Annotated in this window: 46 protein-coding genes and 1 pseudogene (1 of these 47 cut by a window edge); 20 read left to right on the forward strand and 27 right to left on the reverse strand. The window is 75.0% G+C overall.

Annotated features, from left to right (window positions below; genetic code table 11):
• Window positions 1-613 precede the first annotated feature (613 nt).
• From D7231_RS13230 to D7231_RS13245, 4 genes are all read left to right on the forward strand, one after another.
• Complete coding sequence (locus D7231_RS13230; protein ID WP_120755620.1) at window positions 614-2,599, forward strand: AMP-dependent synthetase/ligase; 1,986 nt, start codon at window positions 614-616, stop codon at window positions 2,597-2,599.
• Between the two features lie 132 nt (window positions 2,600-2,731).
• The gene (locus tag D7231_RS13235) at window positions 2,732-3,532 is read left to right on the forward strand and encodes an aldo/keto reductase (protein WP_120756007.1); all 801 of its coding nucleotides are present in this window, start codon (window positions 2,732-2,734) and stop codon (window positions 3,530-3,532) included.
• A gap of 68 nt (window positions 3,533-3,600) precedes the next feature.
• The gene (locus D7231_RS13240; protein ID WP_120755621.1) at window positions 3,601-4,851 is read left to right on the forward strand and encodes a DUF1266 domain-containing protein; all 1,251 of its coding nucleotides are present in this window, start codon (window positions 3,601-3,603) and stop codon (window positions 4,849-4,851) included.
• Between the two features lie 49 nt (window positions 4,852-4,900).
• A complete protein-coding gene (locus tag D7231_RS13245) occupies window positions 4,901-6,304 on the forward strand; it encodes a cryptochrome/photolyase family protein (protein WP_120755622.1) in 1,404 nt (467 codons plus the stop codon).
• A gap of 7 nt (window positions 6,305-6,311) precedes the next feature.
• On the opposite strand, the gene D7231_RS13250 is transcribed toward D7231_RS13245, so the two are convergent.
• Window positions 6,312-6,617, reverse strand: a complete 306-nt coding sequence (locus D7231_RS13250; protein WP_120755623.1) for a 4a-hydroxytetrahydrobiopterin dehydratase — start codon at window positions 6,615-6,617, stop codon at window positions 6,312-6,314.
• A 231-nt stretch (window positions 6,618-6,848) separates the two neighbouring features.
• On the opposite strand from D7231_RS13250, the gene D7231_RS13255 reads away from it, so the two are divergent.
• Together D7231_RS13255 and D7231_RS13260 are read left to right on the forward strand one after the other, a co-directional pair.
• A complete protein-coding gene (locus D7231_RS13255) occupies window positions 6,849-8,663 on the forward strand; it encodes a hydroxysqualene dehydroxylase (protein WP_120755624.1) in 1,815 nt (604 codons plus the stop codon).
• Between the two features lie 36 nt (window positions 8,664-8,699).
• The gene (locus D7231_RS13260) at window positions 8,700-9,512 is read left to right on the forward strand and encodes a helix-turn-helix domain-containing protein (RefSeq protein ID WP_120755625.1); all 813 of its coding nucleotides are present in this window, start codon (window positions 8,700-8,702) and stop codon (window positions 9,510-9,512) included.
• On the opposite strand, the gene D7231_RS13265 is transcribed toward D7231_RS13260, so the two are convergent.
• From D7231_RS13265 to D7231_RS13280, 4 genes are all read right to left on the reverse strand, one after another.
• Complete coding sequence (locus D7231_RS13265; RefSeq protein ID WP_241999696.1) at window positions 9,502-9,882, reverse strand: nuclear transport factor 2 family protein; 381 nt, start codon at window positions 9,880-9,882, stop codon at window positions 9,502-9,504. The genes D7231_RS13260 and D7231_RS13265 overlap by 11 nt on opposite strands.
• A gap of 145 nt (window positions 9,883-10,027) precedes the next feature.
• Window positions 10,028-10,378: a VOC family protein gene (locus tag D7231_RS13270; protein WP_120755626.1), complete on the reverse strand. Its 351-nt coding sequence runs from the start codon at window positions 10,376-10,378 to the stop codon at window positions 10,028-10,030.
• Between the two features lie 42 nt (window positions 10,379-10,420).
• The gene (locus tag D7231_RS13275) at window positions 10,421-11,233 is read right to left on the reverse strand and encodes a class I SAM-dependent methyltransferase (RefSeq protein WP_120755627.1); all 813 of its coding nucleotides are present in this window, start codon (window positions 11,231-11,233) and stop codon (window positions 10,421-10,423) included.
• A 75-nt stretch (window positions 11,234-11,308) separates the two neighbouring features.
• The gene (locus D7231_RS13280) at window positions 11,309-12,802 is read right to left on the reverse strand and encodes a bifunctional phosphatase PAP2/diacylglycerol kinase family protein (RefSeq protein ID WP_120755628.1); all 1,494 of its coding nucleotides are present in this window, start codon (window positions 12,800-12,802) and stop codon (window positions 11,309-11,311) included.
• Window positions 12,803-12,931: 129 nt separating this feature from the next.
• Here D7231_RS13280 and D7231_RS13285 point away from each other — a divergent pair, with 129 nt between their 5' ends.
• Both D7231_RS13285 and D7231_RS13290 read left to right on the forward strand, forming a co-directional pair.
• On the forward strand, window positions 12,932-13,504 hold the full coding sequence (locus D7231_RS13285; protein ID WP_120755629.1) for a TIGR03086 family metal-binding protein: 573 nt from the start codon (window positions 12,932-12,934) through the stop codon (window positions 13,502-13,504).
• A 100-nt stretch (window positions 13,505-13,604) separates the two neighbouring features.
• The gene (locus D7231_RS13290) at window positions 13,605-14,138 is read left to right on the forward strand and encodes a GNAT family N-acetyltransferase (RefSeq protein ID WP_120755630.1); all 534 of its coding nucleotides are present in this window, start codon (window positions 13,605-13,607) and stop codon (window positions 14,136-14,138) included.
• Between the two features lie 33 nt (window positions 14,139-14,171).
• Here D7231_RS13290 and D7231_RS13295 read toward each other — a convergent pair whose 3' ends face one another.
• Together D7231_RS13295 and D7231_RS13300 are read right to left on the reverse strand one after the other, a co-directional pair.
• Window positions 14,172-15,191 (reverse strand): MBL fold metallo-hydrolase, encoded by a 1,020-nt coding sequence (locus tag D7231_RS13295; protein ID WP_120755631.1) that lies wholly within the window; start codon window positions 15,189-15,191, stop codon window positions 14,172-14,174.
• A gap of 291 nt (window positions 15,192-15,482) precedes the next feature.
• Window positions 15,483-16,691: an aminotransferase class I/II-fold pyridoxal phosphate-dependent enzyme gene (locus D7231_RS13300; protein WP_120755632.1), complete on the reverse strand. Its 1,209-nt coding sequence runs from the start codon at window positions 16,689-16,691 to the stop codon at window positions 15,483-15,485.
• Between the two features lie 341 nt (window positions 16,692-17,032).
• Here D7231_RS13300 and D7231_RS13305 point away from each other — a divergent pair, with 341 nt between their 5' ends.
• Window positions 17,033-18,433 (forward strand): amino acid permease, encoded by a 1,401-nt coding sequence (locus tag D7231_RS13305; protein WP_199739354.1) that lies wholly within the window; start codon window positions 17,033-17,035, stop codon window positions 18,431-18,433.
• On the opposite strand, the gene D7231_RS13310 is transcribed toward D7231_RS13305, so the two are convergent.
• From D7231_RS13310 to D7231_RS13395, 17 genes and pseudogenes are all read right to left on the reverse strand, one after another.
• Entirely contained in the window at window positions 18,423-19,184 is a 762-nt protein-coding gene (locus D7231_RS13310; RefSeq protein ID WP_120755634.1) for an SDR family NAD(P)-dependent oxidoreductase, read from the reverse strand. The two genes, D7231_RS13305 and D7231_RS13310, sit on opposite strands and share 11 nt — an antisense overlap.
• A 112-nt stretch (window positions 19,185-19,296) precedes the next feature.
• A complete protein-coding gene (locus D7231_RS13315; protein ID WP_120755635.1) occupies window positions 19,297-19,884 on the reverse strand; it encodes a TetR/AcrR family transcriptional regulator in 588 nt (195 codons plus the stop codon).
• A gap of 92 nt (window positions 19,885-19,976) precedes the next feature.
• Window positions 19,977-21,992, reverse strand: a complete 2,016-nt coding sequence (locus D7231_RS13320; protein ID WP_120755636.1) for a DUF5107 domain-containing protein — start codon at window positions 21,990-21,992, stop codon at window positions 19,977-19,979.
• A gap of 106 nt (window positions 21,993-22,098) precedes the next feature.
• Window positions 22,099-22,647 (reverse strand): GNAT family N-acetyltransferase, encoded by a 549-nt coding sequence (locus tag D7231_RS13325; protein ID WP_120755637.1) that lies wholly within the window; start codon window positions 22,645-22,647, stop codon window positions 22,099-22,101.
• 41 nt (window positions 22,648-22,688) lie between these two features.
• Window positions 22,689-23,048 (reverse strand): annotated as a pseudogene (locus D7231_RS13330) (CoA transferase); the annotation flags it as partial.
• Window positions 23,049-23,225: 177 nt separating this feature from the next.
• Window positions 23,226-25,316 (reverse strand): CHAT domain-containing WD40 repeat protein, encoded by a 2,091-nt coding sequence (locus D7231_RS13335; protein ID WP_120755639.1) that lies wholly within the window; start codon window positions 25,314-25,316, stop codon window positions 23,226-23,228.
• Between the two features lie 52 nt (window positions 25,317-25,368).
• On the reverse strand, window positions 25,369-26,160 hold the full coding sequence (locus tag D7231_RS36475) for a hypothetical protein (protein ID WP_158673743.1): 792 nt from the start codon (window positions 26,158-26,160) through the stop codon (window positions 25,369-25,371).
• A gap of 133 nt (window positions 26,161-26,293) precedes the next feature.
• A complete protein-coding gene (locus D7231_RS38325) occupies window positions 26,294-27,226 on the reverse strand; it encodes a 4'-phosphopantetheinyl transferase family protein (RefSeq protein WP_120755642.1) in 933 nt (310 codons plus the stop codon).
• A 4-nt stretch (window positions 27,227-27,230) separates the two neighbouring features.
• Window positions 27,231-31,307, reverse strand: a complete 4,077-nt coding sequence (locus D7231_RS13355) for an amino acid adenylation domain-containing protein (RefSeq protein WP_422396705.1) — start codon at window positions 31,305-31,307, stop codon at window positions 27,231-27,233.
• The gene (locus D7231_RS13360; protein ID WP_120755643.1) at window positions 31,304-31,534 is read right to left on the reverse strand and encodes a phosphopantetheine-binding protein; all 231 of its coding nucleotides are present in this window, start codon (window positions 31,532-31,534) and stop codon (window positions 31,304-31,306) included. Before D7231_RS13360 ends, D7231_RS13355 begins: the two co-directional genes overlap by 4 nt.
• A 5-nt stretch (window positions 31,535-31,539) precedes the next feature.
• Window positions 31,540-32,172, reverse strand: a complete 633-nt coding sequence (locus D7231_RS13365) for an isochorismatase family protein (RefSeq protein WP_120755644.1) — start codon at window positions 32,170-32,172, stop codon at window positions 31,540-31,542.
• A gap of 35 nt (window positions 32,173-32,207) precedes the next feature.
• Window positions 32,208-33,854, reverse strand: a complete 1,647-nt coding sequence (locus D7231_RS13370; RefSeq protein ID WP_120755645.1) for a (2,3-dihydroxybenzoyl)adenylate synthase — start codon at window positions 33,852-33,854, stop codon at window positions 32,208-32,210.
• Window positions 33,851-35,071 (reverse strand): isochorismate synthase DhbC, encoded by a 1,221-nt coding sequence (gene dhbC, locus D7231_RS13375; RefSeq protein WP_120755646.1) that lies wholly within the window; start codon window positions 35,069-35,071, stop codon window positions 33,851-33,853. Before dhbC ends, D7231_RS13370 begins: the two co-directional genes overlap by 4 nt.
• Window positions 35,072-35,253: 182 nt before the next feature.
• The gene (locus tag D7231_RS13380; RefSeq protein WP_120755647.1) at window positions 35,254-36,033 is read right to left on the reverse strand and encodes a 2,3-dihydro-2,3-dihydroxybenzoate dehydrogenase; all 780 of its coding nucleotides are present in this window, start codon (window positions 36,031-36,033) and stop codon (window positions 35,254-35,256) included.
• Window positions 36,034-36,297: 264 nt separating this feature from the next.
• Window positions 36,298-38,301, reverse strand: a complete 2,004-nt coding sequence (locus tag D7231_RS13385) for a prolyl oligopeptidase family serine peptidase (RefSeq protein ID WP_120756010.1) — start codon at window positions 38,299-38,301, stop codon at window positions 36,298-36,300.
• A gap of 104 nt (window positions 38,302-38,405) precedes the next feature.
• Window positions 38,406-39,758 carry a M20/M25/M40 family metallo-hydrolase gene (locus tag D7231_RS13390; protein WP_120755648.1) on the reverse strand — a complete coding sequence of 451 codons (1,353 nt, stop codon included), beginning with the start codon at window positions 39,756-39,758 and terminating at the stop codon, window positions 38,406-38,408.
• Window positions 39,751-40,587, reverse strand: coding sequence for a M55 family metallopeptidase (locus D7231_RS13395; protein ID WP_120756011.1), 837 nt, complete (start codon window positions 40,585-40,587; stop codon window positions 39,751-39,753). Before D7231_RS13395 ends, D7231_RS13390 begins: the two co-directional genes overlap by 8 nt.
• 415 nt (window positions 40,588-41,002) lie before the next feature.
• Here D7231_RS13395 and D7231_RS13400 point away from each other — a divergent pair, with 415 nt between their 5' ends.
• From D7231_RS13400 to D7231_RS13430, 7 genes are all read left to right on the forward strand, one after another.
• Window positions 41,003-41,830 (forward strand): alpha/beta fold hydrolase, encoded by an 828-nt coding sequence (locus tag D7231_RS13400; RefSeq protein ID WP_120755649.1) that lies wholly within the window; start codon window positions 41,003-41,005, stop codon window positions 41,828-41,830.
• Window positions 41,827-43,371 (forward strand): AMP-binding protein, encoded by a 1,545-nt coding sequence (locus tag D7231_RS13405; protein ID WP_120755650.1) that lies wholly within the window; start codon window positions 41,827-41,829, stop codon window positions 43,369-43,371. The genes D7231_RS13400 and D7231_RS13405 overlap by 4 nt, the downstream gene beginning before the upstream one ends.
• 62 nt (window positions 43,372-43,433) lie before the next feature.
• Window positions 43,434-43,697, forward strand: coding sequence for an acyl carrier protein (locus D7231_RS13410; protein WP_158673744.1), 264 nt, complete (start codon window positions 43,434-43,436; stop codon window positions 43,695-43,697).
• Window positions 43,698-43,711: 14 nt separating this feature from the next.
• On the forward strand, window positions 43,712-44,884 hold the full coding sequence (locus tag D7231_RS13415) for an acyl-CoA dehydrogenase family protein (protein ID WP_120755651.1): 1,173 nt from the start codon (window positions 43,712-43,714) through the stop codon (window positions 44,882-44,884).
• Window positions 44,885-44,941: 57 nt separating this feature from the next.
• Window positions 44,942-46,147 (forward strand): acyl-CoA dehydrogenase family protein, encoded by a 1,206-nt coding sequence (locus D7231_RS13420; RefSeq protein WP_120755652.1) that lies wholly within the window; start codon window positions 44,942-44,944, stop codon window positions 46,145-46,147.
• Complete coding sequence (locus tag D7231_RS13425; RefSeq protein WP_147449715.1) at window positions 46,144-47,370, forward strand: MFS transporter; 1,227 nt, start codon at window positions 46,144-46,146, stop codon at window positions 47,368-47,370. Before D7231_RS13420 ends, D7231_RS13425 begins: the two co-directional genes overlap by 4 nt.
• 10 nt (window positions 47,371-47,380) lie before the next feature.
• The gene (locus tag D7231_RS13430; RefSeq protein WP_120755654.1) at window positions 47,381-47,890 is read left to right on the forward strand and encodes a flavin reductase family protein; all 510 of its coding nucleotides are present in this window, start codon (window positions 47,381-47,383) and stop codon (window positions 47,888-47,890) included.
• A gap of 382 nt (window positions 47,891-48,272) precedes the next feature.
• Here the strand turns inward: D7231_RS13430 and D7231_RS13435 are convergent, their stop codons facing one another.
• Together D7231_RS13435 and D7231_RS13440 are read right to left on the reverse strand one after the other, a co-directional pair.
• On the reverse strand, window positions 48,273-50,636 hold the full coding sequence (locus D7231_RS13435; RefSeq protein ID WP_120755655.1) for an MFS transporter: 2,364 nt from the start codon (window positions 50,634-50,636) through the stop codon (window positions 48,273-48,275).
• Between the two features lie 233 nt (window positions 50,637-50,869).
• Window positions 50,870-51,313 carry an SRPBCC family protein gene (locus D7231_RS13440; protein WP_120755656.1) on the reverse strand — a complete coding sequence of 148 codons (444 nt, stop codon included), beginning with the start codon at window positions 51,311-51,313 and terminating at the stop codon, window positions 50,870-50,872.
• Between the two features lie 204 nt (window positions 51,314-51,517).
• On the opposite strand from D7231_RS13440, the gene D7231_RS13445 reads away from it, so the two are divergent.
• The gene (locus D7231_RS13445) at window positions 51,518-52,546 is read left to right on the forward strand and encodes an Rv2578c family radical SAM protein (protein WP_120755657.1); all 1,029 of its coding nucleotides are present in this window, start codon (window positions 51,518-51,520) and stop codon (window positions 52,544-52,546) included.
• A 19-nt stretch (window positions 52,547-52,565) separates the two neighbouring features.
• Here D7231_RS13445 and D7231_RS13450 read toward each other — a convergent pair whose 3' ends face one another.
• Window positions 52,566-53,195 carry a HEAT repeat domain-containing protein gene (locus D7231_RS13450; protein WP_241999697.1) on the reverse strand — a complete coding sequence of 210 codons (630 nt, stop codon included), beginning with the start codon at window positions 53,193-53,195 and terminating at the stop codon, window positions 52,566-52,568.
• Window positions 53,196-53,514: 319 nt separating this feature from the next.
• On the opposite strand from D7231_RS13450, the gene D7231_RS13455 reads away from it, so the two are divergent.
• The 3 genes from D7231_RS13455 to ccrA form a co-directional block, all read left to right on the forward strand.
• On the forward strand, window positions 53,515-55,341 hold the full coding sequence (locus D7231_RS13455) for a 3-hydroxyacyl-CoA dehydrogenase family protein (protein ID WP_120755658.1): 1,827 nt from the start codon (window positions 53,515-53,517) through the stop codon (window positions 55,339-55,341).
• A 100-nt stretch (window positions 55,342-55,441) separates the two neighbouring features.
• Window positions 55,442-56,281, forward strand: a complete 840-nt coding sequence (locus D7231_RS13460; protein WP_120755659.1) for a TetR family transcriptional regulator — start codon at window positions 55,442-55,444, stop codon at window positions 56,279-56,281.
• Window positions 56,282-56,675: 394 nt separating this feature from the next.
• Window positions 56,676-57,394, forward strand: the 5' portion of a protein-coding gene (gene ccrA, locus D7231_RS13465) for a crotonyl-CoA carboxylase/reductase (protein WP_120755660.1). The gene runs 619 nt beyond the window's last position; only the first 719 of its 1,338 coding nucleotides appear in the window; its start codon is at window positions 56,676-56,678; its stop codon lies beyond the right edge, outside the window.

Below are 57,394 nucleotides of genomic sequence, written 5' to 3' on the forward strand. Positions count from 1 at the left end.
CGCGGGGGATGCCGGCCCGGCGGCCGCCCGGCAACGCCGCGTGGGCTTGCGCGGAGCGCCCGCGGCCGGCTCGGCACCGCCGAATACCTCGCAGGGGGTCACTCGCCGCCGCGGCGGAAGAAACGCGCCTCCCGCGGCGGCAAGAGGCCTACCCCCGTACAAACGTCGGCACGGGCCGGCGCCCGCGGTAGGCGAGGCGGCCGGGCCCGCCACGGGCCGCCTCCGGCGCGGGGGATGCCGGCCCGGCGGCCGCCCGGCAACGCCGCGTGGGCTTGCGCGGAGCGCCCGCGGCCGGCTCGGCACCGCCGAATACCTCGCAGGGGGTCACTCGCCGCCGCGGCGGAAGAAACGCGTCTGCTGCGGCGGCAACAGGGCTGCCCCCACGCGGACGTCGACACGGACCGCGCCCGCGGTGAGCGAAGCGGCCGGGCCCGGCACGGGCCGCCTCCGGCGCAGGGGACGCCGGCCCGGCGGCCGCCCGGCAACGCCGCGCAGCCGCCCCCCTGGGCCCCTGGGGCGCGCGTCCCAACCAGCCACTCCCCCAAGGTGATTGAGGGCCCCGTACGCCGGGTAGGGGCTTCGCGCTGTGGGGGGCATGACAAGGAGCTGGCCGTTGCGCGAGATCACCGTTCCGCCGCTCGTGTCGACGCCGCCCATCGGCGGCCTGGCGGATTCCGTCTTCGACCGCGCCGGCGAGGAGCCCGGGGAGGCGGCGTTCGGCCGCAAGGGGACGGACGGGGCCTGGCAGGACGTGACGGCGGCGGCGTTCCGGGACGAGGTCCTGGCCCTGGCGAAGGGGTTGCTCGCCGAGGGCGTGCGGTTCGGGGACCGGGTCGCGGTCATGTCCCGTACGCGCTACGAGTGGACGCTCTTCGACTTCGCGCTGTGGTCGATCGGCGCGCAGCCCGTGCCGCTGTACCCGACGGCCTCCCCCGACCAGGTCTGCTGGATCCTGCGCGACGCGGGCGTGACGGCCTGCGTCGTCGAGCACGAGGACCACGCCATGACCATCGGCTCGGTCATCGACCGGCTGCCGGAGCTGACGCGGCTGTGGCAGCTGGACGCCGGGGCGGTCGAGGAGCTGGGCGCCGCCGGGGCGCGGGTCGGCGACGACGTGGTGGAGCGGCACCGCATGGCCCTCACCCCCTCCACACCGGCCACCGTCGTCTACACCTCCGGCACGACCGGCCGCCCCAAGGGTTGCGTGCTCACGCACGCCAATTTCATGGCCGAGGCGGACAACGTCGTCAGGCGCTACGAGCACGTCTTCCGCTCCCGCCCGGGCGACGAGGCGGCGACGCTGCTGTTCCTGCCGCTGGCCCATGTGTTCGGGCGGATGGTGCAGGTCGCCGCGGTGCGCGGGCGGGTGAAGCTCGGCCACCAGCCGCAGCTGACGAGCGCCGCGCTGCTGCCGGACCTGCGGGCGTTCCGGCCGACGTTCGTCCTCGCGGTCCCGTACGTCCTGGAGAAGATCTTCGCGCTGGCGCGGCGCGCGGCCGAGGCCGAGGGCCGGGCCGCGCCGTTCGAGCGGGCCGTGGACGTGGCGGTGCGCTACGCGGAGGCCGTGGAGCAGCGGGCGTTCGGCCGGGGCGCGGGGCCGGGGCCCGCGCTGCGGCTCCGGCACCAGGTCTTCGACCGGCTGGTCTACGCCAAGGTGCGGGAGGCGCTGGGCGGCCGGGTGCGGCACGCGATGTCGGGCGGTTCGGCCATGGACCGGCGGCTGGGGCTGTTCTACGCGGGCGCCGGGGTGACCGTCCTGGAAGGCTACGGGCTGACGGAGACCACGGGCGCCGCGACCGCCAACCCGCCGGAGCGGCCCCGCTTCGGCTCGGTCGGGCAGCCCGTCCCGGGCACGACCGTGCGGATCGCCGGCGACGGCGAGGTCTGGCTGCGCGGCGGCCAGGTCTTCGCCGGCTACCTGGGCGACGGGCGGGCGACGGGCGCGGTGCTGCAAGAGGGCTGGTTCGCGACCGGCGACCTGGGGCGGCTGGACGAGGACGGCTACCTGTCCATCACCGGGCGGAAGAAGGAGATCCTGGTGACGTCGGGCGGCAAAAGCCTGTCGCCCGTGCTGCTGGAGGAGCGCGTACGGGCGCACCCGCTCGTCGCCCACTGCGTCGTCGTCGGCAACGACCGCCCGTACGTGGCCGCGCTGGTCACGCTGGACGAGGAGGCGGTCGCGCACTGGCTGCACATGCGCGGCGGACCGGCGCCGGGGACGGTGCCCGGGACCGGCACCGGCACCGCGTACGGCCACGGATCCGCGTACGGCCACGGGCCCGGGCTGCTCCAGGACACCGAGCTCGTGCGCGACAGCGGCCTGGAGGCCGAGATCCGGCGGGCCGTCGTGGCCGCGAACACCCTCGTCTCGCAGGCCGAGTCCATCCGGACCTTCCGGATCCTGAAAGCCCGGTTCACGGAGGAGGACGGGCTGCTGACGCCGTCACTCAAGCTCCGGCGGAAGGCGATCGAAGTGGCGTACGCGCGCGAGGTGGACGCCCTGTACCGCGGACAACCCCGGGGAGGTATCGGGGACACCGGCGCTGCTAGAGACGGAGGAGGTATCGGAGGCAACAGGGGCATTACGGGAATGCAGTGACGGCTGTGATCGTTGACGCTGGACGTACGAATCACGCTGGACGTACGAAATCGCGTCTCCGACCGTAAGGATCGAGCACCCGTGAGCAAGGCTGCCCCCATTCCGTCCATCACGCTCAACAACGGCGTCGAGATGCCGCAGCTCGGCTTCGGCGTCTTCCAGGTCCCCGACGCCGAGGCGACGGCCGCCGTCGAGACGGCTCTGGCCGCCGGGTACCGCAGCATCGACACGGCGGCCGTGTACGAGAACGAGACCGGCACCGGCAAGGCCCTGACGGGCTCGGGCATCGCGCGCGACGAGCTCTTCGTGACCACGAAGCTGTGGAACAGCGCCTCGCGCAGCTGGACGCGCGACGCCGTCCTGCGCGAGCTCGACGCCTCCCTGGAGCGGCTCGGCCTCGACCACGTGGACCTGTACCTCATCCACTGGCCGCGCGCCGTCCGCGACGACTACCTCTCCATCTGGCGCGCGTTCGAGGAGATCGCGGAGAGCGGCCGCGCCCGGGCGATCGGCGTCTCCAACTTCCAGCCCGCCCACCTGGAGCGGCTGCTGGCCGAGACGTCCGTCGTCCCCGCCGTCAACCAGATCGAGCTCCACCCGTTCCTGGCCCAGTCCGAGCTGCGCGCGTTCCACGCGCGCCACGGCATCACCACCGAGGCGTGGGCGCCGCTCGGCCAGGGCAAGGAGCTGCTGAGCACCCCCGTGATCGCGGGGATCGCCGAGAAGCACGGCCGCACCCCCGCGCAGATCGTGCTGCGCTGGCACCTCCAGCTGGGCCACGTGGCCATCCCCAAGTCCGTGACGCCGTCGCGCATCCGCGAGAACTTCGACGTCTTCGGCTTCGGCCTCGACGACGAGGACATGACGGCGATCGCCGCGCTCGACAGCGGCACGCGGCTGGGCCCGGACCCGGACGAGTTCGACGTCAACTGAGCCCGGACCGGCCGTACCGTCCCGGGCCCCGGGGCGGTGCGCCGTGCCGTCTCTATAGAGTCGCGCACATGTTCTTCACGCCCTGGACCCCGCCGACGCCCATCGAACAGCACCTTCAGGCGGCGACGGCGCGCGGGGACTGGGACGGGCAGATCGGCGCCGTCGCCGCGGCCGAGCTGTACGTCGCCGTGGCCAGGGTGCAGGCCGACGGCCTGGTGCCGCCCGTGCCGCTCGCCCCGTACCGCGACCCGGCCTCGGGCAAGCGCTGCCTGCCGGTCCTGACGCGCGGCGCGCTGCCGCCCTGGCAGCCCGACTGGGTCTTCCGGCGCACCACGCTGGACGAGCTGGCCCTGGAGTGGCCGAACGACAAGTGGCACCTCGCGGTCAACCCCGGGCAGCCGGCCGCGTCCGTCATACCGGCCACCCCGCTCGACCGTGCCGCCTGGCTGGAGGTCTACGCCGAGACGCCGCCGCCCGCGCCCGGCCGGCTCCTGTCCCTGTACACGGGCCCCCTGCACGGGCCGCTCGCCCACGGCCTGGCCTGCGGCGCCCCGCTGTCCGTACGCGACTGCGTGCCCTGGAACGAGCTCGGCGCCGTCTACCGGGACTACGGCGCGGACCGTGCCGTCCTGCGCGACACGTGGGGCGTGGCCGACCCCGCCGGCTGGTGGCACCTGACGGAGCGACTGCTCGCCGGAGCCGGGGCGGGGGCTGGGGCTGGGCGCGAGGCGGAGTTCGCGCTGCGGGCCCGCAAGGGGCTCGCCGAACACGCCGGTTCCGCCGACGCACCGCCGACGACCGAGGAGTGGCGTCAGGCCGTCACCCAGGTCCTCGTGCACCGGGCCGCGCCCGAGGCCGAAGTCCGGGCGATGGACGCGACCGTCACCCGTATCGCCGAGGCGGAGGAGCGGCTGCGGGGCGAGGGCGATGCGGTGCTGCGGCCCGGAGAGCGCGTCGCCTCGGCCGCCGCCTACGGCCTCGCGTGCGCCGTGACCGTCGCCCGGCTCGGCCTCGCGGCGCGGCTGTGCGGCCCGGCCGACGCGGAACGGGTCGTCCTGTCCGCCGGGGAGGCCGCCCGCCGGACGTACGGGTCGTGGCCCGCGTTCGCCGCCGGCTTCTTGCTGGGGCGGGAGCTGCGGCCGGGCGGCGCGGGCGATCCGCGCACTGCGGTGCACGGCGCCCCGGGGCAGTCGGGCGGCCCGGACCGCACAGTCCCCGGCCCTGCCGACGCCGGCAGCTCCGGCTACGAAACACTCCTCACCCACCGCGTCCTCACCACCGACCCCGCGAGCCCCTGGCTTAACATCCCCTGGTCGTGACGGCCCTGCCACCCGCGCCCCGCCCGGGCACGGGGCGCACAATCGCGGAATGGGCGTACCTGACGGCGTGTCCGTCGTCCTCTTCACCTCCGACCTGCGGCTGCACGACAACCCGGTGCTCGCCGCGGCCCTGCGGAGCGCGCCGCGCGTCGTACCGCTGTTCGTCGTGGACACCGGAATCGCCGCCGCGGGCTTCGCCGTGCCCAACCGGGCCGCGTTCCTGGCGGACTGCCTCGCCGCGCTCGACGAGGGGCTGCGGGCCCGCGGCGGTGCCCTCGTCGTCCGCCGGGGCGACGTGGTGGCGGAGACCTGCCGGGTGGCCGCCGGGACCGGGGCGGGCGAGGTGCACGTCGCCGCGGGCGTGAGCGGGTACGCGCTGCGCCGCGAGGAGCGGCTGCGGAGCGCGCTGGCGGCGGACGGCCGGCTGCTGCGGGTGCACGACGCGGTCGTCACGGCCGTGCCGCCCGGCACCGTCCTGCCCGCGGGCAAGGACCACTACGCGGTGTTCACCCCGTACTTCCGCCGCTGGTCGGCCGAGCCGCTCCGGGCGGTGCTGCCGCCGCCGCGCGCGGTGCTGCTGCCCGAGGCGCTGCTGTCCGAGGTGCGCACGGAGCCGCTGCCCGCGGCGTCGTCCCTGGCCCGGGGCACGGCCTCGCCCGCGCTGCCGCGGGGCGGCGAGGGCGAGGGCCGCCGCCGGCTCGCGGCCTGGCGGCGCGGCGGGCTCGTACGCTACGCCGAACGCCACGACGACCTGGCGGGGGACGCGACGTCGCGGCTGTCCCCGTACCTGCACTTCGGCTGCCTGTCGCCGGTCGAGCTGGCCGCCGGGGCCCGGGAGCGGGCCGGCGGGGGCTGCGCGGGCGCCGAGGCGTTCGCGCGGCAGCTGGCGTGGCGGGACTTCCACCACCAGATGCTGGCCGCCCGGCCGGACGCGGCCCACCGCGACTACCGCACCCGGCACGACCGGTGGCGCGAGGCGCCCGGCGAGCTCGCCGCGTGGCGGGCGGGCCGTACGGGCTACCCGGTGGTCGACGCGGCGATGCGGCAGCTCGCGCACGAGGGCTGGATGCACAACCGGGCCCGGCTGATCGCCGCGAGCTTCCTGACGAAGACCCTCTACCTCGACTGGCGGGCCGGCGCCCGGCACTTCCTGGACCTGCTCGTGGACGGCGACGTGGCCGACAACCAGCTCAACTGGCAGTGGGTGGCGGGCACCGGCAGCGACACCCGCCCCCACCGCGTGCTCAGCCCGACGGCCCAGGCCGAACGCTTCGACCCGGACGGCGCCTACGTGCGCCGCTGGGTCCCCGAGCTGGCCGGCGTGCCCGGCCGGGCCGTCCACCGGCCGTGGCTGCTGCCGGACGAGGAGCGGGAGCGCCGCGGCTACCCCGCGCCGGTGGTCGGTCTGGAGGAGGCGCTGGAGCGGTTCAAGCGGGCGCGCGGCCGCGCCTGAACGGGCGCTAGCGCGCCCCGTGCCCCGCCGCGGCGGCCTCGATGCGGCGGGCCAGCCCGACGTCCAGGCCGGTGACCTTGCCGCCCACGCTGTGGGTGTTCACGCTGACCGACACGGTGTTGTAGCCCAGCGTCACATCCGAGTGGTGATCCAGCTCCTCCTGGATCTGAGCGATGTGGATCACCATGGCGGCCGCCTGGAAGTGCCCGTCGAAACGGTAGGTGCGGCTGATGCGGACGCCGTCCGTGGTCCAGCCGGGCAGTTCCTGGAGGCGCTGCTCGATGTCCTGCTGGGAGAGCGGTTCGACGGCCATGACTGTCCCCTTCGTGGGTGGGTGCCGTGGTGGGTGCGGTGATGCGGTGGTTGCCCGGGGTAGGTGCCCGCGCCGGGTGCCGGTGACTCAAGCGTCCCACGGTGCAGGGGTGCTTTCGCGCCAATGTGCCGTACGGGGCCCCGCGCGCCGGACAAGTGCTACCGGGTCGTAGGCACCGCTCCTATGCTCCCGCACCGGATGTGTACACGTCACCTACGCCAGGGGGCCGGCATGGACGGTACAGACGGTACGGGCAGCACGCGCAGGGGCTTCATCGGCGGGGCCGCGGCCGTCGCCGCGACGGCCGCGGGCACGGCGGCGCTCGGCGGACGGGCCGCGGCCGCGGCCCCCCGCGCCAGACCCGCCGCGCCGGGCCGCCGCACCGGGTCCGGCGCGCCGAGCGTCGCCGTCCTCGGCGGCGGCGTCGCGGGGCTCACCGCCGCGCACGAACTCGCCGAACGCGGCTTCCGGGTGACGGTCTACGAGAAGAAGGCGCCGGGCGGCAAGGCCCGCAGCATGGACGTGCCCGGCAGCGCGCGGGGCGGCCGGAAGCCGCTGCCGGGCGAGCACGGGTTCCGCTTCATCCCCGGCTTCTACCGCAACCTGCCGGACACGCTGCGCCGCATACCCTTCCCCGGCAACGCGAACGGCTGCCACGGCAACCTCGTGGCGTCCACCGAAGTGATGCTGGCCCGCATCGGCCACGAGGACGTCCGGCTGCCGTTCCGCTCGGTCGGCAAGCCGCCGCCGCTGCTCACCCCGGACGCCCTGAGCCGCGCGCTGACCGGCTTCCTCGACGCGTTCGGCAACATCCCGGTCCACGAGACCGCCTACTTCGTGAGCCGGCTGCTCGTCTGGCTCACCAGCTGCGACGCGCGGCGCACCGGGGCGTGGGAGCGCACGCCCTGGTGGGAGTTCATCGGCTCCGCGCGGATGTCGCCGAACTACCAGCGGCTGCTGGCCATCGGCATCACCCGCAACATCGTGGCCACCAAGGCCGAGGTGGCCAGCACCAAGACGGTGTCGACGTGCATCGAGGCGTTCCTCTTCAACGCCCTGGGGCGGGGCGCGGACGGCGAGCCGGACCGGGTGCTCGACGCGCCGACCAACGAGGCGTGGATCGACCCGTGGGTGGCACACCTGCGCTCCCTGGGGGTCGCCTTCGAGATCGGCTCGGCCGTACGGGACCTGCGGATCGCGGGCGGCCGGATCACCGAGGCCGTGCTGCAAGACCCCTCCGGCGCCAAGCGGTCCGTCACCGCCGACCACTTCGTCTCGGCGATGCCCGTCGAGCACGCCCGTACGACCTGGAACGCGCAAGTGCGGGCCGCCGACCCGCAGCTGGCGCGCTGCGACAAGCTCCGGACGGACTGGATGACGGGCATCCAGTTCTATCTGACGGAGCCGACGCCCATCCTCCACGGGCACGTCAACCACATCGACTCCCCCTGGTCGATCACCTCCGTGGGGCAGGCGCAGTACTGGTCCGGGCGCGACTTCCGGGCCGACTACGGGGACGGCGCGGCCGCGGACTGCCTGTCCGTGGACGTCTCCGAGTGGGACCGGCCCGGCATCCTCTACGGCAAGACCGCCAAGCAGTGCACGCGCGAGGAGGTCGCGCGCGAGGTGTGGGCGCAGATGAAGGCCGGGCTCAACGACACCGGGCGCACGGTGCTGAGCGACGCGAAGATCCATTCGTGGTTCCTGGACCCGGCCGTGGAGATCGGCGGCCCCCGCCCGGTCAACGACGAACAGCTCCTCATCCACCCCACCGGCACCTGGCACAACCGCCCTTCGGCGCGGACGGCGATCCCCAACCTCTTCCTGTGCGGGGACTACGTGGCCACCGACATCGACCTCGCCACGATGGAGGGCGCCAACGCCTCGGCCCGAGCGGCGGTCAACGCCCTGCTGGACGAGTCGGGTTCGCGGGCCGGGCGGTGCGCGATCACGCCGCTGTACCGGGCCCCGGAGCTGGAACTGCCGAAGGCCGACGACGCGATCCGGCACGGGCTGGGCCTGCCCAACGCCTTCGACCTGGGGTGAGCCGCGCGCGCCGGGGCGGCGCGCTACGGTCGGATCATGACGACTGCCGTGGACGCCCCCGGGGTGGGCCCGCTGCTGAGACAGTGGCGGGAGAGGCGCCGGATCAGCCAGCTGGAGCTCTCCCTGCGCGCCGGCTCCTCCGCCCGCCACATCAGCTTCATCGAGACGGGCCGCTCCCGGCCGAGCCAGGAGATGGTCCTGCGCCTCGCGGACCACCTCGACGTGCCCATCCGGGAGCGGAACGCCCTGCTGGTCGCCGCGGGTTACGCCCCCGCGTACCCGGAGCGGCCGCTGGACGACCCGGCGCTGGGCGGGCTGCGCGAGGGCCTGGAGCGGCTGCTGACGTCCTACGAGCCGTTCCCCGCGCTCGTCGTCGACGGCACGTACGAGGTGCTGGCCGCCAACCGGGGCATAGCGATGCTCCTGGAGGGCGTCGCCCCGTCCCTGCTCGTGCCCCCGCTGAACGCCATGCGGCTCACCATGCACCCCTCGGGCCTGGCGCCCCGCATCCGCAACTACCGCGAGTGGCGCGGCCACCTGCTGCACCAGATGGAGCGCCAGCTGGCCCTGATGCGGTCCGCCCCGCTGCGGGCCCTGTACGACGAGGTGAGCGCGTACCCGCTCCCGGAATCCACCGGCGAGGAACGGGCCCGGCGGGAGGACGGTCACGGTGACGTCCCCTTCGCCCTCCCCATGGTCATCGACCACGCGGGTCACACCCTCTCCTTCGTCTCGACCATCGCGACGTTCAACACCCCGATGGACGTCACGGTCTCGGAGCTGGCGGTGGAGACGTTCCTGCCGGCCGATCCGGAGACCGCGCGGCTGCTGGGCGCCCTCATGCCATAGGCATGCGGTCCAGGAATCCCGTCACGGTCCGGATCCGGCCGTCCCCGTCCAGGGTGATCACATCGGAACCGGCCACGGGCGCGGACCCGTCGGCGAGGGACACCAATTCCCACTGGAACCGCGCCACATCATGGTGCCCCTCGACGACCCCGGTCTGCCGGAACTCGAACCCGGGAAACTGCTCCTGCGCCCCGGCGATGACAGCCGCGACGCTCTCGTGCCCACGAACGTCGACCAGCGGATCGGTGTACGACCCGCCCTCGCCCCAGGCAGCGGCAACGGCCTTGGCCAGCTCCTCGGCCCCGGTGGCGTTCCAGGCGGTGAAGTAGCGGGCGACAGCGGTCTCGTACGACGACATAGCGAACGACATGGCGAACTCCCTGAGCAGGCATGACAAGAAGGGTCACGCCCCCGGGCCGGAGTGCGCCGGCCCGGGGTGGCGCTTGCCTTCACAATGCCGGGCACGCCGCGGAAGGGCGATTACCCGCGAGGTAAGGGGGGTGAGGTAGCGCGCCTCAGGCTTGTTTGCGGTCCACGTATTCGAAGACCGAGCCGTCGGGGTGGCGAGCCACTACGTTGCGGCCGATCGGGGTGGGGACCGGGCCCGCGATGATCTGGGCGCCTACCGCCGTCAGGTCGTCGAGCGCCTCGTCGACGTCCGCCACCGCGATCGTGGCGGTGATCTTCCTCAGGATGGACAGCTCCCTCTCCGGGCCGCTCATGAGGAAGAAGCACCCGACCGCGGCCACGGCGACGCCGCCGCGGTGGAAGCGCAGCGCTTCGGCGCCGGTCAGGCGTTCGTAGACGTCGATCGCGTGGTCGAGATCATCGACACACACCCGCAGCGAGGTCCCCAGAATGTTCATGGGGACAAGGCTAGTTGGAGCCGACGGGCGATGCGGGGCGGTTCATGCGCGGCACAAGAGTTCACCGTTGAGGACGGCGAACCACGCGTCCTCGTGCCGCCCCCACGTGCGCCAGGCGCCGGCGATCCGGTCGAGCGCGGCGCGGTCCGCGTGGCCGCCGTCGATCGCCAGCCGGGCGTACGCGGAGGCGACGGTGCGGTCCGCCCACAGGCCGCTCCACCAGGAGCGTTCCTCCTCGCTCGCGTAGCACCAGGCGCTCGCGGTGGCCGTGGTGCGGGTGAAGCCGGCCCGCCGGGCCCAGGACAGGAGCCGGCGGCCCGCGTCGGGCTCGCCCCCGCCCGCGCGGGCGACCCGCTGGTAGAGCTCCTGCCACGCGTCGAGGCCGGGCACGCGCGGGTACCAGGTCATGGCGGCGTAGTCCGCGTCGCGGACGGCGACGATGCCGCCCGGCCGGCAGACCCGGCGCATCTCGCGCAGCGCGCCGACGGGGTCGCCCACGTGCTGGAGCACCTGGTGGGCGTGGACGACGTCGAAGGAGTCGTCGGGGAAGTCCAGGGCGCGCAGGTCACCCACGGTGAAGCCGACGTTGTTCAGCCCCCGTTCGCGGGCGACCGCGCGGGCCGCCGTGAGCACCTCCCCGGCGGCGTCCAGGCCGGTGACCCGGCCCTGCGGGACCAGCGCGGCCAGGTCGGCGGTGATGGTGCCGGGCCCGCAGCCGACGTCGAGGACCTCCATGTGCGGTCGCAGGTGCGGCAGCAGGTACGCGGCGGAGTTGCCGGCCGTGCGCCAGGTGTGCGAACGCAGGACCGATTCGTGGTGGCCGTGGGTGTACACGGTGGTGTCGTCGGAAGCCATGACAGCACCGTAGGCATTCATCTCGGATGACGAGAGTCCCGTCTTACTAATTGGACATCTCGCCGGTTGGGCGTCCTACCCGTCGGACACGTTGCGGTAGACCACCAGTGCCTCGTTCTCCTTCTTCAGCGTCACCACCTCGGGCGCGGGCGCGACTTCCCCGTCGCGGGCCAGGTGTGTGCCCTCGGCGATGCCGCTGATCCGCAGGTTCCGCACGCGGGCCGTGCGCAGCACCGGTGAGTGCTTCAGGTCGCCCGCGAGGGCCGCCGCGAGCAGCCGGGTGCGGGCCAGCGGGCCGCCCGAGACAGTGCGCACGTCGAGGACGCCGTCCGCCAGGTCGTGCCGGCGCACGGGGGCGAGGCCCAGGCCGCGGTACGTGCAGTTGCCGGCGAAGAGCATCCACAGGCGGCGGCGCTTGCCGTCCACCCGCAGGCGGACCGGGCGCGCCGTGCGCAGGACGTGCACGGCCGCCAGCACCCCGGCGGGCCAGGCGCCGGTGCGCGGGGCCCACCGCTCGCGGACGCGGACCAGGTCCGGATAGGCGCCGATGCTGAAGGTGTTGAGGAACGGGCCCAGGTCGGCGCCGTCGCCGTCGCGCACCTGCACCATGTCGACCGCCACCGCCTCGCCGGTCTCCACGGCCCCGCAGGCGTCACCCAGGGTCTCGATGCCCAGGTCGTAGGCGAAGTGGTTGTACGTGCCGCCCGGCAGGACGGCCAGCGGCAGCCCGTGGCGGTGTGCCACGGCGGCCGCGGCGCTGACGGTGCCGTCGCCGCCGGACACGCCCAGGGCGCCGCCCCGTTCGCGTGCCCGTACGGCGGCTGCCTCCAGCGTCTTCCCGAGGTCCGCTTCCTCCTCCGGCCCCTCCTGCCCGTACGGGACGACCTCCGCGCGGGGCAGCGCCGCGCGCACCGCCTGCACCGGGTCGGGGCGGGCGACGGCCCGCTGCCCGGAACCGGTGTTCACGACCACCACCAGGCCCTCGCCGCGCGGCAGCGCCGGGGCGTCGGCCCGCGGCCGGGCCGGGGGCGCGAGCTGGGAGCGGGTGGGGGCGATGCCGCGGACGGCGAAGGCGGCGCCCGCGCCCAGCAAGGCCCCGGCGAGCACGTCACCCGGATAGTGGACGCCGGTGTAGACGCGCGAGAAGCACACCGACACGGCCAGCGGCGCGAGGGCCAGCCCCCACAGGGGGTTCTCCAGGGCGACGCCCGTCACGAAGGCGACCGCCGACGCCGAATGGCCGGACGGGAACGACGTCGTGACGGGCTGCCGGGACAGCCGCCGGACCGCCGGCACGGAGTCCAGGACCGGGCGCACGCGCCGCACCGACCGCTTGCCGGCGGTGTTCACGGCCGCGGAGGCGACCGCCAGGGACGCGGCTCCGCGCAGGGCGGCGCGCCGCGCGGGGCGCCCTCCGGCCAGGGCCGCGCCCGCCGCCAGGCCGAACCACAGCAGCCCGTGGTTCGCGCTGCGCGACAGGCGGGGCAGGACGCGGTCCCCGCCCGGCCAGTGGTGCGCCGCGACGGCGAGGAAGGCCGCCCGGTCCCAGGAGCTCACGATCTTCGGCATGACGCACGTGTACCCCGCGGGCCGCGTCCGACGCCGGGGGCCGGAAGCATCCGGAGCAAGAGGGCGGAGAGTAGCCGGAGCAGGGGGCGGGGAGTAGCCGCCCGGCCGCCGCGCGCCGACAATGGCCGCATGACCGATGCGACGCTGCTCACCCGGCACAAAGAAGCGCTCGGACTCTTCACCGAGCGCGTGCACGCCATCCGCCCCGGCCAGTGGGACGAGCCGACGCCCTGCACCGAGTGGTCCGTACGCGACCTCGTCAACCACCTGACCGTCGAACAGCTGTGGGTGCCGCCGCTGCTGGACGGCTCGTCCATCGACGACGTCGGCGACTCCTTCGACGGCGACCGGCTCGGCGACGACCCGGTGGCCGTGTGGGACGCGGCGGAGGCCGCCGCGCACAAGGCCTTCGAGGCGTCCGGGGCCCTCGACCGGACGGTGGAGCTGTCCTCCGGGCCGTCGTCCGCCCGCGCGTACTGCTCGCAGATGGTGGCGGACGCGGTCGTGCACGCGTGGGACCTGGCCCGCGCGATCGGCGCGGACGAGCGGCTGCCCAAGCCGCTGGTCGAGCTGACCCGGCGCGAAGTGGAGCCCTACATCGACAGCCTCGCGGGCACGGGCCTGTTCGCCGAGCCGGTCGAGCCGCCCGCCGGCGCCGACGCCCAGACCGTGCTGCTCGCCCAGCTGGGCCGGCGCGTCTGACAGCGGCGTCTGACGGCGGGACGACGGCCCTGCGGCGAACCCCACACCAGCAGCACCCACGCGGTCGGGTAATCCGTACGGCCGTGGGCAGGATGCCCCCATGGCCTCCCCACTCACGCTGATGACGCCCCGCCTGACACTGCGCCGCTGGCACGCGGACGACCTCGACCCGATGGCCGCCGTCAACGCCGACCCGGAGGTGATGCGCTGGATCGGGGACGGCTCCGTGCAGGACCGGGAGCGGACCTCGGCGGCGATCGCGTCCTGGGAGCGGGAGTGGGACGAGCGCGGGGTGGGCCTGTTCGCCGTCGAGGTCCGCCAGTCGCGCCGATTGGCCGGCTTCGCGGGCCTGTCCGTGCCCTCCTACCTGCCCGAGATCCTCCCGGCCGTGGAGCTCGGCTGGCGGCTCGGCCGGCCCTTCTGGGGGCGCGGCCTCGCCACCGAGGCCGCCCGCGCCGTCCTGGACTTCGCGTTCCGCGACCGCGGGCTGGCCCGGGTCGTCAGCGTGCACAACGCCGGCAACGACGCCTCGGCGGCGGTCCTGCGCAAGCTGGGGATGCGGCGCGAGCGGGAGACGACCCACCCGGAGTACGGGGTCCCGGTCTGCGTCCACGTCCTCGACGCGCGCCCGTGAGCCTCGACGCGCGCGCGTGAGCCGGTACGGGGCTTACCCGGGCAGCACGCGCGAGCCGCCCACCGGCAGGTCCCACAGGTCCTCGCGCGGCCGGCCCGTCGCCTCCCAGGCCGCGCGGACGCGGTGCAGCGGCTCCAGCGGGGGCTCGGCCGAGAGGATGAAGGTCGACCAGTGCATGGGGGCCATCACCCGGGCGCCCAGGTCCTGGCAGGCGGCGACGGCCTCCTCCGGGTCGGTGTGGACCGTGCCCAGCATCCAGCGCGGGTCGTAGGCGCCGATGGGCAGCAGGGCGAGGTCGATGCCGTCGTAGCGCCGCCCGATGCGCTCGAACCAGTGCCCGTAGCCGGTGTCGCCCGCGAAATAGACGCGCCGACCGCCCGGCGCGGTGAGCACCCAGCCGCCCCACAGCGACCGGCAGGTGTCGGTGAGGGTGCGCTTGCTCCAGTGGTGGGCGGGGACGAAGTCGCAGCGGACGGGGCCGGCCGGGCCGGGCAGCTCCACCGCCTCCCACCAGTCGAGCTCGGTGACGCGCGTGAAACGGCGCCGGCGGGCCCAGCGGGCCAGGCCGGCCGGCAGGAGGAGCGGGGTGTCGCGGGGCAGCCGCTTGAGGGTGGGCGCGTCCAGGTGGTCGTAGTGGTTGTGGCTGATGAGGACCGCGTCGACCGGCGGGAGGTCCTCCCAGCGGACGCCCACCGGGGTGAGCCGGGCCGGTGTGCCGAGGATTCTGCGCGACCAGACGGGGTCGGTGAGGACCGTGAGGCCGCCGATGCGCAGGATCCAGCTGGCGTGCCCGGCCCAGGTGACCGCGGTGGTGCGGGCGTCCACGGCCGGCAGCGGCCCGGGGGCGACCGGCAGGGCGGCGGCGTCTCCCAGCGCCTCGGCCCGCGGGCGCAGCCGGCCTTCGCGGGCCAGCCGGGCGAGGGCGCGGACGCCGGGCAGGGGCGCGGTGAGGCGGTCGGCGAACGACTTGGGCCAGATGCGGTACTCGCCGAGCCGGCGGGGCGCGGCGAGGGGGCGCGGCTCTGCGAGGGGGCGCTCGGTCTGTTCGGTCATCGGGAGGGCTCCAATCGCTGGGGAACCGGGGCGGTGCGGCGCGGCGCCCGGCCGGGGCGCCGGGCCCCGCACGGCCGGCTGCGGCGGACCGGCTGAGCGGCGAAGCGGCGGGGCGGTCCGGTGTGGTGCGTGGCGTGGCGGGGCGGCGGGCGGACGGCGCGTCGGCGGGGCGGAATCGAGCGGTGGCGAGCGGTGTCGAGCAGTGCGGTGTCGTACGGGGCGGAGCGGGGCGGGGCAGGGCGGCGGTACCGGCCGGCGGCGGACGGCGGCGCATGACAGATCGACGGTAGGTCAGCCGCCCGCGAGCCGGGCGAAGGCCGATCCGAAACCGGTCAGTGCGTCGCCGACGCCCGGGGCGGCCAGCGGGTCAGGGGAGTCCAGGGCGCGCTGCCGCTCGTCGTCGGTGGTGCCGAGGAGCGGCGGCGTGGAGATCCGGACCCGCAGGGCGTCGGGAGGGTCGCCGAAGCGGTGGCCGCCCGGCACGGGGCGGCCGAGGGCGGTGCTGAGGTGTGCCTCCAGTTCCACGGAGTCGGTGATGGCGCGGGCGGCGAGCGGGGCGCGGAGCTCGCCGAGGTCGGCGTAGAGGTAGGGGCCGGCCTGCGGGGGCCGGCTCAGCACGCCGGCCGCGGTGAGCCGCTCGTGGGCGGCGCGGGCGAGCGCCCCGTAGAGCCGCGCCGCGGCGGCGGCGCGGGCGCGGACGGGCTCCGGCTCGTCCAGGGCGTACGCGGCGGCCGCGGCGATGGGCGGGGCCAGCTCGGCCCGTACGGCGGCGAGGGCGGTGGTGACGCGGGCGCGCAGGACGGGGCCGCGCCCGCCCGCGGGGAAGCGGGCCACGGCGGCGGGCCAGGCCGTGGGGAACAGGCCGCCGGCCAGGTCGGTGAGGACGACGACGTGGTCGGGCCACATCTCGGCCGGGCCGAGGAAGACCGTGCCGCCGGGGTCGTGGCGCATGTCGCGCCAGGTCTCGTCGCTGACGATCGTCAGCTCCTCGGCCGCGGCCGCCTCGCACACCTCGTGCAGCAGCTCGGGCGGGGTGACCGAGCCCGTGGGGTCGTCGGCGGGCGACAGGACGAGGACGCGCGGCCTGCCGCCCTCGGCGCGGATCCGGCGCACGGTCTCCAGCAGGGCGAAGGGGTCGGGCACGCCGCCGCACTCGGCGGGCACCGGCACGTGGTAGGTGGGGCGCCCGGCGATCCGGGCGAGCGGCGGGTACCAGGCGGCGCAGGGGCGGGTGAGGAGGACGTCGCCGCCGGCGCCCGCGAGGACCGCGAGCAGCAGGGGCTGCGCCCCGGGGGCGGCGAGGACGTGCTCGGGGGTGGTCGGCAGGCCGCGCCGGGCCCAGTAGCCGCAGGCGGCGGCGCGCAGGGCGGGGCCGCCGCCGACCGGTTCGGGCGCGCTGTCCCGGGCGGCCCGCGCGAGGCGCGCGGCGAGCTGCGGCAGGACGGGCAGCCCGCGCTCGGGCGCGGTGCCGGCCGGGAGCGCGGGAAAGCTGGGCTGCATCCGTCCGTACCTCCGACCGCCGCGCCGTCCGCACCGGGCGGCAGCACCTGTCCGGCCCCGGGGCCGCCCGCTGCCGCCCCCGTCCACCTTGGCAGATCAGGGGGTGCGGAGCGGGGCGACACGGGCGGGCGGGTGACGGCGAGTGGACCCCGCAGGGAGCAGGAGTGGATCGTGAGTGGACGAATCACTGCCGGGGGGCCCGATCGCAGCCACATTTGCGGCCGCCGGGCGGGGGCGGCGGGACAAAAACAAAGGATTTTGCGGACTGCTCAGCTCCGGTCACCATGTCGTGTCGCACATCCTGGCGAACCTGCCCGCTGGACCGAGAGGCACACCCCCTCATGCACGACACCGACGGCACGCACACCCGCCGTTTCGGCCTCCCGACCGCCACTGCCCTGGTCATGGGCAACATCATCGGCGGCGGCATCTTCCTGCTGCCCGCGTCCGTCGCCCCGTTCGGCACGGTCAGCCTGCTGGCGTTCGGCGTCCTCACCGTCGGGGCCATCGCCCTGGCGCTCGTCTTCGGCCGGCTCGCGCGGCGCCATCCGCGCACGGGCGGCCCGTACGTCTACGCGCGCGAGGCCTTCGGCGACTTCGCCGGCTTCCTGTCCGCGTGGTCGTTCTGGACCATGACGTGGGTGAGCAACGCGGCCCTCGCGGTGGCCGGCGTCGGCTATCTGCACGTCATGACCGGCAAGGGCTCCATGGCGGGGGACCTGGCCATGGCGCTGGCCATGCTGTGGCTGCCGGCGCTCGCGAACCTGGCCGGTACGCGCTGGGTGGGCGCCGTCCAGATGATCTCCACGGTGATGAAGTTCGTGCCGCTGCTGTTCGTCGCGGTGGTCGGCCTGTTCTTCTTCGACCCGGACAACCTCGGCTCGTTCACGACGTCCGACGGCAACTGGACCGGCGGGCTGACGGCGTCGGCCGCGATCCTCCTCTACTCGTACGTGGGCGTGGAGTCCGCCGCGATGAGCGCGGGCGAGGTGCGCGACCCGGAGCGCAACGTGGGGCGCGCAAGCGTCCTGGGCACCGTGGGCGCGGCGCTGGTCTACCTGCTGGGCACGGTCTCGGTGTTCGGCACCGTGCGGCACGACAAGCTGGTGGAGTCCACAGCTCCGTTCTCGGACGCGGTCGACGTGATGTTCGGCGGCCACTGGGGCGGCACGCTGATCGCCGTCTGCGCCGTGATCTCCATCGTGGGCGCGCTCAACGGCTGGACGCTGATGAGCGCCCAGGCCCCGTACGCGGCCGCGAAGGACGGGCTGTTCCCGGCCGCGTTCGGGAAGAAGAAGCGCGGGGTGCCGACGTTCGGCGTGCTCGCCGCCGCGGTCCTCGCCTCGGGCCTGACCGTCGTCAACTACACGTCGGGCGTGGGCGGGGTCTTCGAGATCCTCGTCCTGATCACGACGTTCTCCGCGACGGTCCCGTACCTGCTGGCCGCCGCCGCGCAGGTGTACTTCCTGCTGACGGGGCGGCGCGACAAGGTCCGTACGGGCCGCTTCGTCCGTGACATGGCGCTCGCGCTGGGCGCCTTCGCCTTCTCCTTCTGGCTGGTGGCGGGCGCCGGCTACGCGGCCGTCTACCAGGGCGTGCTGTTCCTCTTCGCGGGCATCCTCGTGTACGTGTGGCTGACCGCCCGCCGCACGGCGGCGGCGCAGGCGGAGGCGCAGGCCCCCGCCGCGGAGCCGGCCGGGACGGTGCAGGAGGCGCAGGAGGCGGCGGCCGTCAGGCCGTGACGCCTCCGTCGAGGACGAGGTCGGCGCCGACGGTGTAGCCGGCCTCGTCGGAGGCGAGGTGCAGCACGGCGGCCGCGATCTCGTCGGGGGTGCCCGCGCGGCCGGCCGGCACCTCGCGGCGCATCCGCTCGGCCTTGTCCAGCGAGGACTCGCCGGGGCGGGAGGACATCGGGGTCTCGACGGGCCCGGGGCTGACGGCGTTGATCCGCACGCCCTCGCCGATGTGGTCCAGGGCGGCGTTGCGCGTCAGGGCGGAGACGGCCGCCTTCGTGGCCGTGTACGCGCCGAACCCGGGCTTCCTGCGGTGCGCGCCGACGTTGGACGCGATGTTCACGATGGCGCCGCCGCCGTGCGCGCGCATGTGCCCGATCTCGTGCTTCATGGACAGCCAGACGCCCTTGAGGTTGGTCTCGACGATCCGGTCGAAGTCCTCCTCGGGCACGTCCGCGACCTTGGCCGGCGGCACGGCCAGGCCCACGTTGTTGACGGCGACGTCGAGGCCGCCGAAGCGGGCGACCGTCCGCTCCACGAGCGCCCGTACGTCCTCGGAGCGGGTCACGTCTGCGGTGATGGCGACGGCCTCGCCGCCCTCCGCCTCCACGTAGGCGACCGTCTCCTTCAGGGGCTCCTCCCTGCGGCCCGCGACGACCACGCGCGCGCCCTCGCGGGCGAAGGCGAGGGCGATGGCCTGGCCGATTCCCGTACCACCGCCGGTGACGAGGACGGTCTTGCCGGTGAAGCGTGCGGTCATGTCGAGACTCCTCAGCGATGGAACACAAAAGGGCGGGTCTGTTGCATGAGATGCCGTGGCGGCGGCAGCGGTCCGGAAATGGAGCGGGAGTCCGTCACCTCCGGTCCGTCCGTCAGGCTCGGTCCAGCAGGGCGAGGGCCTGCGCCGCGGCGTCCCGGATCCGGGCCCGGTCCGGGACCGCCTTGCCGACCACCCGCATGCCCTGCATCAGGACGAGCAGCATCCGGGCGAGGGCCACGGGGTCGCTGCCGGGGGGCAGTTCGCCCTGGTCAGCGGCCCGGGTGAGCGCCGAGGTGAGCGCCCGCTCCAGGGCGAGCCAGCTCTCCTCGACGCCGCGGGCCGCGTCGGGGTCGTGCGGCGCCAGCTCGACGGCGGTGTTGGTGACGAAGCACCCGCGCCGCAGGTCGTCCCCGGCGGCCTCCTCCGCGAAGCGGGCCACCAGCCCGCGCACGGCCGGCAGGGCGGGGCCGGGGCGCGACAGCTCCTCGGCGATGCGCGGGCCGTGCTGCTCGCCGTAGCGCTCCAGCGCCTTGAGGTAAAGCTCGTGCTTGCTGCCGAACGTCGCGTAGAGGCTCGCCCGGGCGATGCCCAGGTGACCGACGAGGTCGGCCATCGACGTCGCCTCGTAGCCGCGCCGCCAGAACAGGTCGAGGGCCGACTGGAGCGCGGCGTCCGGATCGAATTCCTTGGTCCTGGCCACATGTTGACGGTAGCGTTTTCGAGAACGATCGGTCAAGAATGATGGGGCCGGAAAGCGCCGGGAGGGTCACGGGCGAGGCGTACGGGCGGGCCTTACGGGGCCGGCCGCATCCTGAAGTCGTACTGCGGGGGCAGCTCCTTCGCGCGCGCCCGGGCGCGGATCTCCCGCGTGACCGGGCCCCCGCCCGCCAGCAGCGCCTCCTCGGTCGCGTACCAGGTCTCGCCGAGCGATTCGTCGCCCTCGCGCAGGTCCGCGACCTCGAAGCCGCGGTCGAAGATCTCCCGAGCGGCCGCGGCGTCGCCGCCGGCGAGCAGCACCCGGGCCCGGAGCAGCTGGAAGCGGCCGCGCTCGCGGGTGCCGGGGCGCAGGGCCTCCAGCACGGCCCCGGCGCCGGCGGCCCGGTCCGCGGCGAGCAGGGCCTCCGCCGCCTCCTCGCCGAGCGCGGCCAGGGCGGCGGTCCAGCCGGGGCCCTCGCGCTGCTCGGCGCAGGCGTCCTCGAACGCCTCCAGGTAGCGGTCCGCGGCGCGCTCGGGGTGGCCGTCCTCGGCGTCGGCGAAGGCCAGGCAGCGCTTGACGAACCACAGCCGGCCCGCCCCCTCCCAGGCGCGGACCGCCTGCGAGCGGTCGCCCGTGTGCCAGCGGGCTACCCCGAGGTGGTACGCGCCGCAGAGGTCGGCCCCGTCGGTCGTCTCCAGCAGCTCGCGCCACTGGGGCGACACCAGCGAGGGCGGGGGCGGCAGCGCCCGGTCCGGGGACGGGTGCGAGCCGGTCCGCAGGAAGCGCAGCCAGGGCGCCTGCTCCTCCCCCAGCGTCTCCGGCGGGAAGGGCGTGCCGGGCAGGTCGTAGTGCCCGCGCACGGCTTCGAGCGCGCCCCAGCCGGAGCCCGTGTGCAGGCTCTCCTTCGGCTCGGTGTCGGCATACGGGCGCCACGCCGCGTACGCCGCGTCCACCTCGGCCCGGGGCAGGGCCGCTTCGAGCCGGGCCGCCGCCTCGCCGCGGGCGGCCGCCCAGCAGGCGCCGTGCACGGCGGCGGGGTCCGCGGCCAGCGGGCCGTACGCCTCCAGCCAGGCGAACTCGCCGCCGGGCTCCAGCGGCACGTGCTCCAACTGGGTGCGGGCGAGCCCGGCCTGGATCTCGGCGTAGCCGCCGGTGCCGGGCTCGGTCAGCCACTCCTGCCAGCGGCGGCCGCCGCGGCCCGATCCCCAGACGAAGAGCTTGCGGCCGCGCAGCGCGTCGGTCGAGGTCTGCACGAGGCCGCGGCCGTCGGCGCCGAGGGAGGCGATCCAGCGGCGCTCCCCGCCGGGCACGTCGTAGAAGAAGTCGGCGGCGTGCGTGCTGTTCAGCGGGTACGTGCGGTCCGCGCCCTCCCATCCGGGCACCGGGACCCGGCGCAGGCTGCGCTCGTAGCCGAACCGCCAGGCCGCCTCGGCGGGGGCGAGGACGCGCGTGCCCGCCTCCTCGGGGACGGCGATGTTCGACCACCAGTAGACGGGCGCGGGCCGGTGGTGGGGGTTGCGGATGCGCACGCCCACGTAGAGGAAGTCCGAGCCGTCGGGCAGCCACAGGTCGACCTGGAACGGCAGGTCGCGCAGCCGCTCCCACTCCCACAGGCGCAGCATCTCCCCGCTGCCCGGCGCGGGCACGCGGGCGGCGTGCAGCGGTGCCACGGACAGGGGGGTGTGGCCGGTGGCGCCGATGTTCCACTCGATGCCGCCGGAGAACCAGGCGCCGTTGAGCGCGAAGTGGGCGGGTTGCAGGACGGGGTTGGCGTAGAGCAGGTGCCGGCCCGCCGGCTTGTGTTCGAGGGAGTGGACGCGGCCGCCGAGGCCGGGCAGGACGGTGGCGCGCAGCCGGTCGTTCTCGATGACGATCGCGTCGACGTCGGTGAGGGCGCGCTTGCGGGTGTAGTGGTCGCGGCGGCGCACGGGCAGGACGGAGCGCAGGGGCTCGTAGCCCGTCTGGCGGGCCATGTCGGCGGGCAGGCCCTTGCGCTGTGCCGCGTCGAGGCGGTGGACGTCGCGGGCCGTGCGGAGGGAGGGCAGCGGGTTCTCGGCGCCGAGCGGAGCGGCGGGCAGGGTCAGGACGGCTCGTCGGATGGTCGTGGGCACGGCAACCTTTCTCACGCCTGGTGGTCCGGTGGCTTCCTCAGCCCTGGCGGTCGTGCGGCGTTCTGGTCGGCCGGTCGGTAACCGGTGGGTAAGCGGTCCGGAGTGCCTACCCGTCGTGGTCCGGCAGCATGTCGGCGGTGATCGCCCAGCGTTCGTGGTCGCGCCACGCCCCGTCGATGAAGAGGAACCCCGGGGAGAAGCCCTCCAGCCGGAAGCCGTTGCGCTTGACCAGGGCCAGGGACGCGGCGTTGCCCGGCTGGACGTTCGCCTCCAGCCGGTGCAGGCCGAGCGGGCCGAAAGCGTGGCGCAGGACGAGGCCGAGGCCCTCGCTCATGAGGCCGCGGCCCGCCGCCGGCGCGAAGGCTCCGTAGCCGAGGGCGCCGCACTGGAAGCGGCCGCGGACGATGTTGTTGATGTTGACGAAGCCCGCCGGGGCGCCGGTCTCGCGCAGGCACACGAGGAGGCCCGCGCGCTGCTCGCCGTCGAGGGTGGCGGCGTACGCGGCGAAGTCCGCCTCGGTGGCGGGCATGGACAGCCACGGGTGGTGCAGGGCCTCGCTGGCCCGCACGAGGCGGGTGAACTCCGGGCCGTCTCCGGGCCTCACGGGGCGGATCGCGACGCGCGGGCCTCGGCCGAGCCATTCCGGTTCCGGCATGGGGTCATCGTACGGTCCTGCGCCCGTGGCGCCGCGGGCCGTCAACTCCACTCCGGCGCGTCGGTTCCCCAGCGTGCGGGGAGCTTCGCCCAGTCGCGCGGCGCGCCCTCGACGTGCACGGGCGGCAGGGCGTAGCGGACGCGGCCGAGCGGTCCGCCGGCCTCGGTGAGCCACGGGCCCGGTTCGTACGCGTCCGCTGCGCCGGGTCCGTCCTCGTCGCGTGCGAGGTCCGAGGTGAGCCAGTGCGCCGTCCGCGCGAGGGAGAGGCGGGCGAGGCGCGTGCCGCCGGTGGTGCGCTGCTCGGTGACGGCGCGCAGGACGGCGGCCGCGAGGAGGTAGCCGGTGCCGTGGTCCAGGGCCTGGGCGGGCAGGGCGCCGGGGGTGCCGTCGGGGGCGGCCTCGGCCGACGGCCAGGGCTTGTCCGACAGATCACGGCGAACGCGCGGTTTGCTGCCGCCGCGCATGCCGCCGGACCCTCACCACGGGGGTCTCTTGCCATTGCGGCGGGCCTTCTTTTCCGCCGCACCGGCGAGGAACCCGGCTGCGCGCACGACGCGTCGGCCGACGCTGTGCCGCGATCAGTCCCGGCCCCCCGGGACCGGGGTCAGCTTCACCGTCTTGTCCTCGCTGCCGCTGGCCAGCCACGTGCCGTCCGGGCCGAAGGCCACGCACAGGACCGTGTCGTGGTGTTGCACCCGTAGCGCGCGGGTGCCGTCCGCCGTGGACCACAGGCCCGCCGTGCGGTCGGCGGAGGCCGTGGCGAGCCAGTGGCCGTCGGGGCTGAAGGCGATGTCCTTGACGGCGGCGCCGTGCCGGACCAGCAGGCGCTGGTGGCCGCTGCCCGCGTCCCACACCCGTACGCAGCCGTCGTCGCCCGCGGTCGCCAGCCGGCCGCCGTCGGGGCTGAAGTCGACGGCCTTGACCGGGTGGTCGTGGCGCAGGCGCAGCAGGGCGTCGCCGCCGAGCGACCACACGTGCACCGAGCGGTCGGCCGAGGCCGAGGCGAGCCGGGCGCCCTCCGGGCTGAAGGCGACGTCGGTGACGACCTGGTCGTGCTTGATGCGCAGCATGGGGTCGCCGCCGGTGGAGTCCCACAGCCGGACGGTGCGGTCGGCGGAGGCGGAGGCCACGCGGAAGCCGTCGGGGCTGAAGGCCACGCCGAAGACCACGTGGTCGTGGCGCAGGCGAAGCAGTTCCTCGCCGTCGGAGGCCGCCCAGATGCGGACGGTGTTGTCGGCGCCTCCGGTGACGAGGCGGCGGCCGCCGGGGCTGAAGGCGGCGGCGAAGACGGAGGAGAGCCAGCCGCCCGCGGTCTGTTCCCAGATCCGGTTGCCGGTCAGGGCGTCCCAGACCCTGACGCGGCTGCGGGATCCGGTGGCCAGCCGTCTGCCGTCGGGGTGGAAGGCGAGGGCTTGCACCCACTGGCGGGCGTTGAGGACGCGTGAGGTGATGCCGGGGCCGGGCGGACCGCCCGGGTCCGAGCCGGCAGGTGTGCCGGTGTCCGGGGGCCGCACCGGCCGCGGTGGTACGGCGGCAGGCCCTCGCGGCGGGCCCCCTGCCGGCTCTTCCGGCGGTTCCGGCATGTCGAAGAGGCGGGCGTCCCCGCCGCGCAGGTAGAGGACGGGGGTCGCCCACTCCAGGCTGTCGTCCTTGTCGACGACGAGGGCGATCCTTCCGACCCGTACGGCCTCGTCGACGGTGCGTCCTCCGGCCAGCGCCTGGTAGAAGGAGGCGGCGAAGCGCGTGGCCGCCTTGTCGGTGACGGCGAACTGCATGGCGACGATCGCCGGCACGGAGCGCACGAGGACGGCGGCGGTGCTGGAGAAGAGGTCTTCGGCGTTGCCCATGCCGCTCTGGCAGCTGTTGAGGATGACGAGTTGCGGCCGGGGCCGGGCCACGCTGAGGAGCGAGGCGAGGGCGGAGGCGTGCAGGTGGTGCTCGCGCCCGTCCGCGTCGGCCAGCGTGATCATGCCTTCGTGGCGCTGGGGGTCGTAGGCGCCGTGCCCGATGAAGTGCAGGACGTGGCAGCCGCGCAGGAGCCGGCGGGAGAGGTCGTCCGCGGTCTGGCCCTCGACCCAGTCGAGCTCGACGAGCCCGCGCTCGGTCAGCGGCCGCAGCGCGACCGCGAGGGCGGCGCGCTCGCTCTCGGCGCCCAGGGGCGCGCGGGAGCGGGGCAGCGAGGTCATGCCGAGGACTTTGAGGGGCGGTTCGGAGCGCAGCGGGGCCAGCGGCTCGGGCAGGTCGACGTAGCGGACGAGGGGCTGGCGCAGGCACAGGTAGCCGCCGAGGTCCTCGTCGTGGAGCAGTTCCCAGGGCAGGGCGGCGAGTTCGGGCGCGCGGATGCGCAGGACCACGCGGAGCGGCTGGTCGCGCTCGGCGGCGCGCTGGCGGCTGGCGAGATACAGGCCGCGCAGGCGCCCGTCGAAGACGGTGCGGAAGAGCCGCTCCCCCACGTCCCGTACGGGCCGCTCCAGGCCGAGGGCCGCCGCGCGCGGCGTCACCGAGGAGGCGAGGACGGCCCGTTGGAGGTCGGCGAGGCGGGCGCCGATGGCGCCGGGCTCCAGGGCGACCGAGGCGGCCCCCTCGCCCGCGGGCGAGGAGACGGTCACCGCGTACTGCCCGCCGGTCCCGCCGCTGATTTCCAGGACGAAGTCGGCGGCGGCGGGCATCACGGCTCCCGGGAATTCCGCAGAGGTGTCAGCATTCCGTTTTCTCGCTTCCTCACGTGGCCGTTCCGTGCAGCGGTCCCGCGGTCTTCCACCAGGAGAGCAGTTGCCCGTACGAGGCGAGCGGGGCGTGGGCCTGCGCGATGATCTTCACGTCCTCGCTGGACCACGTGAGATAGGCGTCGCCGTCGTCCGGGTCCTGGTGACAGGCGAGTTCGCCGACTTGCTTTCCGCTGTTGCTGTACTTCTGCCGGCCGCTGAGCGGAGTGGACGGCCCGCACGAGTTCTGCGTGAAGGAGACGCCGCTCACGAGCCGCTGGAATCCGCCCTGGGTGCTGATGTCGTCCACGAACTGGGCGTAGATCACGGGAAATCCGGTGGCCGGGGTGCAGGCGACCACGGCGACGACCGACGCCGGGAACTTGGACGCGTCGCCTTCGGAGCAGCTCGGGCGGATGGTCTCCGGCACGTGGGCGAGCAGGGACGCGGTCGCCCCCGAGGACCGGGGCGTCCCCGGCGCGGGCGTCGGCGGCTGCGGCGGCGGGGCGGCCGAGGACGGCGGGGCGGGCGGCTGTGACGAGGCCGGCGCCGGTGATGACGGCGGTACGGATTGCGTCGGCAAGGTATCGGGCAGAGGGCCGGCTTCCGCCTTTCCGGAATCCTTATTTGCCAGCAGGACAATGCTGGTGACTACGAGAGCGGCGCCGAGCAGCGCCGCGGTGGACCGGACCACCGGGCTGATCCGGGGAAAGGAGATTTCCCGGACCGAGAATCCGCTGCCCAGTAGAGAGATGAGGACCATGAGGCCCCCGAAGACGAACAGAATGATCGAAGCAGAGGTCGGCATGATGGCCCCCCGAGGTGTCACGACCCTCCGCGGACCAGTCAGGTTATAGGCAATTCGAGGGAATGCCGCCGGGCTGGGCACCGTATATTCGGCCGGTCGCCTCCGCGCGCTCCCGGAGCGCGCCCTCGCGCCCTTACGGCAGGAGCGGCCCGCGCGCGTTCGCGACCGCTACGGCCGCCGCGTACCCCGGCGGGGCCGCGACGTCGGTCAGCGTCCACCCCGCGGGGGAGGCCGGGGCGGGGCCCGCGCCGACGTACGTCACGGACGGGTTCTCCGACAGGCCCGTGCCCGTGCCCTTGAGGTAGGCCTCCTTGCGCGTCCAGCAGCGCGCGAACGCCTCCGGGCGCCCCACCGCGGGCAGCGCGGCCAGCTCCGCGGTCTCGTCGGGGTGGAGCACGCGCGCCACCTCGTCGACCACCTCGGCCGGCTGGAGCTGCTCGACGTCGGCACCGACCGGGGTGTCCGCGAAGGCGAAGAGCGCGAGGTCGCCCGCGTGCGAGAGGTTGAAGTGCAGGGGCGCGCCGGCGGCGGCGGGGCGGCCGTGCGGCCCGCCGCAGCCGGGGCACGGCTCGCGCACGAGCACGACCGCGGCCGGGTCGGTGGCCAGGTACGCGCCGAGGAGGAGCCGCAGCCCGACGTGGGAGGCGATGTAGCGGTTGCGGTGCAGGTCCCGCACGAACGCGGCGGCGCGGTCCCGCTCCGCGGGGTCGAGGATGCGCGCGTGGTCCCGCAGTGCGGCGTCGAGCGGGCTGCGGGCCGCCTGCGGCCCGTCGTCCGGCAGGCCGGCGGCACCGGGCCTCAGGTCGCCGTCCGGGACTTCCTCGCCCGGCACGGCACCTGGTCGCGGACCGTCGTCCAGCAGCGCACCGTTTGCCGGGACGCCGGCCCCGAGGCCGTCACCCCGCAGGCCACCGGCCTCCGGGCCCTCGTTCGTGAAGCCGCCCGGCCGCAGGCCGGCGAGGTGCAGCAGCCAAACGCGCGGCGGCCCGCCCGGTGTCCACTCCCCCGGCAGCGGGTCCTCGCCGAGGACCCGGGGCCGTATGCCCGGCCCGCCGCTCACGCCCATGCGCTCAGCCCTCTCCCAGGTGGCGGGTCACCGCCCCGGCGACCTCCGCGATCGGTCCCGGCCGCGTCATGTGTGCGTGCGCGCAGCCGACATCGTGGTTGATCACCCTACCCGTGACGTACGGCCGCCACGCCTGACTCGGCGCGGGGCCGGCCGGGTCCGCGGAGCCCGTCGCGGTGAAGAAGAGGACGTCGCCGTCGAAGACGCGGTGCGGGTGGCGCCCGGCCAGGGCCGTCGTGGAGAGCGCGACGCCGACCACGGATCGCAGCGTCCCGCCGGTCAGCGCGGCGAACGGGCCGCTGTCCGCGCGGAGGGCGGCGAGCACGCCGTCCCGGGTGAGGGGGCCGTCGCCGTCACGGGCGCGGCCGGCCATGTCCAGCAGGGCGCCGAGGACGGCCTGTTCCTCGAACGCGGCGCCCGCGGGGTGGGCGTCGAGCAGCGCGAGGAGCTCGACCTTCTCGCCGGCCTCCTGAAGCCGTACGGCGACGGCGTGCGCGAGGACGCCGCCCGCCGACCAGCCCAGCAGCCGGTAGGGGCCGTACGGCTGGACGTCCCGGATGCGGTCCGCGTGGTCCGCGGCCATCTCCTCCAGCGTTGCGGGCAGCGCCTCGCCGGGCGCGAACCCGCGGGCCCGGAGCGCGTGGAGGGGCTGGTCGGGGCCGAGGCCGGCGAGCAGCCCGGTGTAGCACCAGCCGAGGCCGGCGGCCGGGGGCAGGGCGAACAGGGGCGTACGGCTGCCGGTCGCGCGCAGCGGCAGGACGGGATCCAGGGCGCCCGGGGCGGTGCCGTCCCCGCCGCCCAGACGGCGGGCGAGGGCGGCCGGGGTGGGCGCGCGGAAGAGGGTGCCCAGGGCGAGGGGCCCGTCTTCACCGGACGCCACTTCACCGGCCGCGCCTTCACTGGACACAGCGTCACCGGACACAGCGTCACCGCAGACGTCCTCGCCCAGGACGTCCCGGATCCGGGCCACGAGCCGCGCCGCGAGCAGCGACGTGCCGCCCAGGGCGAAGAAGCTGTCGTCGACGCCGACGTGCGGCAGCCCGAGGACCTCGGCGAACAGCCGCGTCAGGGTCTCCTCGCGGAGCCCCGCGGGTGCGCGGCCGCCGGTGTCCGCCCCGGCGGCGGGGGCGGGCAGTGCCGCGCGGTCGAGCTTGCCGTTGGGGCCCGTGGGGAAGGTGTCCAGGACCACGACGGCGTCCGGCACCGTGCTCGCGGGCAGGCGCGCGGCCAGCGCCTCGCGCAGGACACCGGGGCCGGCCTCGGCGGCGGCATCCGCCGAGGCCGGAGTCACGTAGGCGACCAGGCGCCGGTCGCCGGGCCGGTCCTCGCGGACGACGGCGCAGGCGGCCTGGACGCGGGGGTCGGCCAGCAGGACGGCCTCGATGCCGTCGAGCTCGATGCGGCGCCCGTGCAGCTTGACCTGGCGGTCGGTGCGGCCGAGGTACTCGGCCTCGCCGTCCGCCCGCCAGCGGGCGAGGTCGCCCGTGCGGTACATGCGCGCGCCGGGCCCCGCGAAGGGGTCGTCCGGGAACCGCTCGGCCGTGAGGTCCGGCCGGCCCAGGTAGCCGTCGGCGAGCTGGGCGCCGGCGAGGTAGAGCTCGCCGGGGACGCCGGGCGGGCAGGGGTGCAGGGCCTCGTCGAGGATGTAGAGGCGGGTGTTGCGGGCGGGCCGTCCGATGGGGACGGGCCCGGTGTCGCCCGGCCGGCAGGTGTGGTGGGTGACGTCGACGGCCGCTTCGGTGGGCCCGTAGAGGTTGTGCAGCAGGGCGCCGGGGAGCAGCCGGTGGAAGGCGTCGGCCGTGGCGCGGGGCAGGACTTCGCCGCTGCTGAAGACGTGCCGCAGCCCGGTGCAGCCCGCCGCGCCGGGGGCGGCGAGGAAGAGCTGGAGCACCGAGGGCACGAAGTGGGCGGCGGTGACGCCGTGTTCGCGGATGGTGCGGGCGAGCTCGGCGGGGTCGCGGTGGGCCTCGGGTCCGGCCACGACGAGGGTGGCGCCTTCGCGCAGGGGCCAGAACAGCTCCCACACGGAGACGTCGAAGCCGGCGGGGGTCTTGTGCAGGACGCGGTCGCCGGGGGCGAGCGGGTACTGCGCCTGCATCCAGCGCAGCCGGTTGTCGATCGCCGAGTGCGGCACGACGACGCCCTTGGGGGGTCCGGTGGAGCCGGAGGTGTGCAGGACGTACGCGGGGTGCTGGGGCGTCAGGGCCCGGCCGGGGTCGGTGGGCAGGTGTGCGGCGAGCGTCTCGCGGAGCGCGGGGTCGTCGAGCGCGACGGCGGGCGGCGCGCCCGCGGGCAGGGCGGCGGTGCCGGCGCGGTCGGTGACGACGCACACCGGGGCGGCGCTCTCCAGCACGTCGCGCAGGCGCGCGGCCGGGTCGGCGGTGTCGAGCGGCAGGTAGGCGCCGCCCGCCTTGAGGACGGCGAGGAGGGCCACGACGAGGTCGGTGGAGCGCGGCAGGGCGACGGCGGTGATCGTGCCGGGGCGCACGCCGAGGCCGGCGAGGTGGCGGGCGAGCCGGTTGGCGCGGGCGTTGAGCCCGGCGTAGGTGAGGGTCTCGGCGCCGCACACCAGGGCGGTGGCGTGCGGGGTGCGGGCGGCGCGGGCCTCGACGGGGCCGATGAGGGTGGTGGGCGGGACCTCGGCGGCGGTGTCGTTGAACTCGGCGAGGACCTGTTCGCGCTCGGCGGCGGTGGCCAGGGCGAGGCCGCCGGTCGGCAGGTGCGGGTCGCGCTCGGCGAGGCGGGTGAGCAGGTCGAGGAAGCGGGCCTGGTGGGCGGCGAGCTCGTCCTGGCCGTAGCGCGCGGGGTTGGCGTCGTAGTCGATGCGCAGGCCGCTGCCGTCGGCGCGGTCGTAGATGCCGACGGTGAGGTCGTCGACGGGCCCGGGGGCGAGGTTGTGCGCGTCGGAACGGGCGCCCGCGAACGTGAGCCCGTAGTCGAAGGGCATGACGTTGACGAGCGGGCCGGTCAGGGCCCGGCCCTCGCCGAGGAGGCCGAGGTCGCGGCGGATGTCCTCGAAGCGGTAGCGCTGGTGGCGGCGGGCGGACCGGATGCCGAGGACGGTCTGGTGGACGAGTTCGGCGAAGGTCGTGCCGGGGGTGACGGCCAGGCGCAGCGGCAGCACGTTCATGACCATGCCGGGGACGCGCAGGGCGACGGAGCCCATGCGGCCCATCATGGGCAGGCCGAGGACGACGTCCTGGCTGCGGGTGGCGCGGGCGACGTAGAGGGCCTGGGCGGCGAGGAGGACGTCGGTCCAGGTGGCCCGGACGGACGCGGCCAGGCGGCGTAGCCGTGCGGTGGCCCCGGGGTCGAGGTGGGCGGTGGCGCGCAGGTGGCCGCGGGAGGGCAGGGCGGGGCCCGGCGAGGAGGCGAGGGCGGGCGCCTCGGGGCGGTCGGCGAAGGCGGTGAGCCAGTGGGCGCGGTCGCGGGTGCGGGTGGCGGAGTCGCGGTAGGCGGCGTCCTCGGCGACGAGGTCGGCGAGCCGGCCGAAGGGGCTGGGGGCCGGGTCCTCGCCGGTGGCCAGGGCGGTGTAGAGCTCGGCGACGCGGCGGGCGACGAGGGAGTAGCCGTAGCCGTCGAGGACGGCGTGGTGGACGCGCTGGTACCACAGCCAGCGGGCGTCGCCGGTGCGCAGGAGGGCGTGCGCGAAGAGGGGGCCGCGGGCGAGGTCGAAGGGCTCGGCGAGGTCGGCGCGCATCCAGGCGAGGGCGGCGGCGTGCGGGTCGCGCTCGGCGCGCAGGTCGGCGGTGTGCAGGGGGAAGCCGTGGCCGGGGGCCTCGACGGCGATGGGGAACTGGCGGGGGCCGTCGGGGGTGTCGGTGATGCGGACGCGCAGGGCGTCGGCCTCGCCGACGGTGCGGTGCAGGGCCTCGGCGAAGCGCACGGGGTCGATGTCCCCGTGGATCTCCAGGTATTCGGCGGTGCCGAGGGCGGGGCTGCCCGGGTCGAGGGCCTGGGCGAACCACATGCCCGACTGGGCGGCCGTCAGGGGCAGCCCCTCCGGCGCGGGGGACCGTCCCGCGCCGGAGGGGCCGGGCAGGGGGCGCGCCCCTGCCCGGTCGAGGGTGCGGGCGTTCACGTTCCCGCCCCCAGCAGCGGTGCCCACTGCTCTATGGCCGGCTGCTCGGCGAGGGCCACGAAGGTGACGTCGGTGCCGTGGTCGCGGCGCCAGCGCTCGACGAGGGTCATGATGCGGACGGAGTCGAGGCCGTAGTCGACGAGGTTCTCGTCGTCGGGGATGTCGGCGGGGTCCTCTCCGAGCACGTCGGCGACGTCGGCCCGGATCTGTTCGAGGGTGAGTGCCATGGGAGTTACGCCCCTTCGAAGAGCCGGTCGGTGGTGGTCACCACGGCGCACTTGGCGGCGGCCCAGCGCAGTGCCGTGGCGTGGTCCTCGGCCGAGAAGTCGGCGACGGCGTCGGCGACGAGGAAGGGCTGGATGTCGCGCATCCAGGCGTCGCAGGCGCTCATCATGACGCCGATGTGCGCGTACACGCCGACGATGATCAGCTGGTCGCGGCCCTGGGCGGCCATCCGCTCGGCGAGGTCGGTCCGGACGAACGCGGAGTACTTCCACTTCGTCAGGACGGTGTCGCCCTCGGTGGGGGCGACGGCGTCGGCGATGGCCTTGGCGCGCTCGTCGTCCGGCAGGCCGGGGCCCCAGAAGTCCTGCTGGAGGCCGCGCTCGGCGGGGCTCTGGCCGCCGGGCTGGGCGGAGTAGACGACGGGGACGCCGAGCCGGTCGCAGTCCTTCTTCACGGCGGCGACGTTGGCGAGCAGTTCGGTGACCGGCGAGGACCCGGCCTCGAACGCGTCGAGGAAGTAGTTCTGGAGGTCGTGCACGAGCAGCACGGCGCGGGCCGGGTCGGCGGTCCAGGCGACCTTGTTCGCGGGCAGGTCGGCCGCCCGCGGCATGGGATAGGGGGCGATGGCAGGCAGTGCCATGGTGGTCGGTGACCCTTTCTCGGTTCTCAGCGTTTTCAGCGCTCTGCTGCTGCGGCGGCGACCTGTGCGGCGATGGCCGCGCGGAGGTCTTTCTTCGACACCTTGCCGATGCCCGTCTGCGGGAATTCCGTCACGAACTCCACCCGGTCGGGGACCTTGAAGGCGGCGAGGCCGCGCTCGCGGACGAACTTCTTGATGGCGATCGACTTGACGGGTCCGGCGCCCTCGCGCAGGACGACGTAGGCGCAGGTGCGCTCGCCGAGGTAGGCGTCGGGCATGGAGACGACGGCGGCGTCGTGCACGGCCGGGTGGGCGAGGATGTGGTTCTCGATCTCCTCGGCGGCGACCTTCTCGCCGCCCCGGTTGATCTGGTCCTTGGCCCGGCCCTCGACCACGAGGTGGCCGCTCTCCGTGCGCCGGACGACGTCGCCGGTGCGGTAGAAGCCGTCGGCGGTGAAGGCCGTGGCGTTGTGCTCGGGGGCCCGCCAGTAGCCGCGGATGGTGTACGGGCCGCGGGTCAGCAGGTGGCCGGTGGCCCCGGCGGGCAGGTCGTTGTCCTCGTCGTCCACGACGCGGACCTCGTCGTCGGGCGAGATCGGCCGGCCCTGGGTGGTGACGATGGTCTCCTCGGGGTCGTCCAGCCGGGTGTAGTTCACCAGGCCCTCCGCCATGCCGAAGACCTGCTGGAGGGTGCAGCCGAGGGCCGGGCGCACCCGGCGCGCCGCCTCCTCGCTGAACTTCGCGCCGCCCACCAGCAGGACCTGAAGGCTGCTCAGGTCGTACGGGGTCTCCGCCGCGGCCTCGGTCCACACGAGGGCCAGCGGCGGGACGAGGCCGGTGATCGTGACGCCCTCGGCCTCGATGAGCGGGAAGGCGACGTCGGGGCTGGGGCGCGGGGCGAGGACGACGCGGGCACCGGCGTAGAGCGCGCCGAGCGTGCCCGGGGAGCTCAGCGGGAAGTTGTGGGCGGCGGGCAGGGCGCAGAGGTAGACGCTGTTCTCGTCGACGCCGCAGATCTCGTTGGAGCCCCACAGCGAGTAGATGTAGTCGTCGTGGGTGCGCGGGATGAGCTTGGGCACGCCCGTGGAGCCGCCGGAGAGCTGGAGGAAGGCCAGCTCGTGCGGGGCGGGCGCGTCGGGCACGGCCACCGGCTCGGTGGGCACGGCGGACAGGGCGGTGTGCTCGCCGGGGTCGCCCGCGACGAAGACGTGCTTGAGGGTGGGCACCTCGGCGCGCACCTTCGAGGCGAGCTCGCGGTAGTCGTAGCCCTCGCTGACGTCGGCGACGACGTACGCGGCGGCCTCGGTGAAGGCGCAGAAGTGGCGGATCTCGGTCTCGCGGTGGGCGGGCAGCGCGAAGACGGGGAGGGCGCCGATGCGGAAGAGCGCGAAGACGACCTCGAAGAACTCGGCGATGTTCGGGAGCTGGACGACGACGCGGTCGCCCTTGCCGATGCCGTGGGAGAGGAGGCCGGCGGCCAGCCGGTCGGCGCGCAGGTCGAGCTCGCCGTACGTCCAGCGGCGGCCCTCGCCGGAGGGGTCGACGATCGCGATCCGGTCCGGGTGCGCCTGCGCGCGGTCGCGCAGCATCTGCCCGAACGTTTCTCCCCGCCAGTAGCCCGCCGCGCGGTAGCGCTCGGCGAACTCGGCCGGATAGCCCGGAGCGTCGGTCGTCTCGGTCACTGGTCAACCCCCACAGCCTGCAGGAACGTCTGGAACTTGGCGCCGGTCTCGGCCGTCTCGGCCTCCGGCGAGGACTGCGCGACGACCCCCGCGCCCGCGTACAGCCGCAGGGTGCGCTCCTCGGCCTCCGCGCAGCGGATGGTGACGACCCATTCGCCGTCGCCGTGCGCGTCGCCCCAGCCGACCATGCCGGTGAAGAAGCCGCGGTCGAAGGGCTCCAGCTCGCCGATGACGTCGCGCGCGGTGGCGGTCGGGGTGCCGCAGACGGCGGGCGTGGGGTGCAGCGCGGAGGCCAGCTCCAGCGCGGACACCGCCGGGTCGGCCGGCTCGCCGGTCACGGTGGTCGACAGGTGCCACATGGCGGCCGTGCGCACCAGCGTGGGCCGCTCGGGCACGTGCAGGGTGCGGCAGTACGGGGCGAGGGCCTCGCGGACGGCGTCGACGACGACGGCGTGCTCGTGCAGGTCCTTCTCCGACTCCAGGAGGGCCGCGGCGCGGCGGACGTCCTCGGCGAGGTCGGCGCTGCGCGGCGTGGAGCCGGCCAGCGGGTTGGCGACGAGGGTGCCGCCGCGCCGGGAGACCAGCAGTTCGGGGCTCGCGCCGAGCAGCGTGCGGCCGGGGCCGGTGGGCAGGGCGAAGGTGTAGCCGGAGGGGTCGCGGCGGGCGAGGCGCTGGAGCAGCGCGGGCAGGTCGAGGTCGCGGTCGGAGGCGAGCTCCAGGGTGCGGGCCAGGACGACCTTGGCGAAGTCGCCGCGCCGCATGCGGCGCACGGCCTCGGCGACGGCGGCGCCGTAGCCGGCGGGCTCCGGCACGGGCCGGACGTCCCAGCGGGCGGCGCCGGGGGCGGCGGCCGGCAGGGCGACCAGCGGGTCCTCGGCGAGCGGCGGCGCCCAGCGGACGGCCTCCGGCACGGCGAGCGCGGCGGGCGCGGCCTGGTCGAAGGGGATCGCGCCGACGACGACCGGGGCCGCGTCGCCGGCCCGTACGCGGGCGGCGAGGGTCTCGGCGACGCGCTGCGCCACGGGGGCGGTGCCGTGCGGCACCTCGGCCCGTACGCCGTGGGCGAGCAGGGTGCGCGTCGGGGAGGCGAAGAACCGGGCCCGGCCCGGCTCGTAGGCGTCGAGCAGCGAGGTGGCGGCGCCGACGGTGTCACCCCCGGCGGGGGCGCCGGGCTCGCTGCCGCCCGGGCGGTCCGCGACGTGGTGAGCGGTGGTCACCTTTGCTGCTCCGTTCCTCCGGTGGGTCGCACCGGGTGGGTCCTGCGTGAAGTGTTCGGGCGGCGGCCGGCCTCGTGGGGGCCGCGCGTGGGGCAACTCCCGGCGTCAGCCGGAGGAGGCATGAGGACCGGGGTCCGGGGTCCGGGGTCCGGGGCGGGGCCCCGGGAGGGTGCGACGCGCCGTCAGGCGCGCAGCGTCGCGCCCCCGTCGACGTACAGGTCGTGCATCGTGATGTGCCGCGCGCGGTCGGAGACGAGGAAGGCGACCGCGTCGGCGATGTCGGCGGGTTCGGCGATCCGGCCGAGGGGGATGCCGACGCGGTACGAGCCGGGGTCGCCGTCGATGACGCGCTGGGGCGCCTGGTCGTCGGCCCACAGCCCGCGCTGCATGGCGGTGTCGGTGGAGCCGGGCGAGACGACGTTGCAGCGGATGCCGCTGCGGCCCAGCTCCAGGCCGAGGCACTTGGTGAACATGGTGGCGGCGGCCTTGGAGGCGGCGTACGCGGCCATGCTGGTGCGCGGCACGCCCGCGGCGTTGGAGCCGACGGTGACGATGCAGCCGGAGCGGCGCTCGGTCATCCGGCGGGCGACGGCGCGCGAGGCGTTGAAGACGCCGGTGGAGTTCACGGCGAAGGTGCGGTGCCAGACGTCGTCGGTGATGTCGACGACGGGCGAGGTGCGCAGCACGCCGGCGACGTTGACGAGGATGCCGAGCGGGCCGACGGTGTTCTCGACCTCGTCGACGACGGCCTCGACGGCGGTGCTGTCGGCGACGTCGGCGGTGTGGGCGGTGACCTTGTCGCGGCCGAACTCGGCCTCCAGGTCCTTGATGCCGTCCGGGGTCCAGTCGAGGGCCGCGACGCGTGCTCCCCTGGCGACGAGGGCGCGGGTCACGGCCTCGCCTATGCCCTGGCCGGCGCCGGTGACCAGCGCGACGCGGCCGGAGAGTTCTGACTGCTGCACGGCTGTTCCCCCGATTCCGGTTCCAAACTAAGGTAAGCCTTACCTTACACGTCCCGCCCGGCCGGGATCACCGCCCACGGCGGGGGCGCCCCCGCCACTCCGCACGCGGGGGGCGCACAGCAAGGCTTAGGTTAGGCTAACCTCACGCTCTTGCCTATAGGGGGGCGGCCCCCGGCTGACCGGCGACCGCCCCCGGCAAGACGGGAACTGGCTTTATGTCAGGTCGTCGCGAACTCCTTCGTCACGCCGTCACGAGGTCCTTCGTCAGGTCGTCACGAGCTCCAGGGCCGGTACGCCCGGCGCGGTCACCCCGAAGGTCTGCGCGTACAGGGAGAGCTCCGCCTCCAGCGCCCGCACGATCGTCCCGACCCGCCGGAAGCCGTGGCCCTCGCCCTCGAAGGCGAGGTAGGTGTGCGGCACACCGCGGCCGGCCATCGCCGCCAGCAGCCGCTCGCTCTGCGCGGCCGGGCAGACGGGGTCGGACAGCCCCTGAAGCAGCAGGAACGGGGTGGCGATCCGGTCCGCCCGGCGCAGCGGCGAGCGCTCGGCGTACAGCCCGGGCACCTCGTCCCGCGGCCCGATCAGCCAGTCCAGGTAGCGCGACTCGAAGTCGTGCGTGCCGTCCTCCGCCGCCCAGGTCTCCAGGTCCAGCACCGGGTAGAGGACCGTGCCGCAGGCGTAGAGGGACGTGGCGGCGAGCGAGGCCACGGCCGTCCAGCCGCCCGCGCTGCCGCCGCGGACCGCGATCCGGGCCGGGTCGGCGATGCCCTCGGCGGCCAGCGCCGCGGCCACCGCCGCGCAGTCCTCGACGTCCACCACGCCCCACTGCCCGCGCAGCCGCTCGCGGTAGGCGCGCCCGTAGCCCGTCGAGCCGCCGTAGTTCACCTCGGCGACGCCGATGCCGCGCGAGGTGAAGAAGACCGTCACCAGGTCCAGCACGAGCGGCGACCGGGCGGTCGGGCCGCCGTGCGCCATCACCACGTACGGCGGCAGCTCGCCCTCCGGGGCCACGTGGCCGGGGTTGCGCGGCGGGTAGAGGTTGGCGTGCACCTCGCGCCCGCCGGGCCCCGCGAAGGTGCGCACCAGCGGCTCGGGGTAGTGGGCGGGGTCCACGCGGTCGGCGTGCCGGGCGCCGACGGGCCGGGCGCGGCCCGTGCAGACGTCGAGCTCGACGACCTCGTACGTGCTGCGCGGGCTCGCCGCGACGCCCACCGCGCGGGTGCCGGACACCGCCAGGGTCGGCGCCCACTCGGTCCACGGCCCGGCGACGTCGGCGATCTCGCCGCTCGCCGGGTCCAGGATGCCGAGGACCGCGGCGCCCCGGCCGTGGACGGTGGCGATCAGCCCGCCGGGCAGGGGCGCGAACCAGCGCTGTCCCACGCGCCACAGCGGGCCGGCGAACTCCTCCTCGCGGCGGCACAGCGCCGTGCTCTCCCCCGTCACCGGGTCGACGCGGTACAGGTTCCACCAGCCGGAGCGGTCGCTCGCCGCGAGCAGCGAGCCGTCGGCGGCCCACTCCGCCTGGGCGACGGACTCCTCCGGCCCGCCCAGGACACTCCGGACGCCGGACAGCCGCCCGCCTTCGGAGACGTGGGCGGCCTTCAGCTCCGTGCCCTCCCACGGCATCCGGGGGTGGTCCCAGGCGATCCAGGCCGCCTGCCGCCCGTCCGGCGAGAGCCGCGGCCCGGTCACGAAGCGGCTCCGGCCGTCCGTCAGCTCCCGGACCGCCCCGCGGTCCCGCGCCGCGGAGCCGTCCAGCGGCACGGCCACGAGCAGCCGGCGCACGTCGCACGGGCCCCCGCCCGTGAACTCCTCCAGGACGCACCACACCTCGCCCCGGTCCGGCAGCAGCACGGGATCGGCCCAGCGCAGTCCCCCGCCCACGGACGAGACCGGCGTCAGCGGCCGCGGGTCGCGCCGCGCGCTCCCCGCCGGGGCGTCGGGCTCGAACGCGTAGAGCCGCTGGTCTCCGAAGTGGGTGAAGACCACCAGCGGGCCGCCCGTCTCCCGCGCCGCGGCCGCCCAGGGCAGGCCGCCGTACTCCATGACGCGGTTGCGCACGTTCCACGGAGCGGGCAGCACCGTCTCCTCCGGGCCGCCGGCCCGCCGCCGCACCAGCGCGAAGCGGCCCTCCTCCGCCGGGCGCGGGCTCACCCACCACAGCTCGTCACCGGCCATGCCCACGAAGTCCGGGCCGCCGCCGTGCGACGCGGCGAGCTCCGCGCCGACCGGGGACTGCCAGGCTCCGTAGGGCACCGTGGACACCATGATCTGCTCAGCCTCCTCGTAAGGGTTCATCAGATGCGTGACGGCCCGGCGGACCGGGCTCATCAGGCCGTGCTCAGCAAGCCGTGCTCATCGAGCCGGGTTCATCAGGCCGTGCTCAGCAAAAAGTGGTCGAGCACCCGGACCCCGAAGTGCAGCGCCTCTACGGGGACCCGTTCGTCGACGCCGTGGAACAGCGCCTGGTAGTCAATGTCCTCGGGCAGCTTCAGGGGCGCGAAGCCGTAGCAGTCGATGCCCAGGCGCGAGAACTGGTTGGCGTCGGTGCCGCCGGACATGCAGAACGGCACCACGTGCCCCCCGGGGTCGAAGCGCTCGACCGCTTCCCGCATCCGGGCGAACAGCTCGGTGCCGAGCGGGGCTTGCAGCGGCTTCCCGCGCTGGTAGTACTCCCATTCCACGTGCGGCCCCGTGAGCTCGTCCATGGCCGCGCGGAACTCGTCCTCGCCGCCCGGCACGACGCGCCCGTCCACGTGCCCCACGGCCGTCCCGGGGATCACGTTGACCTTGTAGCCGGCGTCCAGCATCGTCGGGTTGGAGCTGTTGCGGACCGTCGAGCCGATGAGCCGCGACGCCGGCCCGAGCTCGGCGAGCAGCGCGTCGACGTCGAAGTCCGGGGCCTCGGGGTCGGCCTCGATGCCGTACAGGGCGGCGATCTCGACCAGGGCGGCGCGTACGACCGGCGACATCCGCACCGGCCAGCGGTGCCGGCCGATCCGGGCGAGGGCCTCGGCCAGCCGGGTGACGGCGTTCGCCTCATTGGGCTTGGAGCCGTGGCCCGCCCGGCCGCGCGCGGTGAGCCGGAGCCAGGCCGTGCCCCGCTCCCCCGCCGCCACCGGATACAGCCGCAGCCCGCCGTCCGCGTGGAAGGTGTACGCGCCCGACTCGCCGATGGCGTACCGGCAGCCCTCGAACAGCTGCGGGTACTTCTCGGCGAGGAAGCCGGCGCCCGTCCAGGCGCGGTCCTCCTCGTCGGCGGTGAAGGCGAGCACGACGTCCCGCGGGGGCCGGACGCCCGCACGCGCCCAGGCCCGGACGACCGACAGGACCATCGCGTCGGTGTTCTTCATGTCGACCGCGCCGCGGCCCCACACCACGCCGTCGCGGACCTCGCCCGAGAAGGGGTGGACGCTCCACTCCCCGGGGTCGGCGGGGACGACGTCGAGGTGGCCGTGGACCAGCAGCGCGGGCGCGCCCGGATCGGTGCCGCAGATGCGGGCGACGACGTTCGTCCGGCCGCGCTCCTTCTCCAGCACCACCGGCTCGACGCCCGCCTCGCTCAGCGCCTCGGCGACGTACTCGGCGGCGGGCCGCTCACGGCAGTCGCCGCCGCCCCGGTTGGTCGTGTCGAGCCGGATCAGGTCCGAGGTGAAGCGCACCACTTCGTCGAGCGCGCGCTCGTCCACCCCGGTCCCGGCCCCTTCCGTCGTGCTCTCAGCCATACTGCTCCTCCACCGCGGCCGACACGACGGTCGTGACCGCCTTGAAGCAGCGGATGCCGTCGTACATGGTCGCCGTGGTGTACGAGACCCGCCGCTCGCCGCTCAGCACGACGCCCGGGACCACCGTCGCCGCGCCGGCCAGGTGGTCCGCGTCGAACTCGATGTCGACGGTGAACGGGCCGGTGCCCGCCGCGGGCTCGTACCGCACGGCCAGCGCCGTCGCCTCCTTGGCCGCGGCGCTGATGTCCGCGGCGGTGCGCGCGGGCGGGCGGCAGACGGCCGCGTAGCGCGACACGCAGTCCTTGACGGCCACCGAACGGGCGCGCGGCGCATAACCCTTGGCGTCCGCGCAGGTCAGGTCGTCGCCCGTCACCAGCACCACCGGAACACCGTATTCGGCGACGACCAGGGAGTTGAGCAACCCCTCGCTCGCCCGCGCGCCGCCCACCCACACGCCGGTGATGCTGTTGGCCAGGTAGGTGTGGGCCAGCACGCCCGGGGTGCCGGCGCCCGTGTGATAGCCCACGAAGGCGACGCCGTCGACATCGCCGTGCTGCACCCCTTCGACCATGCTCAGGCTCTTGTGCTTGCCGGTGAGCATCTGCGCCCGTTCGTCCAGCTTCTCCAGCAGCAGATTGCGCATGCCCCAGTGCGCCTCATTGACGAGGACCTCGTCGGCGCCCCCGTCGAAGAACCCGGCGATCGCCGCGTTCACGTCGGAAGTGAACAGATGGCGGCATCTCTCCCACTGCGAGGCGCCGGGCAGCACGTCGGCCGGGCAGGTGACGCCGGTGACGCCCTCCATGTCCGCGGAGATCAGGATCTTCACCATGCATCAGTCCTACCGCAGGTGGGAGGCGGCCGCACGGGTGCTCGCAGCAGTCTCTGCGGCGGGCCGCAGCCGGGGGGCGGCCGTTCGGCGTACGGGATCGGCCGCCGATCAGCTGTCGATCAGGCGTTCGGTGCGCTACGGAGGACGCCCGGACGCCGCCGGAGACCCCCGCGGAACCACCCGGAAGACGCCCGGGCGGGATAGAGGTAAACCGCCACCGGCGGCTGGGGGAATTACACATTCCAAGAATTCCCGCATTTTACCACGGGCGATCGGATGGTTGAGTCAACTATGTCAAATAAAAAGGCAGTTGACGCCGACATTGGCGTCGGCAATTATCGGTTCCCGGCGTCGGCCGACGCACTCCGTCAAGAGTTTTCCCGTCAACCGGCCCTCACACCAAGGACTCCGCATGCCCACCGTCGCGCTATCCCGAGGGCCTGTCGAATACACGGTCCTCGAAGGCAGTCCCGAAGCCGCCCCGCTCGTCCTCCTCCACGAAGGCCTCGGCTGCATCGCCATGTGGCGGCGCTTCCCGGCCCGCCTGGCGGCGGCCACCGGCCGCCGCACCCTGGTCTTCTCCCGGCACGGCCACGGCAGTTCGGGCCCGGCGCCGCAGGAGCGCACGCCGCGCTCCCTGCACGAGGAGGCCCACGACGTCCTCCCCGAGCTGCTCGGCCGGCTCGGCATCGAGCGCCCCGTGCTCGTCGGCCACAGCGAAGGGGCCTCGATCGCCCTGCTGCACGCCGCCGCCCGCCCCGTCGAAGCCGTCGTCGCCATCGCCCCGCACCTCTTCGCCGAGGAGCAGACGCTCCGCGGCGTCGCCGACGCCCGCCGCGCCCACGCATCCGGGCCGCTCGCCAAGGAGCTGGCCTTCTACCACCAGGACCCGCACACCGTGTTCCGCCGCTGGAGCGGCCTGTGGCTCTCCGAGGCGTTCCGCGGCTGGGACATCGAGGGCGATCTGGCCGGCGCCACCGCCCCCGTGCTCCTCGTCCAGGGCGACAGCGACCCGTACGGCACCACGGCCCACCTCGACGCGGCCGAGCGCGGCCTCGGCGGGCCCGTGCAGCGCCTGGAGCTCGCCGGCTGCGGCCACACCCCGCACCTCGAACGGACCGACGACGTCGTCGACGCCGTCGTGACGTTCCTCACGAGCCGCACCGGCGGCTCCGCACACCCCGTACAGCAGCCCTCCGCAGACTCCGCACAGCCCTCGCGCCAGGAGGCCCGCCCATGAGTGACACCGACGACGTCCGCCTCGACGGCCTGCTCGCCGCGGCCGCCCGCCGTCACCCCGGCCGGCCCGCCCTCACCGCCCAGGGCCGCACCTGGACCTACGCCGAACTCGACCGCGCCGTCGACGAGCTGGCCCGGCAGCTCGCCGCGGCCGGCCTGGAGCCCGGCGACCGCGTGGGCGTCCTCGCCCCCAAGGGGCCCGAGGCCGTCCTCGGCATCTACGCCGCGCTGCGCGCCGGAGCGGTCACGGCCCCGCTCGACGTCGCCGACCCGCCCGTCCGCACGGCCCACATGGTGCGCGGCGCCGGGCTGTCCCTGCTGCTCGCCTCCGACCGCTCCCTCGCCGGCTGCCGGCGCGCCGCCGAGGAGGCGGGCGCGGGCCCCGAGCCCGCCGAGGGCGTCCTGGACCACGGCCTGAACTGGGTGCGCACGCTCCCGGCGGCCGGGAAGCCCGCCCCGCTGCCCGCGCCCACCGACCGCGGCGGCTACATCCTCTTCACCTCCGGCTCCACCGGCCGCCCCAAGGGAGTGCTCCTCTCCCACGCCAACGTCGCCCACTTCGCGCTGTGGGCCGCCGCCGAGCTCGCCCTGACCGAGGCGGACCGGGTGGGCTCGCAGGCCGCCCTCACCTTCGACCTCACGACCTTCGACCTGTTCAGCACGGCCGCGGCGGGCGCCTGCGCCGTCCTCATGCCGGACGTCCTGCGCTCCTTCCCGCGCGACGTCGTCGGCTGGCTGCACGAGCAGCGCATCACCGCCTTCTACGCCGTGCCCTCCCTCTACCAGGGCATGCTCGAACGGGGCGGCATCGCCGAGCACTTCCCGCCCTCGCTGCGGGTGGCGGCCTTCGCCGGCGAGCCCTTCGCCCCGCGCCCCCTGGAGCGCTACCTGCACCTCCTCGGCGACGTGCCCCTCTACAACCTCTACGGGCCGACCGAGACCAACGTCTGCACGTACAGCCGGGTGCCCGCCGGCTGGACCGCGGACCAGGAGACGACCATCGGCAGGGCCGTCGAGGGCGACGTCGTCGACGTCCTCGGCGAGGACGGCCTGCCCACCGACGGCACGGGCGAGATCCACGTCGCCGGCGCCACGGTCTTCCAGGGCTACCTCCAGGACGGGGCCCTGACCGACCCGACCCGCACGGTGCGCTTCCGCGACGGCGTCGCCCGCCGCGCCTACGCCACCGGCGACATCGGCCGCATCACCGCCGACGGGCGCGTCTTCCTGCGCGGCCGCGGCGACTCGCAGGTCAAGCGGCGCGGCCACCGCATCGACCTGCTCGACGTCGAGAGCGCCGTGCTGTCGCTGCCGCAGGTCGCGGCCGCCGCGGTCGTCGCCAAGGACGGCCCGCACTACGGCGAGTTCTGGGCGTACGTGCAGAGCGACGGCGGTGCGGCGGCCGCCGAGGAGATCCTCGCCGGGCTGCGCGGGCTCCTGCCGCTGCGCATGCTGCCCGATCGCGTCGTGCCCACGACCGCCCTGCCCGTCAACGCCCGCGGCAAGGTCGACCGCCGCGCGCTCGCCGCCCGCACCGACTGACCACCAGCCACCCGGCCGACCGCCGGCCGCCGGCACGCAGCACACCAACGGAGGAAACCGTAGTGAACACCGTAGAGGACCTCTGCACTCTGATCAGCAGCAAGATCACCTGGGGGCGCGGCGAGGAGCCGCAGCAGCTGAGCCCGGACACCCCGCTGCTCGAACAGGGTCTCCTGGACTCCCTGGCCATCATGCAGATCGTCGCCGCGCTCGACTCCGAGGCCGGCATCGTGCTGCCGGACACGGAGATCGTGGCGGCCAACTTCCGCAGCCCGCAGGCGCTGTGGGGCGTACTGGAGAACATCCGGGCGGGGGCTGCGCTGTGAGTGCAGTAGACCGTTTGCTGCGTTCCGGGCCCGCCGGGGCCGAGGCCGTGGTCGACGCGTACCGCGACCGGGCCCTGCCCCTGGTGGAGCAGCTCGCCGGGAAGGGCTTCCGCGACCAGTGGGCGGCCCTCGCCGGGCTCGGCGTGCTCCGTCTCGACCCGCCGGAGACGGAGACCGGGCCGGAGCCGGGGGCGGCCGCGGACGCCGCCCCCGGGCCCGTCACCCGCTCGCTCGCCATGATCGAGGGCATCGGCCTGGCCGGCGTCGACCCCGGCGTCGTCTACGCGATGGCCTCCCAGGTGTTCGGCATGGAGTACCCGCTGCGCGCGGCGCTCCCCGCCGAGGCATGGCGGGCCGTGGCCCGCATCCAGGACGGCGGGGAGCTGCTGTGCCACGCGCTCACCGAGCGCAAGGGCGGCAGCGACCCGCTGTCGATGGACACCGTGGCCCGGCGCGACGGCGACGGCTACGTGCTGGACGGCGCCAAGACGTTCATCACGGCGGCCCCGGTGGCCGATCTCGCGCTCGTCTTCGCCCGCACCGGCGAGGGGCGTTCGCCGTTCTCCCTGTCCGCGTTCCTGTTCCCCGTCGCCACGCCGGGCGTCACCCGTGCCGACGCCTTCGCCAAGACCGCGCTGCCCGGCGTCCCGATGGGCGAGCTGGTCTTCGACGGCGTGCGGCTGCCCGCGGGCGGCCTCGTCGGCGGGGAGGGCTCGGGGCTCGCGCTCCTGACCTCCACCACCACGTGGGAGCGGGCCCTGCTGCTGGGTTACGCCCTCGGCCCCATGCGCCGCACCCTGCGGCGCCTGACGGACTGGGCGACCGAGCGCGGCCACTTCGGCCGCCGCATGGGGGCCAGCCACCAAGTGGCCTCCCGCATCAGCGACATGGCGCTCGTCCTGCACCGCTCCCGCACGCTGCTGTACGGCATGGCGGCGCGGCTGGACGCGGGCACGCCCCCGCGGCGGCTGTCGGCGGAGGCCGCCCTGACCAAGATCTCGGTCTCCGAGGACTACGTCCGGCTGACGGAACACGCCACCGCGCTGTCCGGCGTACGGGCCTTCATCGCCGATTCCGAACTCCCCGCCGATCTGCACAGCCCGATGGCGGCGCTGACGTATGCAGGCCCCAACGACCTGCTGCGCATCGGTGTCGCCCGTGAATTCGGGCTCCCCGTCGAGAACTGATTCCCGCGCCCGAAGAACGGTTCCCGCGCCGGGAACCCGATTTCCGAAAGGCCCCTCATGGCCCTGTCCTTGCCCACCGGGCTGCTGCCCGCCGAATTCGACGAAATCCTCGCGCTCGCCGAGGAGACGGGGGCGGCCCTCGCCCCCCACGCGGCCGACGTGGACGCGGGCCGTTCCGCCGGCCACGAGACGTACCGGATACTGCGCGAGGCGGGCCTGCTGGGCCTGCTCGTCCCGCGCGAGGCGGGCGGGGCGGGGCTCGGCTTCGCCGCCTACTCGCGGGTGCTGGCCGTGCTCGGCGCCCACAACGGCGCCGCCGCCCTCGGCTTCAACATGCACAACGTCGCCATCGGCTCGCTGTGCGAGTCCGCCGGCACGCCCCTGCCGCCCGCGGCGGAGGCCTTCCGGAGCCGGCTGTTCGACGAGGTGGTCAACGGGCGGAAGCTGTTCGCCTCCGCCACCTCCGAGGCGGGCAGCGGCGCGAAGCTGCGCGGCGTGCGCACGTCCTACCGCCGCACCGACGACGGCGGTTACGTCATCACCGGCGAGAAGTCGTTCGTCTCGCTGGCGGGCGTCGCCGACTACTACGTGGTCGCCGCCCGCGCCGAGGGCACCGAAGGCAGCGGCGAGGTCTCGCACTTCGTCGTCGCCGCGGACGATCCGGGCGTGAGCTTCGGGGAGGTGCACAGCCTGTCCGCGATGTACGGCACGAGCACGGCGGGCATGGTCCTCGACGCGGTGACGGTGCCGCGCTCGCGGCTCTTCCTCGGCGTCGAGGGCATGTCCCTGTACAAGCTGGTGCGCGAACCGCACTGGATGATCGCCGGGTACACGGGCGCGTACCTGGGCATCGCCGAGGCGATCCTGCGCTTCACCACCGACCACGTGGCCGCGTCCCCCGAGCGGGCCGGCTCGCCGGTGCTCCAGCGCGAGCTCGGCCGGATGTCCGCGCGGCTGGCCGCGGCGCGGGCCCTCGTCGCCGAGGCCGGGGCGCGCGTCGACGCGGGCCGGGGCGGCGCCGAGGCCAACGCCGCGGTGCACGCCGCGAAGTACGTCGTCGGCGAGACCGGGCCCGCGCTCGCGCAGGACGCCGTCCGCATCTGCGGTTCGGCCGCGGTGAGCCGGTCCCTGCCGCTGGAGCGGCTGCTGCGCGAGGCGTCCTTCGCCTCGGTGATGCCCGCCAAGCCGGAGGAGTGCCTGGAATATCTCGGCAAAGCCGCGCTCGGTGTCAACCTGTACGACGCGACCGCCTTCGACTGGTGAGGGCTCACACGCAGCGGCGCGCCGGGGTGGCGGGGGCCGGGGTCCCCGCCACCCCGGGCATCCCGCGCTCCGCCGTCCCCGCCGTGACGTACGTACTGTTCGCCGTGATGACCGGCGGCACCGTCCCGACGCCCGTCTACGCCCTCTACGCGCAGCGGCTGCACCTGTCCCCGCCCGTCGTCGCCCTCGTCTTCGCCGCCTACGCGGTGGGCATCCTGGCCGCCCTGCTGCTCTTCGGCGGCCTCTCGGACAACATCGGGCGGCGGGCCACGCTCGTCCCGGCGCTGGCCGTGGCCGTGGCGAGCAGCGTCGTCTTCATCGCCTTCCCGTCGCTTCCCGGGCTGTTCGCCGGGCGGCTGCTCTCGGGGATCTCGGTGGGGCTGACGACCGGCGCGGCCACCGCGTACCTGAGAGAGCTGCACCCGTCGCCGCCGCGCGCCGCCCTGATCGCTTCCGTCACCAACATGGCCGGGCTCGGCAGCGGGGCGCTCCTGTCGGGCGTGCTCGTGGAGTACGCGCCCTCGCCGACCGTGCTGCCGTACGCCGTCCTGATCGGACTGCTGCTGCCCGGCCTGGCCGTGTGGGCGCTGCCCGAGCGGGCCGCCCCGCGCGGCGGCGGCATCCGCCCGCAGCGGATCGGCGTGCCGCCGGCCGTGCGGCGCCCGTTCGCCGCCGCGGCGGCCGCGGTCTTCGCGTCCTTCTCCCTGCTGGGCCTGCTGGCCGCGCTCGCCGGCAACTTCCTCGTGCAGGGGCTGCACAACCACAGCCACCTCGCCGTCGGCCTGGTCGCGTTCAGCGCCTTCGGCTCGGCGGGGGCCGCCCAGCTCCTCGCGGCGCGGCTCGCGCCCCGCACCGGGCTGATCGTGGGCATGACGGCCGTCCCTCTCGGGCTCGCCCTGATCGTCACCGGTCTGTCGGCCGCGTCCCTGCCCGTCTTCCTGTGCGGCTCCCTGCTGGGCGGCGCGGGCGCGGGCACGTCCTTCAAGTCCGGCCTGGCGCTGGTGACGGCCCAGGCGTCGCCCGACCGCGTCTCCGAACTGGTCTCCGGCTTCTTCGTCGCCGCGTACCTGGGCCTGACCGTGCCGGTCGTCGGCGTCGCCGTGCTGCTGGCGAACGGCACGCTCATGACGGCGGCCGGCGTCTTCGCCGCGGTGATCACGGTGCTGTGCCTGGGCAGCATCGGCGTCACCACGGCCCTCGGCAACCGCACCACGAACCGATGAGGACCCCGCCATGACCACCGCGCTCTCCCCCGTCGACCCCGACAGCTACCGCACCCTGATGGCCTCCCACCCCGGCGGGGTGGCCGTGGTCACCACGCACGACGGCCTCGGCACGCCGTACGGCTTCGCCTGCACCGCGTGGTGCGGGGTGTCCCTCGACCCGCCGCTGCTGCTGGTGTGCGCCTCCAACACGGGCAGCACCCTGCCGGTGCTCGCCGAGCGCGGCTGGTTCGCCGTCAACCTCCTGCACGGGGCGGGGCGGCGCGCGGCGGAGGCCTTCGCGCACCGGGGGGCCGGCCGCTTCTCGGCCGTCCCCTGGGTGCGGTCGCCGGCCACGGGCCTGCCCCTGCTCCCGGAGGACGCGCACGCGACGGCGGAATGCCGCGTCCACCGGCTGGAGCCTGCGGGTGACCACACGGTGATAATCGGCGAAATCTTCCGCGCGGACACCCTGCCGGGGACCGACCAGGGCCCCCTCCTCTACGGCAACCGCAGGTACGCGGAGTGGCCGTCGCCGTAACCGGGAATTCCCCTCCGCCGCCACCGATTCCGCCGGACCCTCACCATCGTGGCCGAGCACCACGGCGGCGGAAGGGGGTGCCCGGCACCCCGGACCGGATTCTTCCCGCCGCAGCGGAGGGGACGCCCCTCCCGGCGGAGCCGGGAAAATCCTCCCGCCGCAACGGCGATACGCCACCACGGCGAGGGTCCGGCGGCATCAAGAACGGCCGCCACCGATTCCGCCGGACCCTCACCATCGTGGCCGAGCACCACGGCGGCGGAAGGGGGTGCCCGGCACCCCGATCCAGGCCTGCCGCGGCGGAGGAGGGTCGGCGAGGCACCGCCGCGACGAGAGGTGCCGCACCCCGGAGTTCCCGGAACCCAGCCGGACGGCTAGTCCGCTAGTCCGCGTGGCCCAGTTGGAGGTCGCGTTCCGTGCGGCCTCCGCCCGCGACCTGGAGGACCGTGGCCACCGGCGGGTACCCCGCGGCGATGACCGTGTACTCCCCGGCCGACAGGTCGACGAAGCGGAACGCCCCGTCGGACCCGGTCGTCGCCGTGTCGACGACGTTGCCCGCGGCGTCCAGCAGCGTGACGCGCGCGTCCTCGACGAGCCGCCCGCCGCCCGCGCGGACCACGCCCCGCAGCACCGCGCCGCCGGCCAGCTCGATGTCCTGGCGGGTCTCGCGGCAGGACTGGACGGTGACCGGAAGGGCGGCCGGCCGGAAGACGGGCGCGCTGCCGGCGAGCGTGTACTCCCCGGCGATGAGCTCGCCGATGTCGTAGCCGCCGTCGCGCCCGGTCCGCGTGGAGGCGACGACTTCGCCGTGCACGTTGGTCAGAGTGACCAGAGCGTCCCGTACGGGCGACCCGTCCGCGGTGAGCACGGTCCCGGCGAGCCGCCCCGCGCCGCCGAGGACGACGTCGAGCTCGACGGGCCGTTCGCCGACGGTGACGGTGACGGCCTGCGGCTGGTGACCGCCGGCCGCCGCGATGAGGACGTAGGAGCCGGTGCCGGGCGTGCTGAGCGCGTACCGCCCGTCCTCGCCGGTCGCGCCGCGCCCGACCTGCCGGCCCCCGCCGTCGATCAGGGTGAGGGCGGCGCGCGGAACGGTCGTGCCGTCGTGGTGCTGGACGACCCCGGTGACGGGGATGCCGGGGACGAACGGCGGCGGCTCCTCCTCCGGCGGGGCGGTCCGCGCCGAGGGGATGACGGGGGCTTCTGCGAGGTTTTGGGACACCGGCGGTTTCTCCTTCAGCAGGAAGGCGAGTAAAAGGCCCAGGAAGAGGACGGGTACGAGGTACAGGAAGACCGGCGGCAGGGCGTGCGCGTACGCCCGTACGTAGCCGCCGCGGAGCTCGGGGGGCAGGTCGCGGAGCACCCACGGGGTGAGCGGGCTCACGGCCCCGCCGTCGACGAGGCGGCGGGCGAACAGGCTGCCGAGGGCGCCCGCGCCGACCGCGCCGCCGAGCTGCCGGAAGTACGTGGCGGCTCCCCCGGCGGCGGCCCGGTCCGCGGCGGGGACGGAGCGCTGCGCGGCCCGGAGGGCGGCCGGCACGGCGAGCCCGGCGCCGGTGCCGAGGAGCGCGGTCCACAGCGTGTAGGCGGGCCAGGTGGTGCCGGTGCCGAGCCGGGAGAGCAGGAAGGCCCCGGCGGCGGCCGCGGCGCACCCCGCGGCGGCGAAGAGCCGGCAGCGGCCCGTGCGGCGGGCGAGCTGTCCGCTGATGAGGGAGCCGAGGACGGCGCCGGCCGTCAGGGGCAGCACGAGCAGCCCCGCACGGACGGCGCCCGCGCCGTCGGCCATCTGCAGGAAGGTGGGCAGATAGCCGACGGCGCCGAAGAGGGCCGCTCCGGTGGCCGCGCCGAGGACGGCGCAGGCGACGAAGACCGGGTTGCGCAACAGCCGGGGCGGAAGGAGGGGTTCGGCCGCGAGGTTCTCGGCGACGACGAGGAGCAGCGCGGTGCCGAGCGCGGCCGCGGCGAGCCCGAGGGTGACGTGGGAGTGCCAGGGGCGGGCGGTCCCGGCGCGGGCGGCCAGCAGGACGAGGCAGGCCGAGAAGGCCGTGAGCAGCAGCGCGCCGAGGACGTCGAAGCGGGCGCGGCGCGCGGGCCCGGGGAGCCGCGGGCCGAAGGCGGCGGCGAGGAGGGCGAGCGCGCCGAGGGGGACGTTGAGGTCGAAGCACCAGCGCCAGGAGGCGTGGTCGGTGAGGAGGCCGCCGAGCGGGGGCCCGGCGGCGGTGGCGAGCCCGAACACGGCGGCGGCCGCGCCGAGATGGCGGGCGCGCTCGCGGGCGGGGACGAGGCCGGCGATGATCGCGTGGGCGCCGGCCAGCACTCCGCCGCCGCCGATCCCTTGCAGGGCGCGGAAGGCGACGAGCTGGTCCATGGTGTGCGCGCGGGCGGCGAGGGCGGAGGCGGCGGCGAGGAGGACGAGGGCGAAGGCGAACACGCCCTTGCGGCCGGTGCTCTCGCCGAGCCTGCCGCACACGGGCAGGGCGGCGGCGGAGCCGAGCAGGTAGGCGGTGATCACCCAGGGCGTCCGGCCGGGGCCGTGCAGTTCGCCGGCGATGGCGGGCAGGGCGGTGACGACGACGGTCTGGTCGAGCGCGGCGAGGAGCAGCGCGAGGAGCAGGGCGGCGAGGACGACGCGCAACCTCCCCCGGCCCGCGGGGGGTTCGGGGGGCGCCCCGAACGCGGGGACGGGGTCGGGTGCGGGCAGGGCGGGCGCCGGCCCGTCGCTCTGTACCAAGGTGGTCCCGCCCACGTACCGCTCCCCTCGTAGCGCCTGCTATCGCCGCCCTTTTCTCGCATTTCGCGACAACGGCGGGCAACCGAGGGGATTGACCCGAGAGGCCATCTGTGGGGCTTTTGCGCCGGTCGGAGGCATACGACGGCCCGGTGCGGCACCGGGGAAACCACCCGAAACGGTGAAGCCCGGACCGCGACCGGTCCGGGCTTCCACCGTTGGTGGCGCGGCTGCGCGCGGGCTGCGCCGGGCTACTTCTCGACCTCCGCGGCCAGCTTGGCGAGCACCGCGTCGTAGATGCGGCCGAGGCCCTTGGGGGCGAAGGTGCGCTCGAAGAAGCCGCCGACGCCGCCGGCGCCGTTCCACACGGTGCTCACGACGGCCTTGGCCTTGCCCTCGCCGGCCGGGGTGACGGTCCAGGTGGTGACCATGGAGGAGTTGCGGTCCTTCTCGACCAGCTGCCCGGTGGTCGGCTCGGTGACCTCCAGCAGGCAGTCGCGGACGCGCTTGCTGGTGGCCTGGAGCTTCCAGTGCACCAGGGTGCCCTCGCCGTCCCCGCCCTCGCGCACCTCGTACTCGCTGAAGTGCTCGGGCAGCAGCTTGGCCCGGGTGCCGGTGTAGTCGGCCAGCGCGTCGAACACCTCCTCGGGGTCCGCCGCGATGATCCGCTCCGTGGTGGCCTCGACCTGGCCCATGGCTTGTCCTCCGGACGTCGTACCGAACTGCTACGTGCTTCGACTGCATTGCTACGTGCTTCGCGCACAGCCAACCACCAACGCCACACCCGCCCAAATCCGGACCCCCTCACCCGGCGCGAACATGTGTTCTAATCTCGACGGGAGGGATCGAACATACGAACGGCTCGGAACGACTCGGCATCGACGCGAAGGAGGACCGCCATGCGCTGGTCCGGCTTGGGTGACGAAGACGCCGCCGGCGCCGCCACGGGCGCGCTCTTCGGCACCGGCGTGGTGACGCGCACCCTGGACACCCCCGAGTTCCGGGGGATCACCTTCCACGAGGTCCGGGCGAAATCGGTCGTCAACCGGGTGCCGGGCGCCTCCCGGATGCCCTTCGAGTGGACCGTGAACCCGTACCGCGGCTGCACGCACGCGTGCGTGTACTGCTTCGCCCGCAAGACCCACAGCTACCTCGACCTGGACACCGGCCTCGGCTTCGACTCCCAGATCGTCGTCAAGGTCAACGCCCCGGAGGCGCTCCGCCGCGAGCTGGCCGCCCCGCGCTGGCGCGGCGAGCACATCGCCATGGGCACCAACGTCGACTGCTACCAGCGCGCCGAGGGCCGCTACCGCCTGATGCCCGGCATCATCGCGGCGCTGCGCGACCGCGCGAACCCCTTCTCGATCCTCACCAAGGGCACGCTGATCCTGCGCGATCTGGAGCTGCTGCGCGAGGCCGCGGCCGTCACCGACGTCGGGGTGTCGGTCTCGGCCGGCTTCCTCGACCGCGAGCTGTGGCACACGGTCGAGCCCGGCACGCCCTCGCCCGAGCGGCGGCTGGACGCCGTCCGGACGCTCACCGCCCACGGCATCGCCTGCGGCGTGCTGATGGCCCCGGTCATCCCCTTCCTCGGCGACTCCCCCGAGCAGCTGCGCGCCACGGTCCGCGCCGTCGCCGCCTCCGGCGCGACCTCGGTCACCCCGCTCGCCCTCCACCTGCGCCCCGGCGCCCGCGAGTGGTTCACGGCCTGGCTGGCCCGCCACCACCCGCACCTGGTGCGCCGCTACGAGACGATGTACGCGGACGGCGCGTACGCCCCCAAGTGGTACCAGCGGCGCATCACCCGCCAAGTCCACGAATACGCGGCGGAGTTCGGCATAGGCCCCACACCCCCCGGCGCCCACCGCAACGTCCCCGCGCCGCCTCCCCCCGCGCCGCCTCAGGCGACCCAGCTGACCCTGCTGTAGGGCCCGCGGGCCCGGCCGGTCAGCCGAGCCGGGCCAGGGCCTCGTGGGCCGCGGCCCGCAGCCGTTCGTGCTCGCGGGCGGCGACCAGGGCGTCCTCGGCGCGGCGGTCGCCCAGGGCGCCCAGGCCCTCGACGCAGGCGCGGGCGATCGGCCAGCAGTGGTCACGGGCCGCCAGCAGCCGTTCGAGCGTGGCGAGCAGGGCGGGCACGGACTCCGGGGCGCGAAGCTCGGTCAGCAGGCGGACGGGGTGGAGGGCGTAGGCGGTGCGCAGCGGGTTGGTGGCGAGGGCCGCGGCCGCGCGGGCGGTACGGGGGTCGCCGAGGCGGGCGAGGGCGAAGGCGGCGGTGGCGCAGCGCACCGGTTCGCGGTAGTTGAGGAGCAGTATGAGCGTCTCGAAGGCCCGCCGGTCGCCCTCCGCCCCCAGGACGAAGGCGGCGATCTCGCGGGCCCACAGCGGCTGTTCGGGGGCGACCAGCATGCCGGCGAGCTCGTCCCGGCGCCCGCGCCGGGCGGGCGGGCCGCCGTCGCGGGAGCGGACGAGCGCGAGCAGCCGCTCGAAGCCGGCGAACTCGGCGGACGTGGCCAGCTCGGCCCGCACCCGCTTCACCAGCGCACGGAATTCCTCTTCTGCCCTCTCGGCTCCTGTCACTGCCCGCTTCTCCTCCCCGAGTGGCCTGCGCCACATAGTAGGTCGCACGTCCGCCCCCTGGCGCTCTTGGTTACCCGTGAGTTAATCTCCCGGCAAGAGCGGCATCCCCGCTCGGGCGGCCTGGTGACGCAGCCGCCCGCTCGCTTCGACGTCGGTTCGTCGGTTCGGCCCGTCGAGTACGGCACGGCCCCGGGACAGGGCCTGCCGGTCGTTCAACTCCCTTTCCGCGGTCGTCCCTTACCCGTACCCGGAAACGCATCCGACCGACGCATCCCCGCGCGACCCCGCGCGCACGGGGACCTCCCTCTGGAGTCTCGCGATGGACCGTACGTCCACCCCTCCGCCGACCTCCCTCCCGTCTCCCGCCCCCTTGCGGACCGTCGCCGTCGTGGGCCTCGGCACCATGGGCGCCGGCATCGCCGAAGTCCTGGTCCGGGCCGGCCGCGACGTCGTCGGCATCGACGTCTCGGAGGCCGCGGCCGCGCACGCCGTCCGCGCGCTGGAGACCGCCACCGCCCGCGCGGTGCGCCGCGAGCGCATCACCGAGGACGAGCGGCGGGCCGCGCTCGCCCGCTTCCGCACGGCCACGGACCTCCGGGCGGCGGCCGGCGCCGACCTCGTGATCGAGGTCGTGCCCGAGGACTACGCCCTCAAGCACGAGGTGTTCACGGCGCTGGACGCGATCGTGCGCCCCTCGGCGATCCTGGCGACGGGCACCAACGCCCTGTCGGTGACCCGGCTGGCCGCCGACTCGGCCCGCCCCGAGCGCGTCCTGGGGCTGCACTTCTTCAACCCCGCGCCGGCGATGAAGCTGGTGGAGGTCGTCTCGTCGGTGCTGACCGCGCCCGCCGCCGTCTCGGCCGTCACCGCGCTCGCCCGCGAGCTGGGCAAGGAGCCCGTCGCGGTCGGCGACCGGCCCGGCTTCGTCGCCGACGGCCTGCTGTTCGGCTACCTCAACCAGGCGGCCGCGATGTACGAGTCGCGGTACGCGACGCGCGAGGACATCGACGCGGCGATGCGGCTGGGCTGCGGCCTGCCGATGGGCCCGCTCGCCCTGCTGGACCTGATCGGCGTCGACACCGCGCGCACGGTCCTGGAGGCCATGTACGCGGCCTCCCACGACCGGCTGCACGCGCCCGCCCCTGTCCTCGGCCAGCTCGCGGAGGCGGGCCTGACCGGCCGCAAGGCGGGCCGCGGCTTCTACACCTACGACGGCCCGGACTCGGCCGTGGTCGTGCGGGACGCGCTGACGCCCGGCGGCGCCGGGGGCGGGGCCGCGGCCGGGCCGCGCGAGGTGCGCGCGGTCGGCGTGGCCGGGTCGGGCACGATGGCGAGCGGCATCGCCGAGGTCTTCGCCAAGGCCGGCTACCGCGTGGTGCTCGCGGCGCGCACGCAGGAGAAGGCCGAGGCCGCCAAGGTGCGGGTGGCCAAATCCCTCGCGCGCTCGGTGGAGAAGGGCCGCCTGACGGCCGCCGAGCGGGAGGCGGCCCTGGCGGCGCTCACGCCGGCGGGCTCGCTGGACGCGTTCGCCGACGTCGACCTCGCCGTCGAGGCGGTCGCGGAGGACCTGGCCGTCAAGCAGCAGCTGTTCGGCACGCTCGACAAGGTCTGCAAGCCGGGCGCGGTGCTGGCCACGACCACGTCCTCGCTGCCGGTCGTCGCTCTCGCCCGTGCCACCTCGCGCCCGCAGGACGTCATCGGGATGCACTTCTTCAACCCGGCGCCGGCGATGAAGCTCGTGGAGGTGGTCCGTACGGTCCTCACCGCGGACGACGCGCACGCCACCGTCCGCGCGGTGTGCGCGAAGGTGCGCAAGCACGCCGTGGACTGCGGCGACCGGGCCGGGTTCATCGTGAACGCCCTGCTGTTCCCGTACCTGAACAACGCGGTGAAGATGGTGCAGGAGCACTACGCGACCCCGGACGACATCGACGCGGCCATGAAGCTCGGCGGCGGCTACCCGATGGGCCCGTTCGAACTGCTGGACGTCGTGGGGCTGGACGTGTCCCTGGCCATCGAGAAGGTCCTGCACCGCGAGTTCCGCGACCCGGGCCTCGCGCCCGCGCCCCTCCTGGAGCACCTCGTGGCGGCGGGCTGCCTGGGGCGCAAGACGGGCCGCGGCTTCCGCGAGTATGCGAAGGCCTGACAGGACGGCGCGCGAGCGCGACGCGGGCTGGGGCGGACTGCTCGAACCGGGGGACGGTCCGTCCCGGCGCGCCCGTACGGACGCGTGTTACGTTCCCCACATGCCCCAGCCCGCCAAGGCCGTCCGCGCTCCGCGCACGGCCGACGAAACACCCCGTGAGACCCGAGATCCGCACCCCGGCCCCGAGAGCGCCGGCAGCCGCCGGGCCGCCGCGCAGCGCCTGACCATGCGCCGCAAACTCGCCACCGCCGCGATGGAGTTGTTCGCGACCAAGGGCTACGAGGCGACGACCGTCGACGAGATCGCGGCGGCGGCCGGCGTCGCCCGCCGCACCTTCTTCCGCCACTTCCGCTCCAAGGAAGAGGCCATCTTCCCCGACCACGACGACACCCTCGTACGGGCCGCGGGGGTGCTGGACGCGGCCCCGCCGCACGAGAACCCCCTCGACACCGTCTGCCGGGGCATCAAGGAGGTCATGCGGATGTACGCGGCCTCCCCGGCCGTGTCCGTCGAGCGCTACCGCCTGACCCGCGAGGTGCCCGCCCTGCGCGAGCGCGAGATCGCCTCCGTCGCCCGCTACGAGCGGCTGTTCACCCGCTATCTCCTCGGCCACTTCGACGAGGGCGCGCACCACGTCGGCGACGACGACCCGCTGCTCGCCGAGGTCGCCGCGTCGGCCGTGGTCACCGCCCACAACCACGTGCTGCGGCGCTGGCTGCGCGGCGGCGGGCAGGGCGACGTGGAGACCCAGCTCGACCACGCGTTCGCGATCGTGCGGGAGACCTTCGGCACGGGCATCGGGGCCGGCCGCGCCCGCCAGGACGAGGCCCCGGGAGCGAGCGCGCGGGCCGAGGGCGAGGTCCTGGTGACCGTGGCCCGGACGGACGCGCCGCTGGACGAGGTCATGCGCGCGATCGAGAAGGCGCTCAAGAAGAAGTAGGACATCACCCGATATTTACCGACGAAGGCCGCCCCCGAGGGGCGGCCTTCGTTGCTCATGCGTGCCCTCCGGATGACATCTGAGAGAAATTGTTGGCACCGAGTGTCTTGTCGTGTGGCACGGCGTGCCATACGTTGTGCGTGTCCGGGCGGCCGGCGCGCAGACAGAAACCGTCGCGCGCCGGCTGTCCCCACAAGCATCTTGTGCGCCCGGACGCCTGCGTCACAGGCACTCCCACCGCGCCCACCGGCGCCGGGTCGAAGCTGCACAGAGCACCGCCTCGCACCGCCCCGCACCACCCGCCGAACCGACGGCACCGCCTCAGCTCCTTCCTCGCACCACCCCCGACGTTCCCTCAAGCCGTTCCCCAACGTGCTTCGCCGGAGGCAATACCGTGAACCAGATACTCGACGCCATCCTCGCGCCGGACAGCACGCCCGAGGACTTCGCGGCCCTGACCGTCCCCGACTCCTACCGCGCGGTGACCGTGCACAAGGACGAGGCGGGCATGTTCGAGGGCCTCGCCACGCGGGAGAAGGACCCGCGCAAGTCGCTGCACGTCGAGGAGGTGCCGGTGCCCGAACTCGGGCCCGGCGAGGCGCTCGTGGCCGTCATGGCCAGCTCGGTGAACTACAACTCCGTCTGGACCTCGATCTTCGAGCCGCTGTCCACCTTCGGCTTCCTGGAGCGCTACGGAAAGCTCTCCCCGCTCGCCAAGCGGCACGACCTGCCGTACCACGTCATCGGCTCCGACCTCGCGGGCGTCGTCCTGCGCACCGGCCCCGGCGTCAACCTCTGGAAGCCCGGCGACGAGGTCGTCGCCCACTGCCTGTCCGTGGAGCTGGAGTCGGCCGACGGCCACGGCGACACGATGCTCGACCCCGAGCAGCGCATCTGGGGCTTCGAGACCAACTTCGGTGGTCTGGCGGAGATCGCGCTGGTGAAGTCCAACCAGCTCATGCCCAAGCCGAAGCACCTGAGCTGGGAGGAGGCGGCCGCCCCGGGCCTGGTCAACTCCACCGCCTACCGCCAGCTCGTCTCCCGCAACGGCGCCGGCATGAAGCAGGGCGACAACGTCCTGATCTGGGGCGCGAGCGGCGGACTCGGCTCGTA

Origin of the sequence: Streptomyces klenkii, assembly GCF_003626645.1 — a bacterium.
GTDB classification, from domain to species: Bacteria; Actinomycetota; Actinomycetes; order Streptomycetales; family Streptomycetaceae; genus Streptomyces; species Streptomyces klenkii.

Bases quoted from the DNA above. Each gene is read 5' to 3' on its own strand.
- D7231_RS13235 (WP_120756007.1), top strand. From the start codon at position 2,732: ATGCCGCAGCTCGGCTTCGGCGTCTTCCAGGTCCCCGACGCCGAGGCG.
- D7231_RS13240 (WP_120755621.1), top strand. From the start codon at position 3,601: ATGTTCTTCACGCCCTGGACCCCGCCGACGCCCATCGAACAGCACCTT.
- D7231_RS13245 (WP_120755622.1), top strand. From the start codon at position 4,901: ATGGGCGTACCTGACGGCGTGTCCGTCGTCCTCTTCACCTCCGACCTG.
- D7231_RS13250 (WP_120755623.1), bottom strand. From the start codon at position 6,617: ATGGCCGTCGAACCGCTCTCCCAGCAGGACATCGAGCAGCGCCTCCAG.
- D7231_RS13255 (WP_120755624.1), top strand. From the start codon at position 6,849: ATGGACGGTACAGACGGTACGGGCAGCACGCGCAGGGGCTTCATCGGC.
- D7231_RS13260 (WP_120755625.1), top strand. From the start codon at position 8,700: ATGACGACTGCCGTGGACGCCCCCGGGGTGGGCCCGCTGCTGAGACAG.
- D7231_RS13265 (WP_241999696.1), bottom strand. From the start codon at position 9,882: ATGTCGTTCGCTATGTCGTCGTACGAGACCGCTGTCGCCCGCTACTTC.
- D7231_RS13270 (WP_120755626.1), bottom strand. From the start codon at position 10,378: ATGAACATTCTGGGGACCTCGCTGCGGGTGTGTGTCGATGATCTCGAC.
- D7231_RS13275 (WP_120755627.1), bottom strand. From the start codon at position 11,233: ATGGCTTCCGACGACACCACCGTGTACACCCACGGCCACCACGAATCG.
- D7231_RS13280 (WP_120755628.1), bottom strand. From the start codon at position 12,802: ATGCCGAAGATCGTGAGCTCCTGGGACCGGGCGGCCTTCCTCGCCGTC.
- D7231_RS13285 (WP_120755629.1), top strand. From the start codon at position 12,932: ATGACCGATGCGACGCTGCTCACCCGGCACAAAGAAGCGCTCGGACTC.
- D7231_RS13290 (WP_120755630.1), top strand. From the start codon at position 13,605: ATGGCCTCCCCACTCACGCTGATGACGCCCCGCCTGACACTGCGCCGC.
- D7231_RS13295 (WP_120755631.1), bottom strand. From the start codon at position 15,191: ATGACCGAACAGACCGAGCGCCCCCTCGCAGAGCCGCGCCCCCTCGCC.
- D7231_RS13300 (WP_120755632.1), bottom strand. From the start codon at position 16,691: ATGCAGCCCAGCTTTCCCGCGCTCCCGGCCGGCACCGCGCCCGAGCGC.
- D7231_RS13305 (WP_199739354.1), top strand. From the start codon at position 17,033: ATGCACGACACCGACGGCACGCACACCCGCCGTTTCGGCCTCCCGACC.
- D7231_RS13310 (WP_120755634.1), bottom strand. From the start codon at position 19,184: ATGACCGCACGCTTCACCGGCAAGACCGTCCTCGTCACCGGCGGTGGT.
- D7231_RS13325 (WP_120755637.1), bottom strand. From the start codon at position 22,647: ATGCCGGAACCGGAATGGCTCGGCCGAGGCCCGCGCGTCGCGATCCGC.
- D7231_RS13335 (WP_120755639.1), bottom strand. From the start codon at position 25,316: ATGCCCGCCGCCGCCGACTTCGTCCTGGAAATCAGCGGCGGGACCGGC.
- D7231_RS36475 (WP_158673743.1), bottom strand. From the start codon at position 26,160: ATGCCGACCTCTGCTTCGATCATTCTGTTCGTCTTCGGGGGCCTCATG.
- D7231_RS38325 (WP_120755642.1), bottom strand. From the start codon at position 27,226: ATGGGCGTGAGCGGCGGGCCGGGCATACGGCCCCGGGTCCTCGGCGAG.
- D7231_RS13360 (WP_120755643.1), bottom strand. From the start codon at position 31,534: ATGGCACTCACCCTCGAACAGATCCGGGCCGACGTCGCCGACGTGCTC.
- D7231_RS13365 (WP_120755644.1), bottom strand. From the start codon at position 32,172: ATGGCACTGCCTGCCATCGCCCCCTATCCCATGCCGCGGGCGGCCGAC.
- D7231_RS13385 (WP_120756010.1), bottom strand. From the start codon at position 38,301: ATGGTGTCCACGGTGCCCTACGGAGCCTGGCAGTCCCCGGTCGGCGCG.
- D7231_RS13390 (WP_120755648.1), bottom strand. From the start codon at position 39,758: ATGGCTGAGAGCACGACGGAAGGGGCCGGGACCGGGGTGGACGAGCGC.
- D7231_RS13400 (WP_120755649.1), top strand. From the start codon at position 41,003: ATGCCCACCGTCGCGCTATCCCGAGGGCCTGTCGAATACACGGTCCTC.
- D7231_RS13405 (WP_120755650.1), top strand. From the start codon at position 41,827: ATGAGTGACACCGACGACGTCCGCCTCGACGGCCTGCTCGCCGCGGCC.
- D7231_RS13420 (WP_120755652.1), top strand. From the start codon at position 44,942: ATGGCCCTGTCCTTGCCCACCGGGCTGCTGCCCGCCGAATTCGACGAA.
- D7231_RS13430 (WP_120755654.1), top strand. From the start codon at position 47,381: ATGACCACCGCGCTCTCCCCCGTCGACCCCGACAGCTACCGCACCCTG.
- D7231_RS13440 (WP_120755656.1), bottom strand. From the start codon at position 51,313: ATGGGCCAGGTCGAGGCCACCACGGAGCGGATCATCGCGGCGGACCCC.
- D7231_RS13445 (WP_120755657.1), top strand. From the start codon at position 51,518: ATGCGCTGGTCCGGCTTGGGTGACGAAGACGCCGCCGGCGCCGCCACG.
- D7231_RS13455 (WP_120755658.1), top strand. From the start codon at position 53,515: ATGGACCGTACGTCCACCCCTCCGCCGACCTCCCTCCCGTCTCCCGCC.
- D7231_RS13460 (WP_120755659.1), top strand. From the start codon at position 55,442: ATGCCCCAGCCCGCCAAGGCCGTCCGCGCTCCGCGCACGGCCGACGAA.